This is a genomic window from Arthrobacter sp. 01L42, from assembly GCF_056400005.1.
On the sequence record NZ_JBFTSL010000026.1, the window covers coordinates 1 to 55,448 of the forward strand.

The 55,448-nt window shown below is 67.4% G+C and carries 56 protein-coding genes and 2 riboswitches; of the genes, 11 read left to right on the plus strand and 45 right to left on the minus strand.

All coding sequences use genetic code 11. From position 1 onward, the window contains the following. From AC1DN2_RS19025 to AC1DN2_RS19050, 6 genes are all read right to left on the minus strand, one after another. Positions 1-1,238, minus strand: a 1,238-nt coding sequence (locus AC1DN2_RS19025; RefSeq protein ID WP_476851531.1) for an L-serine ammonia-lyase, incomplete at its 3' end; no start/stop codon positions are given. 176 nt (positions 1,239-1,414) lie between these two features. Then, entirely contained in the window at positions 1,415-2,761 is a 1,347-nt protein-coding gene (gene glyA, locus AC1DN2_RS19030; protein ID WP_476851532.1) for a serine hydroxymethyltransferase, read from the minus strand. Continuing rightward, positions 2,758-3,141: a glycine cleavage system protein GcvH gene (gcvH, locus tag AC1DN2_RS19035; RefSeq protein WP_230007215.1), complete on the minus strand. Its 384-nt coding sequence runs from the start codon at positions 3,139-3,141 to the stop codon at positions 2,758-2,760. The genes glyA and gcvH overlap by 4 nt, the downstream gene beginning before the upstream one ends. 521 nt (positions 3,142-3,662) lie before the next feature. Next, positions 3,663-4,811, minus strand: coding sequence for a glycine cleavage system aminomethyltransferase GcvT (gene gcvT / locus AC1DN2_RS19040; protein ID WP_476851533.1), 1,149 nt, complete (start codon positions 4,809-4,811; stop codon positions 3,663-3,665). A 12-nt stretch (positions 4,812-4,823) separates the two neighbouring features. After that, positions 4,824-7,745 (minus strand): aminomethyl-transferring glycine dehydrogenase, encoded by a 2,922-nt coding sequence (gcvP, locus tag AC1DN2_RS19045; RefSeq protein ID WP_476851534.1) that lies wholly within the window; start codon positions 7,743-7,745, stop codon positions 4,824-4,826. A gap of 39 nt (positions 7,746-7,784) precedes the next feature. After that, positions 7,785-7,899, minus strand: a riboswitch (glycine riboswitch). 1 nt (position 7,900) lies between these two features. Beyond that, positions 7,901-7,999, minus strand: a riboswitch (glycine riboswitch). Between the two features lie 266 nt (positions 8,000-8,265). Next, a complete protein-coding gene (locus tag AC1DN2_RS19050) occupies positions 8,266-8,805 on the minus strand; it encodes a TetR/AcrR family transcriptional regulator (protein WP_079555622.1) in 540 nt (179 codons plus the stop codon). Between the two features lie 67 nt (positions 8,806-8,872). Here AC1DN2_RS19050 and AC1DN2_RS19055 point away from each other — a divergent pair, with 67 nt between their 5' ends. Beyond that, positions 8,873-10,459 carry an MFS transporter gene (locus AC1DN2_RS19055; RefSeq protein ID WP_476851535.1) on the plus strand — a complete coding sequence of 529 codons (1,587 nt, stop codon included), beginning with the start codon at positions 8,873-8,875 and terminating at the stop codon, positions 10,457-10,459. Between the two features lie 169 nt (positions 10,460-10,628). Here the strand turns inward: AC1DN2_RS19055 and AC1DN2_RS19060 are convergent, their stop codons facing one another. Together AC1DN2_RS19060 and AC1DN2_RS19065 are read right to left on the minus strand one after the other, a co-directional pair. After that, a complete protein-coding gene (locus AC1DN2_RS19060; protein ID WP_028275324.1) occupies positions 10,629-11,108 on the minus strand; it encodes a Dps family protein in 480 nt (159 codons plus the stop codon). Positions 11,109-11,274: 166 nt separating this feature from the next. Then, positions 11,275-12,093 (minus strand): sigma-70 family RNA polymerase sigma factor, encoded by an 819-nt coding sequence (locus AC1DN2_RS19065; RefSeq protein ID WP_026538956.1) that lies wholly within the window; start codon positions 12,091-12,093, stop codon positions 11,275-11,277. A 243-nt stretch (positions 12,094-12,336) separates the two neighbouring features. Between AC1DN2_RS19065 and flgN the strand changes: the two genes are divergently transcribed. After that, positions 12,337-12,852 (plus strand): flagellar export chaperone FlgN, encoded by a 516-nt coding sequence (gene flgN, locus AC1DN2_RS19070; RefSeq protein WP_476851536.1) that lies wholly within the window; start codon positions 12,337-12,339, stop codon positions 12,850-12,852. A 14-nt stretch (positions 12,853-12,866) separates the two neighbouring features. Here flgN and AC1DN2_RS19075 read toward each other — a convergent pair whose 3' ends face one another. The 13 genes from AC1DN2_RS19075 to AC1DN2_RS19135 form a co-directional block, all read right to left on the minus strand. Beyond that, positions 12,867-13,115, minus strand: a complete 249-nt coding sequence (locus AC1DN2_RS19075) for a carbon storage regulator (protein WP_026538957.1) — start codon at positions 13,113-13,115, stop codon at positions 12,867-12,869. 9 nt (positions 13,116-13,124) lie between these two features. Next, entirely contained in the window at positions 13,125-14,435 is a 1,311-nt protein-coding gene (locus tag AC1DN2_RS19080; RefSeq protein ID WP_476851537.1) for a hypothetical protein, read from the minus strand. Next, positions 14,413-16,461 carry a flagellar biosynthesis protein FlhA gene (locus AC1DN2_RS19085; protein ID WP_476851538.1) on the minus strand — a complete coding sequence of 683 codons (2,049 nt, stop codon included), beginning with the start codon at positions 16,459-16,461 and terminating at the stop codon, positions 14,413-14,415. Before AC1DN2_RS19085 ends, AC1DN2_RS19080 begins: the two co-directional genes overlap by 23 nt. A 73-nt stretch (positions 16,462-16,534) precedes the next feature. After that, the gene (locus AC1DN2_RS19090; RefSeq protein ID WP_223914313.1) at positions 16,535-17,623 is read right to left on the minus strand and encodes an EscU/YscU/HrcU family type III secretion system export apparatus switch protein; all 1,089 of its coding nucleotides are present in this window, start codon (positions 17,621-17,623) and stop codon (positions 16,535-16,537) included. Then, positions 17,623-18,381, minus strand: coding sequence for a flagellar biosynthetic protein FliR (locus AC1DN2_RS19095; RefSeq protein WP_476851539.1), 759 nt, complete (start codon positions 18,379-18,381; stop codon positions 17,623-17,625). The genes AC1DN2_RS19090 and AC1DN2_RS19095 overlap by 1 nt, the downstream gene beginning before the upstream one ends. Position 18,382: 1 nt before the next feature. Continuing rightward, positions 18,383-18,658 (minus strand): flagellar biosynthesis protein FliQ, encoded by a 276-nt coding sequence (gene fliQ / locus AC1DN2_RS19100; RefSeq protein WP_079555610.1) that lies wholly within the window; start codon positions 18,656-18,658, stop codon positions 18,383-18,385. Continuing rightward, positions 18,655-19,521 carry a flagellar type III secretion system pore protein FliP gene (gene fliP, locus AC1DN2_RS19105; protein WP_476851540.1) on the minus strand — a complete coding sequence of 289 codons (867 nt, stop codon included), beginning with the start codon at positions 19,519-19,521 and terminating at the stop codon, positions 18,655-18,657. Before fliP ends, fliQ begins: the two co-directional genes overlap by 4 nt. Continuing rightward, entirely contained in the window at positions 19,518-20,144 is a 627-nt protein-coding gene (gene fliO, locus AC1DN2_RS19110; protein ID WP_476851541.1) for a flagellar biosynthetic protein FliO, read from the minus strand. The genes fliP and fliO overlap by 4 nt, the downstream gene beginning before the upstream one ends. After that, a complete protein-coding gene (fliN, locus tag AC1DN2_RS19115; protein WP_028277087.1) occupies positions 20,145-20,867 on the minus strand; it encodes a flagellar motor switch protein FliN in 723 nt (240 codons plus the stop codon). Further along, the gene (locus AC1DN2_RS19120) at positions 20,864-21,760 is read right to left on the minus strand and encodes a flagellar motor switch protein FliM (RefSeq protein ID WP_223914317.1); all 897 of its coding nucleotides are present in this window, start codon (positions 21,758-21,760) and stop codon (positions 20,864-20,866) included. Before AC1DN2_RS19120 ends, fliN begins: the two co-directional genes overlap by 4 nt. 122 nt (positions 21,761-21,882) lie before the next feature. Further along, complete coding sequence (locus AC1DN2_RS19125) at positions 21,883-22,707, minus strand: OmpA/MotB family protein (RefSeq protein ID WP_079555607.1); 825 nt, start codon at positions 22,705-22,707, stop codon at positions 21,883-21,885. Then, positions 22,704-23,513 carry a motility protein A gene (locus AC1DN2_RS19130; protein ID WP_028277084.1) on the minus strand — a complete coding sequence of 270 codons (810 nt, stop codon included), beginning with the start codon at positions 23,511-23,513 and terminating at the stop codon, positions 22,704-22,706. The genes AC1DN2_RS19125 and AC1DN2_RS19130 overlap by 4 nt, the downstream gene beginning before the upstream one ends. A 2-nt stretch (positions 23,514-23,515) precedes the next feature. Next, positions 23,516-23,818, minus strand: a complete 303-nt coding sequence (locus AC1DN2_RS19135) for a flagellar FlbD family protein (RefSeq protein ID WP_018775806.1) — start codon at positions 23,816-23,818, stop codon at positions 23,516-23,518. Positions 23,819-24,103: 285 nt separating this feature from the next. Between AC1DN2_RS19135 and AC1DN2_RS19140 the strand changes: the two genes are divergently transcribed. Continuing rightward, positions 24,104-25,270 (plus strand): cytochrome P450, encoded by a 1,167-nt coding sequence (locus AC1DN2_RS19140; RefSeq protein WP_476851542.1) that lies wholly within the window; start codon positions 24,104-24,106, stop codon positions 25,268-25,270. 14 nt (positions 25,271-25,284) lie between these two features. Here the strand turns inward: AC1DN2_RS19140 and rox are convergent, their stop codons facing one another. The 18 genes from rox to AC1DN2_RS19230 all read right to left on the minus strand — a co-directional run bounded on the left by rox (position 25,285) and on the right by AC1DN2_RS19230 (position 41,906). Then, entirely contained in the window at positions 25,285-26,745 is a 1,461-nt protein-coding gene (gene rox, locus AC1DN2_RS19145; protein WP_476851564.1) for a rifampin monooxygenase, read from the minus strand. Between the two features lie 79 nt (positions 26,746-26,824). Further along, the gene (locus tag AC1DN2_RS19150; RefSeq protein WP_476851543.1) at positions 26,825-27,289 is read right to left on the minus strand and encodes a phage tail protein; all 465 of its coding nucleotides are present in this window, start codon (positions 27,287-27,289) and stop codon (positions 26,825-26,827) included. 197 nt (positions 27,290-27,486) lie between these two features. Beyond that, positions 27,487-28,653 carry a flagellar hook protein FlgE gene (locus AC1DN2_RS19155; RefSeq protein ID WP_028277079.1) on the minus strand — a complete coding sequence of 389 codons (1,167 nt, stop codon included), beginning with the start codon at positions 28,651-28,653 and terminating at the stop codon, positions 27,487-27,489. 31 nt (positions 28,654-28,684) lie between these two features. Further along, entirely contained in the window at positions 28,685-29,119 is a 435-nt protein-coding gene (locus AC1DN2_RS19160; protein WP_018775811.1) for a flagellar hook assembly protein FlgD, read from the minus strand. A gap of 18 nt (positions 29,120-29,137) precedes the next feature. Further along, positions 29,138-31,258, minus strand: coding sequence for a flagellar hook-length control protein FliK (locus AC1DN2_RS19165; protein WP_476851544.1), 2,121 nt, complete (start codon positions 31,256-31,258; stop codon positions 29,138-29,140). Next, positions 31,255-31,983, minus strand: a complete 729-nt coding sequence (locus AC1DN2_RS19170) for a C40 family peptidase (protein WP_476851545.1) — start codon at positions 31,981-31,983, stop codon at positions 31,255-31,257. The genes AC1DN2_RS19165 and AC1DN2_RS19170 overlap by 4 nt, the downstream gene beginning before the upstream one ends. Next, positions 31,980-32,414, minus strand: coding sequence for a flagellar FliJ family protein (locus AC1DN2_RS19175; protein ID WP_026538968.1), 435 nt, complete (start codon positions 32,412-32,414; stop codon positions 31,980-31,982). Before AC1DN2_RS19175 ends, AC1DN2_RS19170 begins: the two co-directional genes overlap by 4 nt. Further along, the gene (locus AC1DN2_RS19180) at positions 32,411-33,739 is read right to left on the minus strand and encodes a FliI/YscN family ATPase (protein WP_223914323.1); all 1,329 of its coding nucleotides are present in this window, start codon (positions 33,737-33,739) and stop codon (positions 32,411-32,413) included. Before AC1DN2_RS19180 ends, AC1DN2_RS19175 begins: the two co-directional genes overlap by 4 nt. Then, positions 33,736-34,485, minus strand: coding sequence for a FliH/SctL family protein (locus AC1DN2_RS19185; protein WP_476851546.1), 750 nt, complete (start codon positions 34,483-34,485; stop codon positions 33,736-33,738). The genes AC1DN2_RS19180 and AC1DN2_RS19185 overlap by 4 nt, the downstream gene beginning before the upstream one ends. Further along, the gene (fliG, locus tag AC1DN2_RS19190) at positions 34,475-35,491 is read right to left on the minus strand and encodes a flagellar motor switch protein FliG (protein ID WP_476851547.1); all 1,017 of its coding nucleotides are present in this window, start codon (positions 35,489-35,491) and stop codon (positions 34,475-34,477) included. Before fliG ends, AC1DN2_RS19185 begins: the two co-directional genes overlap by 11 nt. Beyond that, complete coding sequence (gene fliF, locus AC1DN2_RS19195; RefSeq protein WP_028277074.1) at positions 35,488-37,092, minus strand: flagellar basal-body MS-ring/collar protein FliF; 1,605 nt, start codon at positions 37,090-37,092, stop codon at positions 35,488-35,490. The genes fliG and fliF overlap by 4 nt, the downstream gene beginning before the upstream one ends. Beyond that, positions 37,092-37,403: a flagellar hook-basal body complex protein FliE gene (gene fliE, locus AC1DN2_RS19200; protein ID WP_028277073.1), complete on the minus strand. Its 312-nt coding sequence runs from the start codon at positions 37,401-37,403 to the stop codon at positions 37,092-37,094. The genes fliF and fliE overlap by 1 nt, the downstream gene beginning before the upstream one ends. Beyond that, positions 37,403-37,795, minus strand: coding sequence for a flagellar basal body rod protein FlgC (locus AC1DN2_RS19205; RefSeq protein ID WP_028277072.1), 393 nt, complete (start codon positions 37,793-37,795; stop codon positions 37,403-37,405). The genes fliE and AC1DN2_RS19205 overlap by 1 nt, the downstream gene beginning before the upstream one ends. Then, positions 37,795-38,136 (minus strand): flagellar basal body rod protein FlgB, encoded by a 342-nt coding sequence (gene flgB / locus AC1DN2_RS19210; protein ID WP_028277071.1) that lies wholly within the window; start codon positions 38,134-38,136, stop codon positions 37,795-37,797. The genes AC1DN2_RS19205 and flgB overlap by 1 nt, the downstream gene beginning before the upstream one ends. Positions 38,137-38,281: 145 nt before the next feature. Beyond that, the gene (locus AC1DN2_RS19215) at positions 38,282-38,707 is read right to left on the minus strand and encodes a hypothetical protein (RefSeq protein ID WP_476851548.1); all 426 of its coding nucleotides are present in this window, start codon (positions 38,705-38,707) and stop codon (positions 38,282-38,284) included. Next, positions 38,700-39,197: a flagellar export chaperone FliS gene (gene fliS / locus AC1DN2_RS19220; RefSeq protein ID WP_476851549.1), complete on the minus strand. Its 498-nt coding sequence runs from the start codon at positions 39,195-39,197 to the stop codon at positions 38,700-38,702. The genes AC1DN2_RS19215 and fliS overlap by 8 nt, the downstream gene beginning before the upstream one ends. Further along, positions 39,194-40,522 carry a flagellar filament capping protein FliD gene (gene fliD / locus AC1DN2_RS19225; protein WP_476851550.1) on the minus strand — a complete coding sequence of 443 codons (1,329 nt, stop codon included), beginning with the start codon at positions 40,520-40,522 and terminating at the stop codon, positions 39,194-39,196. Before fliD ends, fliS begins: the two co-directional genes overlap by 4 nt. Positions 40,523-40,670: 148 nt before the next feature. Beyond that, the gene (locus AC1DN2_RS19230) at positions 40,671-41,906 is read right to left on the minus strand and encodes a flagellin N-terminal helical domain-containing protein (RefSeq protein ID WP_476851551.1); all 1,236 of its coding nucleotides are present in this window, start codon (positions 41,904-41,906) and stop codon (positions 40,671-40,673) included. 294 nt (positions 41,907-42,200) lie between these two features. Here AC1DN2_RS19230 and AC1DN2_RS19235 point away from each other — a divergent pair, with 294 nt between their 5' ends. From AC1DN2_RS19235 to AC1DN2_RS19250, 4 genes are read left to right on the plus strand one after another with little or no spacing between them, the layout of a single operon-like run. After that, positions 42,201-42,689 carry a flagellar protein FlgN gene (locus AC1DN2_RS19235; protein ID WP_018775825.1) on the plus strand — a complete coding sequence of 163 codons (489 nt, stop codon included), beginning with the start codon at positions 42,201-42,203 and terminating at the stop codon, positions 42,687-42,689. Between the two features lie 10 nt (positions 42,690-42,699). Beyond that, positions 42,700-44,112, plus strand: coding sequence for a flagellar hook-associated protein FlgK (flgK, locus tag AC1DN2_RS19240; RefSeq protein WP_476851552.1), 1,413 nt, complete (start codon positions 42,700-42,702; stop codon positions 44,110-44,112). A 2-nt stretch (positions 44,113-44,114) separates the two neighbouring features. After that, the gene (gene flgL / locus AC1DN2_RS19245; RefSeq protein WP_459383898.1) at positions 44,115-45,038 is read left to right on the plus strand and encodes a flagellar hook-associated protein FlgL; all 924 of its coding nucleotides are present in this window, start codon (positions 44,115-44,117) and stop codon (positions 45,036-45,038) included. Further along, positions 45,035-45,439, plus strand: a complete 405-nt coding sequence (locus tag AC1DN2_RS19250) for a flagellar assembly protein FliW (RefSeq protein WP_223914333.1) — start codon at positions 45,035-45,037, stop codon at positions 45,437-45,439. The genes flgL and AC1DN2_RS19250 overlap by 4 nt, the downstream gene beginning before the upstream one ends. 53 nt (positions 45,440-45,492) lie before the next feature. Here AC1DN2_RS19250 and AC1DN2_RS19255 read toward each other — a convergent pair whose 3' ends face one another. The 3 genes from AC1DN2_RS19255 to AC1DN2_RS19265 form a co-directional block, all read right to left on the minus strand. Further along, the gene (locus tag AC1DN2_RS19255) at positions 45,493-46,038 is read right to left on the minus strand and encodes an AMIN-like domain-containing (lipo)protein (protein WP_476851565.1); all 546 of its coding nucleotides are present in this window, start codon (positions 46,036-46,038) and stop codon (positions 45,493-45,495) included. Positions 46,039-46,358: 320 nt separating this feature from the next. Beyond that, entirely contained in the window at positions 46,359-46,661 is a 303-nt protein-coding gene (locus AC1DN2_RS19260) for a DUF4193 domain-containing protein (protein ID WP_018775830.1), read from the minus strand. A gap of 193 nt (positions 46,662-46,854) precedes the next feature. Next, positions 46,855-47,349, minus strand: a complete 495-nt coding sequence (locus tag AC1DN2_RS19265; protein WP_290370286.1) for a GyrI-like domain-containing protein — start codon at positions 47,347-47,349, stop codon at positions 46,855-46,857. Between the two features lie 226 nt (positions 47,350-47,575). Here AC1DN2_RS19265 and AC1DN2_RS19270 point away from each other — a divergent pair, with 226 nt between their 5' ends. From AC1DN2_RS19270 to AC1DN2_RS19285, 4 genes are all read left to right on the plus strand, one after another. Then, positions 47,576-48,601, plus strand: coding sequence for a nitrilase-related carbon-nitrogen hydrolase (locus tag AC1DN2_RS19270; RefSeq protein ID WP_476851553.1), 1,026 nt, complete (start codon positions 47,576-47,578; stop codon positions 48,599-48,601). Next, entirely contained in the window at positions 48,598-49,641 is a 1,044-nt protein-coding gene (locus AC1DN2_RS19275; RefSeq protein WP_476851554.1) for an agmatine deiminase family protein, read from the plus strand. The genes AC1DN2_RS19270 and AC1DN2_RS19275 overlap by 4 nt, the downstream gene beginning before the upstream one ends. Continuing rightward, on the plus strand, positions 49,638-51,206 hold the full coding sequence (locus AC1DN2_RS19280) for an APC family permease (RefSeq protein WP_476851555.1): 1,569 nt from the start codon (positions 49,638-49,640) through the stop codon (positions 51,204-51,206). Before AC1DN2_RS19275 ends, AC1DN2_RS19280 begins: the two co-directional genes overlap by 4 nt. 240 nt (positions 51,207-51,446) lie before the next feature. Then, positions 51,447-52,769 carry a hypothetical protein gene (locus AC1DN2_RS19285; protein WP_476851556.1) on the plus strand — a complete coding sequence of 441 codons (1,323 nt, stop codon included), beginning with the start codon at positions 51,447-51,449 and terminating at the stop codon, positions 52,767-52,769. 25 nt (positions 52,770-52,794) lie between these two features. Here AC1DN2_RS19285 and AC1DN2_RS19290 read toward each other — a convergent pair whose 3' ends face one another. From AC1DN2_RS19290 to AC1DN2_RS19300, 3 genes are read right to left on the minus strand one after another with little or no spacing between them, the layout of a single operon-like run. Beyond that, a complete protein-coding gene (locus AC1DN2_RS19290; RefSeq protein WP_476851557.1) occupies positions 52,795-53,673 on the minus strand; it encodes a polysaccharide deacetylase family protein in 879 nt (292 codons plus the stop codon). Between the two features lie 53 nt (positions 53,674-53,726). After that, on the minus strand, positions 53,727-54,650 hold the full coding sequence (locus AC1DN2_RS19295; RefSeq protein ID WP_476851558.1) for an NAD-dependent epimerase/dehydratase family protein: 924 nt from the start codon (positions 54,648-54,650) through the stop codon (positions 53,727-53,729). 38 nt (positions 54,651-54,688) lie between these two features. Beyond that, positions 54,689-55,447 (minus strand): SDR family NAD(P)-dependent oxidoreductase, encoded by a 759-nt coding sequence (locus AC1DN2_RS19300; protein WP_476851559.1) that lies wholly within the window; start codon positions 55,445-55,447, stop codon positions 54,689-54,691. Position 55,448 lies beyond the last annotated feature (1 nt).

Below are 55,448 nucleotides of genomic sequence, written 5' to 3' on the forward strand. Positions count from 1 at the left end.
GCGTTGCGTTCGATGCACGGGACCTGCACGAGCCCGCCGATCGGATCGCAGGTCAGGCCCAGGTTGTGTTCCATCGCGATTTCCGCGGCGTTCTCCACCTGCTGGGGCGTGCCGCCCATGACTTCGGCCAGGCCGGCGGCCGCCATCGACGACGCCGAGCCCACCTCGCCCTGGCAGCCGACTTCCGCCCCGGAGATCGAGGCCTGCTCCTTGTAGAGCACCCCGATGGCGCCGGCGGTCAGCAGGAACCTGACGATCGTCTCGTCCCGGTCGGCCTGGGTGGCCTGGTCCATGCCGGGGGCGAAGTGCAGCGCGTAGTAGAGCACGGCCGGGATGATGCCGGCGGCGCCGTTCGTGGGGGCGGTGACGACGCGGCCGCCGGAGGCGTTTTCCTCGTTCACGGCCAGCGCGATCAGGTTGACCCATTCCTGCCAGTACTTCGGGTCCCGGTAGTCGGGGTCCTGGCCGCGGGTTTCCTTCATGAGCCGTTTGTGCCAGTCGGGCGCCCGGCGACGGACCTTGAGCCCGCCCGGCAGCAGCCCTTCGCGTTTGAGGCTGACCTCGACGCAGCCTTCCATCACGGAGTAGATGTGCAGCAGCCCGTCGCGGATTTCCGCTTCGGTGCGGGAGGCGCGCTCGTTGACGAACATGATCTGCCCGATCGAGAGGCCCTTGGACTGGCAGCGGCCCAGCAGTTCCGCGGCCGTGCGGAACGGCAGGGGAAGTTCCTTCTTGGATTCGTCGAGTTCCTTCAGGGCCGCGTCCTCCTCGCCCTCGCGGACGATGAAGCCGCCGCCGACGGAGAAGAACGTGGCTTTGTGGAGTACTTCGCCATCGGCGTCGGAGACCGTGAACGTCATGCCGTTGGTGTGCCGGGGAAGGATGGTCAGCGGCCGCAGGATCATGTCCTTCACCCCGTACGGCAGGGCGACCGAGCCGGCCAGCTGCAGGGTGCCGGTCTCGGCGATCGTGGCGAGCCGTTCCTCCACTTCCTCGGGCAGGATCAGCTCGGGGTGGAAGCCTTCCAGGCCGAGCAGGATCGCGGTCATGGTGCCGTGCCCGTGGCCCGTGGCGGCCAGGGAACCGTACAGGTCCACCCGCAGCGACGCTACCTTCTCCAGGTCCCCGGAGGCCTTGAGTTCCTCGGCGAAAAGGGCGGCGGCCCGCATGGGCCCCACGGTGTGTGAGCTGGATGGCCCTATTCCGATGGAAAAGAGGTCGAAGACTCCAACAGCCATTGTCGGTTCCTAACTAGGTCTTGCTGTGGCCCGGCAGAGGGTCCTGCCGGAAGGCGCTGCGGGCGCTGGTTGGCGGCCGCATGCCGGATGCACGACGCCGGGCGGCGGCTTGTGGCGGCAACCCGGCGTCGTGATCTGTGTACTGCTGTTAGTTCTGTACTGCTGCTACTTCAGTCTTACGTCGCCTGGGCGAGGTTATCAACCGAGGGGTAGAGCGGATGGGCGGCTGCGAGGGCCCGGACCCGGGTGCGGAGACCGGAGAGGTCCGCGCCGGCGTCGGCGATCAGGGCCTCGGCGATGATGTCGGCAACCTCGGCGAAGGCCGCCTCGCCGAAGCCGCGGGTGGCCAGCGCCGGGGTGCCGATCCGCAGCCCGGAGGTGACCATCGGCGGGCGCGGATCGAACGGGACAGCGTTGCGGTTGACGGTGATGTCGATCGCCGCGAGGCGGTCCTCGGCTTCCTGCCCGTTCAGCTCACACTCGCGCAGGTCCACCAGGACCAGGTGCACGTCGGTGCCGCCGGAGATCACGTTGATGCCCTTGGCGGTGACGTCGTCCTGGACCAGGCGGTCGGCGAGGATCCGGGCGCCGGCCAGGACGCGTTCCTGGCGCTCCCTGAACTCTTCGGACGCGGCGATCTTGAACGCCACGGCTTTGCCGGCGATGACGTGCTCCAGCGGCCCGCCCTGCTGGCCGGGGAACACCGCGGAGTTGATCTTCTTGGCGATCTCGGCGTCGTTGGACAGGATGATGCCGCCGCGCGGACCGGCAAGGGTCTTGTGCGTGGTGGAGGTGGTGACGTGCGCGTGCGGGACCGGGGACGGGTGCAGCCCGGCCGCGACCAGCCCGGCGAAGTGCGCCATGTCCACCATCAGGTAGGCGCCCACCGAGTCGGCGATCCGGCGGAACTCGGCGAAGTCGAGCTGCCGGGCGTACGCGGACCAGCCGGCCACGATCAGCGCCGGCTTGTGCTCCAGGGCCAGGGCCTCGACCTCGGCCATGTCGATCCGGTGGTCCTCCTCACGGACCTGGTACGGAATGACGTTGTAGAGCCGGCCGGAGAAGTTGATCTTCATGCCGTGGGTCAGGTGCCCGCCGTGGGCCAGGTTCAGGCCCATGATGGTGTCCCCGGGACGGATCAGGGCGTGCATGACCGAGGCGTTGGCCTGGGCGCCGGAGTGCGGCTGCACGTTGGCGTACCCGGCGCCGAACAGGGCCTTGACGCGGTCGATCGCGAGCTGTTCGACGACGTCGACGTGCTCGCAGCCGCCGTAGTAGCGCTTGCCCGGGTAGCCTTCGGCGTACTTGTTGGTCAGCACGGAACCCTGGGCCTGCATCACGGCTTTGGCGGTGTGGTTCTCCGAGGCGATCATTTCCAGGCCGTCACGCTGGCGGGCCAGCTCGTCGTCGATCTTCGCCGCGATCTCCGGATCCAGGCTGGAGAGATCCGCGTCCAGGCTCGCGGAGATGACCTGCTCGAACGCCAACGTCTGTGTGCCCGCGGCCGCCGATGCGCCGCTCACAGCTCGCCACCGTTCTTGGACGCGTACTCCTGGGCCGAAAGCAGCGGGCCGTCGGACTCGGCGGCGACCTTGAACAGCCAGCCGGCGCCGTACGGGTCGCTGTTGATCAGCGCGGGGTCGTCGACGACGGCGGGGTTGATTTCGGTGACCTCGCCCGTGACCGGGGCGTACAGGTCCGAGACCGACTTGGTCGACTCGACCTCGCCGCAGGTCTCCCCCGCGGTCACGGCGGAGCCGACCTCCGGCAGGTCAACGTAGACGATGTCGCCGAGGGCATCCGTGGCGACGGCGGAGATGCCAATGGAAACAACGTTTCCGGCCTCGCGGGCAACCCACTCGTGCTCGTCGGAGTACTGCAGTTCAGGGGCAACTTTTGCCATGTGTTTTTCCTTTACGTTTGAAAAGTCGTGGGCCACAACAATTGTGGTGGGTTGGGTGGCGGATGAGGCAATTCCTCCGCGTGCTCGCTCGTCCCTCGCTTAGACGCACGCTTCCGGAATCCCCTCACCCGCCGCTATTCAGTTCAGTTTTTGGGGCCAGCCGTTTCCCCGGAAGAAACAGTGGCTTTTCGATATCTTCCAGAGCCGGGGTGCTCCGAGGCTTCAAGGGTGTCATCAAGCTCAACCCCCAATGATCGGGCTTGGGACAACCCAGAGCCGCGGCAGGCGGTACATCCCCCAGCACTTTTGGCTTTCGAAGGCGCCCCAAACGACGCTTGGAACTCGAGGTGAGTTGAACCCGAGGTGAGCTGCAGGGCCCCTTCGGGCCCGACATCCGGGAGCATGCGTCCAAGGGAGCGTTACGTCCGCTCAGCGGGCGTCTTCGCGACCGAGCATGCAGAGGATGCCGGGTCCGACGGGCTGACGCAACCACAGTCACGCAGCCCCCGGGACAGCTTCGGCTACTTTTGGCGCTTGTAGAAAGGCAGTGCGACAACTTCGAAGGGTTCGGCCTTGCCGCGGAGGTCGATGTCCAGTGCGGTGCCGGGCTCAGTGAATTCGACGTCGACATAGGCCATCGCGACCGGGTAGCCGAGGCTCGGGCTGGGCTGGCCGGAGGTGACTTCGCCGACGACGTTGCCGTCCTTGAGGACCGGGTAGTGGCCGCGGCCGGCCCGGCGCCCGAGGCCCTTGAGCCCGACGAGCTTGCGGCCCGTCGTGGCGCCGGCGCCGGTTTCCTTCTTGGCGGCCAAGGCGGCCTTGCCGATGAAGTCGCCTTCCTTGGACAGGGCGACGACGGGGCCCAGGCCGGCGGCGAACGGATCGCCCTCCAGGGAGAGCTCGTTGCCGTAAAGCGGCATGCCGGCCTCGAGACGGAGCGAATCGCGGGACGCGAGCCCGGCGGGGGTCAGCTCGCCGTCCTCTGCGATGGCGACGAGCGCCTGCCAGAGGGCGGCGGCGGCGTCGTTCGCGACAAAGATCTCGAAGCCGTCTTCGCCGGTGTAGCCGGTGCGGGCCAGCAGGAGGTCCTGGCTGGCTCCAGCGAACATGAACGGGACGTCCACGGCGGCGTAGTACTTCAGGCCGGTGACGAGCTCGTGCTGCGCGGCGGGGACCAGGCGCAGCAGGATCTCCTGGGCCTTGGGTCCCTGCACGGCGATCAGCGAGGTCTCAGCAGAGGCGTCCTGGACGGTGACGTCGAATCCGCCGTCCTTTCCGGAACCGACGCGCTCGGCCAGGGCCGCGGCGACGACCTTCGCGTTGCCCGCATTGGGGACCACAAGGAATTTCTGGTCGCCGCGGCGGTAGGTGATGAGGTCATCGATGATGCCGCCGTCCTCGTTGCAGATCAGCGAGTACTTGGCCTTGCCGATGGCCATCGCCGAGATCTTGCCGACCAGGGCGTAGTCCAGGAAGGCTGCGGCGTCGGGGCCGGTGACCCAGACTTCGCCCATGTGGGAGAGGTCGAACAGGCCCGCGGACTTGCGGACGGCGTGGTGCTCGGCTAGTTCCGAGCTGTACTTCAGCGGCATCTGCCAACCGCCGAAGTCCGTGAAGGAGGCGCCGAGCTTCTTGTGCTCTTCGTACAGAGCCGTGTAGTTCTCAGTCATCGTTGGCTGTCCCTAGTTGTCAGAGGCGGAGTTGGCGGAGTCGTCGGAGTGGACTGCTGTGTCTTCTTCGAAGGCCTCGAGGGGAGGGCACGAGCAGATCAGGTTGCGGTCCCCGGCTGCGCCGTCGATGCGGCCGACGGGCGGGAAGTACTTGTCCTGCTTGAGCGTGTGGACCGGGAAGACGGCCTGCTCACGCGGGTACTCGCGGGTCCAGTCGGTGCTGATCACGGCAGCGGCGGTGTGCGGGGCGTTGCGCAGCGGGCTGTGCTCCACGGTGAAATCGCCGTTGGCCACCTGGTCGATCTCGGCGCGGATGGCGACCATGGCCGTGATGAAGCGGTCGATCTCGCCCAGGTCCTCGGATTCGGTGGGCTCCACCATCAGGGTGCCGGCCACCGGGAACGCCAGGGTGGGGGCGTGGAAGCCGTAGTCGATCAGGCGCTTGGCCACGTCCTCGGCGGTCACGCCGGTCTTGGCCGTGAGTTCGCGCAGGTCCAGGATGCACTCGTGGGCCACCAGGCCGCCTTCGCCGGTGTAGAGCACCGGGAAGGAGTCGTTGAGGCGGGCCGCGATGTAGTTCGCCGCGAGCAGCGCGGACTTGGTCGCCTCGGTGAGGCCGCGGCCGCCCATCAGCTTCACGTAGGCCCAGGAGATCGGCAGCACGCCGGCCGAGCCGTAGCGGGAGGCGGAGATCGGGGTGCCGTCGGCGCCGTTGGCGGGATCAGCAGCGTTGCCCGGCATGAACGGGGCCAGGTGCGCCTTGGCCGCGACCGGGCCGACGCCCGGTCCGCCGCCGCCGTGCGGGATGCAGAAGGTCTTGTGCAGGTTCAGGTGCGAGACGTCGCCGCCGAACATGCCGGGCTGGGCCAGCCCGACCAGGGCGTTGAGGTTGGCGCCGTCGATGTAGACCTGGCCGCCGGCGGCGTGGACCGCGTCGCATACCTCGCGGACATCGGCGTCGTACACCCCGTGCGTGGACGGGTAGGTGATCATGATGCAGGACAGCGCGTCCTTGTGCAGCTCGATCTTGGCGGTCAGGTCCGCGTGGTCGATCGTGCCGTCCGAAGCCGTGGCCACGACCACGACCTTCATGCCGGCCAGCACGGCGGAGGCGGCGTTGGTGCCGTGCGCGGAGGCCGGGATCAGGCAGACGTTGCGCTGGGCCTCCCCGCGGGAGAGGTGGTAGCCGCGGATCGCCAGCAGCCCGGCGAGCTCGCCCTGGGAACCGGCGTTGGGCTGGATGGAGACCTGGTCGTAGCCGGTGATCTCGGTCAGCTGGCCTTCGAGGTCCTCGATCAGTTCACGCCAGCCGGCGGTCTGGGATTCCGGGGCGAACGGGTGGATGGAGGCGAACTCCGGCCAGGAGATGGCTTCCATCTCGGCGGTGGCGTTCAGCTTCATGGTGCACGAGCCCAGCGGGATCATGGTCCGGTCCAGGGCAAGGTCGCGGTCCGAGAGGCGACGGATGTAGCGCAGCAACTGGGTCTCGGAACGGTGCGTGTTGAACACCGGGTGCTGCAGGTAGTCGGAGGTGCGCTCGACGGCGGGGTCCAGGCCGAACGCAGTGTCCGTGCCTGCAGCCGCGGCAGTCACGGACGCGCCGAACGCGGCTATGACGTCGGCGACGACGGCAACCGTCGTGGCCTCGTCGGCGGAGATGCCGACGGTGTCGGCGTCGATGGCGCGCAGGTTGACGCCCTTGGCGTCGGCTGCCGCGATGATCTCAGCTGCCCGGCCCGGCACGGAGACGGTGATGGTGTCGAAGAAGGAGGTGTGCAGCACATCCAGGCCGGCGGCCTTCAGGGAGGCGGCGATGGTCTTCGCGTGGACGTGGACCGACTGGGCGATTGCCTTCAGCCCGTCCGGGCCGTGGTAGACGGCGTAGAAGGAAGCCACGATGGCCAGCAGGGCCTGGGCGGTGCAGATGTTGGAGGTGGCTTTCTCGCGGCGGATATGCTGCTCGCGGGTCTGCAGGGCCAGGCGGTAGGCGGGAACGCCGGCGTTGTCCTTGGAGACACCCACGAGGCGGCCGGGCATGGAGCGCTCGAGCCCCTTCTGGACGGCCATGTAGGCAGCGTGCGGTCCGCCGAAGAACAGCGGCACGCCGAAGCGCTGGGCGGATCCGACGGCGATGTCAGCGCCCTGCTCGCCCGGGGACGTGATCAGGGTCAGGGAGAGGAGATCTGCCGCGACGGTGACGAGGGCGCCGCGTTCCTTGGCGTCGGCGATCACGGCGGTGTGGTCGAACACGCGGCCGGAGACGCCCGGCTGCTGCAGGACGACGCCGTTGATGACGCCGTCGGGCAGGCCCTTGGAGAGGTCGGCGACCTCGACCTCGAAGCCCAGCGCCTCCGCTCGGCCCTTGACGATCGCGATGGTCTGGGGCAGGCAGTCGGCGTCGAGGACGGTCTTGCCGTCGTGCGCCGTCTTGTTCTTATTCGCGCGGCGCATCATCAGCACGGCCTCGGCCACGGCGGTGGCTTCATCCAGCAGGGAGGCGTTGGCGATCGGCAGGCCGACGAGGTCCTGGACCATGGTCTGGAAGTTCAGCAGCGCCTCGAGCCGGCCCTGCGAGATCTCCGGCTGGTAGGGCGTGTACGCGGTGTACCAGGCCGGGGCTTCGAGGATGTTGCGGCGGATCACCGGCGGGGTGAGCGTGTCGTAGTAGCCCTGCCCGATCATCTGCACGGCGGTTTTGTTCTTCGACGCCAGCTTGCGCAGCTCGGCGAGGACTTCGACCTCGCTCAGGGCCGCGGCGAGCGCGAGGTCGGCGTCCTGGCGGATGTCCTTCGGAACGGCGGTGTCCACCAGGGCGTCGACGGTGTCGTAGCCGACAGCCTTCAGCATGGCGTCGACGTCGGCCTGGCGGCGCGCGCCGATATGCCGGTCAACGAAGGACGTGGAGGCTGGGGTAACAGTCACAAGGAACTCCATAACTCAGGCGGCGCAGGGTACGCCACATTGATTCGGGTTCCTCCCCGCTCTGTATTGGACCTGAGAGTTTCCGCGCAGCCCGCGTTTCAGGGCTCCGCTTGCACCGTCGGTGAGCACAGCATGTCCGGGACACGCCTGCTACTTTCCAGAGATGCCTTGCCGCGGCGGTACATGGGCCTGAGAGATTCCTGGGGAGGGTTTGCTCCTACGGCGCCTGCTTGTACCTACTTGCAGGACTCTCCCGCCGCAGATCAAAGGCGTATTTAATTGGGTGTTCAATCGGGGGTGACAACAGTCACAGCTCTCATTGTCCTATGCCGAGCGCGCGTCCGCAAACTCCCTCCCGGCGGCGGACCCAGGTTACGGGCCACGAGCCACCCGGCGGCCAATCCGGCGGCGCGATTTCGCCGGAAACGCCCGGAGTCGCCGCAACTTTCCGGCGTACTCGAACGCTTCCGGCGAATTCGGCGGGGAGTAAGGGGGGGTCGGCGGGGAGTAGGGGTGGGTGTGGGTGTGGGCTTCAGCCGCGCAGGCGCTCGACGGCGGCCAGGAGGCTCTGGACGTCCGCCTCGACTTCCGGCGGCGGCCCGCCGGGACCCCGCGCCAGCATGGCGTTGAAGTACAGCCCGTCCCCCATGCACAGGACGGCCTTCGCCATGGCGGGCCCGACGTCGGCCGCCAGCAGTTCCAGCCAGCTCGCCTGGCCGGCGGCGAAGCGGCGGAGGGTTTCCCCGTGCGCCACCTCGGCGAGCCGCGTAGCCGCCACGAAGACCCGGTCCATGGGCGTGTCCGCCCACACCGAGGACTTGATGAAGTACGCCGCCGCCCCTTCCGGGGCTGCCGCCATGGCCGCAACATCCGCAGCCAGAAGCCGGTCCAGCCGTTCCAGCAGGACCGCGATCATGGCCTCTTTGGTCGGGAAATGGTAGAGCAGGCCGCCCTTGGAGACGCCGGCCCGGCGCGCGACGGCGTCCAGCGTCGCGGCGCGTTCACCGACTTCGATGAGCAGGGATTCGAAGGCATCGAGGACGGCCTCGCGGGCGACGGGTTTCCTGGGCATGCCTCCCATCATGCCTGTCCGCGCGCGCATTTCTTAACTGTACCGTCCAGACGGTACAGTTATTCTCATGAGCATTTCATCGATCACCGTAGCCACCAGCACTCCTGCGGCCACCGGGCCCCGGGCACCGTGGCGTGACTGGGTGGCGCTGGCCCTGCTGATGTTCCCCGTCCTGCTCGTGGCCGTGGACAACACCGCGCTCACGTTCGCCCTGCCGGCCATCGCCAGCAGCCTGACCGCCTCCGGCGTCGAACTGCTCTGGATCGTCGACGCCTACCCCCTGGTCCTGGCCGGACTCCTGGTCGCGATGGGTTCCCTGGGCGACAGGATCGGCCGGCGCCGGCTGCTGTTCGTGGGCAGCGCAGGCTTTGCCGCGGTGTCCGCCGTGACGGCGTTCGCGCCGAGTGCGGAATGGCTGATCGCCGGCCGCGCCGGGCTTGGCCTGTTCGGCGCCATGCTGATGCCATCCACGCTGTCGCTGATCCGGAACATCTTTCCGCAGCCCAACCGGCGCAGGCTGGCGGTGGCAATCTGGGCCGCCGGCTTCTCCGGCGGCGCCGCCCTCGGCCCGATTGTCGGCGGCTGGCTGGTGGAACACTTCTGGTGGGGCGCCGTCCTGCTGGTCGCGGTGCCGATCATCCTGCCGCTGCTGCTGCTCGGGCCGGCCCTGATCCCGGAATCCCGCGATCCGAAGCCGGGCCGGGTGGACGTGCCCAGCATTGCCCTGTCCCTGCTGGTCATGGTGCCGGTGGTCTACGGGATCAAAGCCCTTGCCACCCACGGGCCGGCTCCCGAGGCCTTCGCGAGCATCGGAACCGGCCTGCTCATGGGCTATGTGTTCATCCGGCGGCAACGCGCGCTTGCCCGTATCCACAGGACAGACCACAGCACCGCGCCGATGCTCGACGTCAGCCTGTTTGGCAACCGGATCTTCAGTACGGCCATTGTGGCCAACGTCCTGGCACTGTTCTCCTTCAACGGCTTCATTCTCTTCCTGGCCCAGCACCTGCAGCTGCTGGAGGGCCAGTCCCCCTCGGCCTCCGGCGTCGCCATGGTCCCGGCCCTCATCGCCACGGTTGTAGCGGGGCTGCTCGTGGTCCCGCTGGTGCGCAAGGTGCGGCCCGGCTTTGTGGTGGCCGGCGGCCTGCTGCTGAGCGCGGCGGGCTATTTCGTGGTGGCATTCGGCGACCACAGCCAGGGCCCGTCGCTGCTCCTTGCCGCCCTGCTGGTGCTCTGCCTGGGGGTGGGGGCCGCGGAGACGATCTCCAATGACCTGATCCTGGGCGCGGCGCCCGCCGATAAGGCAGGGGCAGCCGCCGCTATCTCCGAGACCGGCTACGAAGTGGGGTCCCTGCTGGGTACGGCGATTCTCGGCTCAATCCTGACGGCCTCCTACCAGGGCAATCTCCGGCTTCCCGCGGGCGTGTCCGAACTCGCCCCGGCGGCGGCCACCAGCCAGGCCGGTGAAACCCTGGCCGGCGCTGTGGATCTGGCCCGGATGCTTCCGGCGCCCCTGGCCGAGGCGGTGACGGCGGCCGCGCGCACCGCCTTCGACTCGGGCGTGCACGTCACTGCGTCCATTGCACTGGTCCTGATGTCCGGGGCCTGCGTCCTGGCCGCCGTCGTCCTGCGGTCGGTGCCGAAGGCCCAATAGGGCTCAGCGGCCGCCGTCAGCGTCACGCCGCCGTCAGCGTCACGCCGTCGTCAGCAGCAGTCGTCAGCACCCAGGGGGGTCCAGCCCTTAAACAGCAGCGTCCGGCGCCGGGAGGATACCCGGCGCCGGACGCTGCTGTTTTTTTGGGGGGGCTGGTGGGAGCCAGTTCCTACTTGCTGTCCGGGGTGGTCACGCTGGCAGTGGCCCGCATGGTCTCGGCATTCACCATCCAGGCGTACTGCTCAAACTTGGCGATGAACTCGTGCAGCAGATCCGCGGTGGTGGGATCTTCCTCGTCCACTTCGTCATGGACCTTGCGCATGGTGCCGACGGCCGCCTCAAGCGCGGCGACAATCCGCTCGATGGCGTCCTTCGTGTTGATCAGGCCCTTCGGGAACTCGGCCAGTGCGGTGGACTTGGAAACCGTGGAGCTTCGGCCGTCCGGGAGGGCGTGGAGGGCACGCATGCGCTCGGCAAGGTCATCCGCGAATCCCCGGGCGGCGTCGATGATTTCATCCAGCTGGAGGTGAAGGTCCCTGAAGTTGGTCCCGACGATGTTCCAGTGTGCCTGCTTGCCCTGAACGTGGAGTTCGATCAGGTCCACCAGTACTGCCTGCAGGTTGGTCGTCAATGTTGGTGATGCTTTCATGAATCCTCCTCGATAGAACCGGTGCCGTGCGGGCCGCGCATGCCATTGCTGGCACCCCGGCCGATGCTTCCGACGCTACCGCAGCGCGGCGCCGGGCCGCGACGCTTCTGGGAGGAATTTCTCGGTCAGCTTACTAAGTCGGCTTACTAACCGTTTTGGGGGCGGTTTAGACGGCCTCGTTGAGGATGGGCCCACGCGGGAACACGGCCCGTGTGATGCCGCCGGAGGTGGATTCGGACAGCTGGGTGAGGTAGTCGTTGCGCCGCCTCGGGGTAATCCTGGACTGGGGCTGGAACGGCTGCTCGGGGTCGTCGGCGTAGTGGGCGCTCAGGCCGTCGCGCATGAGCCGGATGGCTTCCGAACGCTGCTGGGACACCGCTGCGTGCGTGGACCCGAGTTCCGCGGCCAGGTCTTTGACCGTGCGGTCTCCGAAATAGATCTCCTCCACCACGTAGCGCATCCGTTCCGGAAGGGATTTCACGGCGGCCCGAAGGTACTGGAGCCGTTCGTCCGCGAGCACGGAGTGTTCCGGGGTGAGGGTTTCGGCGGCCAGGGTGTCCACCACGGCCTCGTCGAGGGGCGTCAATGTGCGCGAGGCATCCGCGAGCGCGGCCTCCACAACGCTCTGCTGGACGCCCAGGGCAGAGGCGATCTCGTCCACTGTGGGGGTGCGGCCCAGGGCGGACGCCAGGGTTTCCTGCACGGACATGGTTTCCTTGATCCGGCGGCGGGCGGATCGGGTGGCCCAGTCGCTGGCCCGCATCTCGTCTGCGAAGGCGCCAAGGATACGCCGGCGCGCGAAAGCGCCGAACGGCACCCCGAGGCCTGGATCGAACGAATCGGCCGAGGTAATCAAGGCAATAGCGCCGGCTGACGCCAAGTCATCGCGAGAAAGGTGTGACGCCTTCGAGCACAAATCTGAGACGAGATACCCCACCAGCGGAAGGTGCTGCGTGACCATCTCGTTGCGTTCCACGCGATTCAATACTGTGTCCCCCCATGAGACCGGATCCGAAGGGTCCTCGACCCTTAAAACGCCGAGAGCCGCACCCAAAACCGACCGGTGCTCCCCCCATTGGAGTCAGCGTTCGCAAGTAGGGCGCAGCACCCATGGAGGAAACCTATCACCTGTTCCAAGATCTGCGTGTACCCTCAGGGAAAAGCTGTGTGAAAAATGCGGTGACCGCCCCGAAGCTGTGATTCACGGGGCGGAAAGAGAATGGGGCACATGAGCGCAAGTGATCTCTCCGCGGCACTGTGGCAGGAGCGGCGGCAGCTGGAGCTACTCCTCTTCAGGCTGGAAACGCAGCGCCTGCACGTCGTGGCCGGGAATCTGGAATGGCTGAGCTTCATGGCCTCCGAGATTGAAACCGTGCTGGACCGCCTGCGCTTCGAAGCCCTGGCCCGGAGCGTCGAGTCTGCTGCCGTGGCGGCCCAATGGGGCCTGCCGGCACAGACCACGCTCGTCGAACTGATTGCGGCCGCTCCCGCCGGGCCCTGGCCCGAGATCCTGCGCGAGCATCTGGACGCCCTGCACGCACTCCTGGCCCGGCTGGGCGAGGCTTCCCGCGTGAATGAGGACGCGCTGCGGAGCCTCCCGATGCCGGGACGCGCCGGCCCGGCGGGCACGGCCGGGCTTCTGGACCAGCTGACCATGGGAGGAAACCTGGAGCGGTCCCTCGCCGTGCTCCGGCGTTCAGCCCAGCCGCTCCTGGCCCAGTATCTCGGCGGGGACCATGTCTGATCCGGTGCGGGTCCTCAGCCGTCGGCGGGAGTGGCGCGCGGCGGCATGAGGCCGCGCAGCGCTTCCTCGGCGTCCGGGCCCGCTTCCGCCGCCGCGAGGTTCGCCGCCGCTATGGCTTCGATGACTTCCCGGCGCTGGATCGGCACACCGCGGGGCGCCTCAATGCCTATCCGAACACCGTCGCCGCGGCCTTCCAGAACAGTGATGACGATGCCGTCGCCGATCATGATCTGTTCGCCCGGCTTGCGTGTAAGTACCAGCATCCTCTCAATCTACCCTTCAGTCCGGGGAGCATCGTACGATTCCCGCCGGTTCTGCCATGTCGGTTCGGGCCCGGCGGGGCGCCCGTCGATCCAGCCGACGGGCAGTCCCAGGCCATTGACGCTTTCAGGCGACCCGGTCTCCGAGGCGCCGACCACCGCCACCGCGGTCACGTTGAGCTGGGCGGACAGCACGCCGACCCAGCGCGCCGTGTCCTCGTGCTTGCGTCCGGCATCGACCACAACCCAGACCTGGTCGGCGGAGAGCGCCGCCACGGACGGCACCCGGGCCAGGGCGTTGCGGGCTTTGCCCAGTCCGAACGCCACCAGGACGGTGCGCTCCGTCACCACGGCATGGGCGCGCGCGGCCGTGGCACTTTGGCGTCCGTCGACGTGCAGGTGGCCATAGGCGGAGAGCTCACCGGCGGTGCGCACATCGGCACCTCCGGAGGCCATGGACATGGCCAGGGCGGTATCCATCGCGTCCTCCCCCAGCCCGATCAGGAGCACGAGATCGCCGACGCCGGTCAGCGGACCCGGAGCCGGGGCACCCGCAGCGTTGCCCGGCGCGACGGCGGCCGGGTGCGCGGGGCTCCCGACGGCGGACGGGTGCGCGGGGCTCCCGACGGCGGACGGGTGCACGACGGCGCCGGCAACGGCCGCCGCCGGGTGCGCGGGGCTCCCGACGTCGGCGGCGGGCGCTGCGGCGGGCGGATCTGTGGGGGTCCGGAGCCCGGTACCGAGCTGTTCCAGCAGCTCGGCGAAGTCCCGCGATTCGGTGGACACACCGGCAGGAGCGGGCCGGTGCAGGCTCAGCTCGGCGGCGTCCGCCTCCTCCAGGAGTGCGGCGATGGCGGCGCCCTGCAGGTGATGGGTCGGGGCGGCGGGCCGTGCCGGCCCTCCGGCCGGGCCCGCCTGCGCTGCGGTCCGGGCCGCCGGCGGGGCCGGTGCTGCCGCCGCGGCTCCGGCGTCGTACTTCCCGGCGGGGGTCCCGGCGCCCGGAACGGTGCCCGGAACAGTGCCCGGAACAGTGCCCGCGGAAGCCGCCCCGGCGGCGGTCTCCCCGGCGGGACCACCAGTCGCCGGGCCGGAGTCGGCCCCGGCCAGGATGTCGGCGTCAGGCACTACCTCGCCGGTGACGACCTCGTGTTTGGACTGGAGCTCGATCATGGCCTCGTAGCGGTCCTGGGCGAAGAGGCCGGCGATTCCGGGGCTGCTGACGCGTTCGGCGGACACGATCCGGGCCGCCGGACCGTACAGCTGTTCCGCCTTGCGGCGGATTTCCTCGAGCGAGGCTCCCTTAAGCCGATAGCGGTTCGGCATGGCGCACCACTCCTACTGTTTCGATCCGGACGTTGGCGGAGGTCACCTCGCGGTAGGACAACACGGGCACGGATCCCGGCTGCGCCCCGACGAGGCGGTAGATGGCGGGCCGGAGCGCGGGTGCACAGACAAGCACGGCCTGGCGGTTGGCGGCGGCCGCGGCGTCGACGGCGGACCGCACCGAGCGCAGGACGGCGTCGAGCCGTTCCTGCCCCATGACGATCTGGCTGCCGCCCTCCGCGGGCCGCATGTCCTCGAGCATGTGTTGTTCCAGGACGGGGTCGATCATGATGACGTTGAGCACCTCGCCGTCCATGAACTTGGCCGTGAGGGCGGGGCCCAGGGCCTGCCGGGCGGCTTCCACAAGCGATTCCGGATCCGTGGAAATCTTGGCGCGGAGCGTGAGGGCCTCATAGATCCGGGCGAGGTCGTTGATGGGCACCTGCTCATCCAGCAGGCCCTGGAGGACGCGCTGCAGCTCGGCGAGGGAGAGCAGGGCCGGGGTCAGTTCGTCGACGGCGGAGGGGCTCTGCTTGCGCACGCCCTCGGTCAGCACCCGGACATCCTCGCGGGACAGCAGCCGGGCAGCGTTCGCCGCGACGATCGAGGACAGGTGGGTGACCAGGACGGAGACCCGGTCGATCACTGTGGCACCTGTCATCTCGGCGTTGTGGCGCATCTCCCCCGGAATCCATTTCCCGGCGAGCCCAAATACGGGTTCGATCATCGCCGGGCCCGGGAGCGAGTCCAGGTTCTCGCCCAGGGCGAGCATCTGGCCGCTGGGGGCCGTGCCGCGGCCGGCTTCCACGCCGGCAATCCGGATGGCGTAGGTCGCCGGCGGCAGGTCCACACTGTCCCGGGTGCGCACCGGCGGGATGACCAGGCCCAGTTCCATGGCGATCTTGTGCCGCAGGGACCGGACCCGGGCCAGGAGGTCATCGGAGGCGCCGGAGACCATATCCACGAGGTCAGGTGCGAGCAGGATCTCCACGGGGTGGATGCGCATGTCTTCCAGCAGCTTCTCGTTCGGATCCTGTTCCGGGAAGTTCAGCGCGGTCGACTCAGCCTCCCGGGCCGTTTCCGCCAGCTGTTGGCTTGCCGCGGTCCGGCGGGAGGCGATGAACAGGCCGGCGCCTACGACGACGAACGGAATCGGGGGCATGCCGGGGATCAGTGCCATGGCGACGGCGGCGACGCCGGCGATCATGAGGGCGTTCGGTGACTGCAGCAGCTGGGTGGAGGCCGTCCGCCCCATGTCGGACTCGGCGTTGGACCGGGTCACGATCATGCCGGTGGAGACGGCCATGAGCAGTGCCGGGATCTGGGTGACGAGCCCGTCGCCCATGGTCAGCAGGCCGTAGGTGTTCAGGGCGTCGCCGATTTCCAGGCCGCGCTGGACCATGCCGATGGCGATGCCGCCGACGAAGTTGATGATGATAATGATGATGCCCGCGATGGCGTCGCCCTTGACGAACTTCGAGGCGCCGTCCATGGCACCGTAGAAGTCGGCCTCGGCAGAGACTTCGGCCCGCCGCTCCCTGGCCTGGGTGTCGGTGAGGAGGCCGGCGTTGAGGTCGGCGTCGATCGCCATCTGCTTGCCGGGCATGGCGTCGAGGGTGAAGCGCGCGCCCACCTCGGCCACGCGCTCGGCGCCCTTGGTGACCACGACGAACTGGATCACCACGAGGATGAGGAACACGACGGCGCCGATGATCATGGAGCCGCCGACCGTCACCTTGCCGAAGGCTTCAATGACCTGCCCGGCGTATCCGTTGCCCAGGACCAGGCGGGTTGAGGCGACGTTGAGGCCGAGCCGGAACAGCGTGGCCACCAGCAGCAGGGACGGGAACACCGAGAAATCCAGCGGTTTTTTGACGAACATGCTGGTCAGCAGGACCAGCAGTGCCAGCAGGATGTTGCAGACGATGAGGAAGTCGAGCAGCGGCGCGGGAACGGGAACCACCAGCAGGAGCACGATCCCCACGATGCCGATGGGCACCACCAGCCGGTTCAGCCTGTTGTTCATGGTGCTGTCCTTTCACAGACGCTGATTCCCGAAGTTTTCGTGCCGTGTTGCACGCTGTGGAGCCTGCCGTGTTTCATACGGTGGCCACCGTGGTGGTCATGCGGTGCATCCCGGCGGCGGCGCCCCGGGCCTTGAGTGCCATGACGAAAGCGAGGACGCCGGCCACCGCCCGGTAGAAGTCCACCGGGATCTCGTCTCCCAGCTCACAGGCCCCGTGGAGGGCCCTGGCCAGCGGGATGTCCTGGACCATGGGCACGTTCTTTTCCTCGGCTTCTTCCCTGATCCTCGCAGCCACGTGGCCGGCGCCCTTGGCAACGACGCGGGGTGCGGATTTTCCGGGCTCGTATTTCAGGGCCACCGCCACGTGCGTGGGGTTGACCAGGACGACGTCGGCGTCCCCGATCGCCGCGATCATGCGGTTGCGGCTCATGGCCATCTGGCGCGCCCGGCGTTGGGACCGGATCAGCGGATCGCCCTCGCTGTTCTTGTTTTCGTCCTGGACTTCCTTCTTGGACATCCGCGTCTTCTTGCGGTTGCGCCGCATCACGACGAAGAAGTCGGCCGCGGCCAGCACGATGCCGGCGGCCACCGCGAACTGGACCAGGGCGGCTATCCCGCCGGCGGCGGCCTGCACTACCCCGGCGACGGGCAGTCCGCCGGCGGTCAGCAGCACCGGAACCAGTCCCTGCACGACGGTGTAGAGCACCAGCCCCACGACGCTTGCCTTGAGCAGCGCCTTGAGGCCGCCCCACACGGCCTGCGCGCCGAACAGCCGCTTGATCCCGGCGAGCAGGTTGAAGTGTTCGAATTCGAGCCTGAATTTCTTCAAGTGGACACCGCCCTGGAGGGCCGAGCCGGCGAGGACGGCCAGGAACACGACGACCAGCAGGGGTCCGACGATCCCGGCGATGGACGCGAAGCCGGCTTCCAGCGCCCGGACGGCTTTGCCGGGGTCCGGGGCGGACACGATCCCGCGGATGCTGAAGAGCTGGTCCGTGGCGGCGTTGGCGGCCCGGTCCACCGTGCTGGGCAGCATCAGCGCGGCGGCGCCGACGCCGAGCCAGGCGGTGAGGTCCTGGGAACGGGACAGCTGGCCCTTGGAGCGGACCTCCCGCATCCGTTTCTCGGTGGCTTGCTCGGTCTTTTCCTGTGAATCCGCCATCAGCCCACCCCCAGCACGGCTTTGGCCGCCTGCCCGGCGAGGCTGGTAACGAGTCGGGGCAGGGCCAGGAACATGAAGCCGGCCAGCGTCAGAGTGAGCAGGATCTTCAGTGGGAAGCCGAGGGAGAAGGCATTCAGCGCCGGGGCCACGCGGGTCAGTAGGCCGAGCCCGACGTCGGCAAGGAACAGGACCACCAGGAGGGGGCCGGCGATCTGCACGGCGGCAAGGAACATGCCGGACACCGCCGCGATCATGGCCTGCACCGGCTGGGCCAGGTCGATCCCCCCGGCCAGCGGCAGGGCGGCAAAGCTGCCGGTGAGGCCGGTGATGACCAGCTGGTAGCCGTCGGAGGCGAAGAGCAGGGCCAGCGCCGCCATTTGCAGGAGACGGGTGAACTGTGCGCCGTTGACCATCATTTGGGGGTCGTAGGCCTGGGCCATCTGGAACCCGCTGAAAAGGTCGATCAGGCTGCCGGCGGACTGGATGGCGGAAAAGATGACGAGGACCAGGAAGCCCAGGACCAGCCCGGTGACGAGCTCCAGGACCACACCGGTGACGAACCCGGCGGTGTCCCGGGGCGTGTAGCCGCCGGCCAGGCGCTGCGTCACCGCCAGGCCCAGGCCCAGCCCCAGCATGGCCTTGACTCGCCCCGGAATGGCGTGGTGCGAGAAGGGCGGTGCCACGACCAGGAAGGCGGTCATCCGGACCGTAGCCAGCAGCAGGACTTCAAGCCAGGCCGGGTCGATGGGGATGCCCACCTCACAGGCCTCCGAGCAGGGACGGAATCTTCGCGAAGAGGTCGTTGGTGAAGCCCACCATCTCCGAGATCATCCAGTGTCCGCAGACAATCAGGGCCACGGCCACCGCGGCAGCCTTCGGCACGAAGGACAGGGTGGCTTCCTGCAGCTGCGTGATGGACTGCAGCAGGGAGATGGCCAGGCCCACCACCAGCGCCGTGACCAGCACGGGCGCGGAGAGCTTGGCGGCCACGATCATGGCTTGGAGGCAGATGTCCAGGACCGCGTTGGCGTTCATCCTGAACCCGCATAGCTCTGGACGAGCGCGGTGATGATCAGGCCCCAGCCGTCCACGAGCACGAAGAGCAGGATCTTGAAGGGCAGCGAGATCATGACGGGCGGGAGCATCATCATGCCCATGGACATCAGGGCCGCGGACACCACGAGGTCGATCACGAGGAACGGGATGAAGATGACGAAGCCGATGATGAACGCGGCACGGAGTTCGGAGATCATGAACGCCGGGATGAGGGTCTGCAGCGGCACGGCCTCAGGAGTGGCCGGGTTCTCGGCTCCGGCGGCACGGGACATCAGGGCGATGTCCTCCTCGCGCGTGTGGGCGAGCATGAAGTGCTGCAGCGGACCCGATGCGGCGCTGACGGCACCGTTGAAGTCCAGTGTGCCGTTGAGGTAGGGCTGGACACCGAGGGTGTTCATCTCGTTGATGACGGGCCACATCACAAAGATCGAGAGGAACAGAGCCAGCCCGGCCAGGACCTGGTTCGGCGGGATGGAGGGCAGGGACAGCGCGTTGCGGGTCATTGCCAGGACCACAAAGATCTTGGTGAAGGACGTCATCATCAGCAACAGCGAGGGCGCAACGGCCAAGAGGGTGATGCTGATCAGGGTCAGGACAGCGGAGGAAGGTTTCCCGTCCATCCCGTTGATCTGGATGTTGATGTTCCCGCCGTCGGGATTGGCAGGGTCGGCCGGGGGCACCGGCGCAACAGGGTCGATGGGTGCGGCGTGGCCTGCCGAGGCATTGAGCCACAGCAGGAGGACGGCAAAGAGCACGGCGGCGAGCCCCAGGGCCAGGAGCCTGAGGGGTCTTGCGCCAGCTGGTCGCGGGCGGGTGGTGCTGGTGGGGAGCGGGAAGATCAATTGCGGCGTCCGCTCCTGAGCGCGGCGGCAGCCTGCTTCCAGGTGGAGCCGGACAGGATGGAGCCGTGCAGCGGCGGATGGGCCGACCCGCCGCCGGCGCTGACGCGGCCGGCGTGGCCGCGGGCCGCGGATCCGCGGTGAAGGGAGCTGCGGCGGGACGGCGGCAACTCCCGGACACCGTTCTGACCGTCGGCGAAATCGTCGGCGTCGACACCGTCCGCAAAATCGTCGCCGTCAGCGGCGGCATCACCTGCCGGCATGGCCGGCTGGCTGCTGAAGTGGTTGCCGGCGAGCGGGCTGGCGTCAGCGAGGATCCGGGCGAAATCGCCCAGGCCGCGGCTGGTGCCGGGGACCGCGACTTCTTCGGGTTCGGGCGGAATGTCCCCGGTGTGCAGGACGTTGACGGCGTGCTCGGTGACGCCCAGGAGGAAGCGCTGCCCGGCGGCGTCGACCACCACCACGGAGGCTTTTTGTCCGAGGCTCTGCCGGCTGACGATGGTCAAGGCGCGGTCAGCCCGGCGCCGTCCGGTGCCCTTGCCCAGCCGGTGCTGCAGGAACCACATGAGGCCAAGCACCGCGCCCAGGGCCACGACTACCCGCAGCCCGAGGATCAGTGCGTCCATTCAGCTGAGCCCCTCGGCCACGTCGAGGATCCGGGTGATCCGCACCGCGTAGTCCTGGTCGAGGACCACGACTTCGCCGTGCGCGATCAGGCGGCCGTTGAGCAGGACGTCGGCCGGGGCGCCGGCGGAGCGGTCCAGTTCGATGATCTTGCCCGGTTCCAGCGACAGCACGTCCCGGACCGACATCCGGGTGCGTCCGATCTCCACGGTCAGGGCCATTTCAATGTTGTTGATCCGGCCGAGCCGGCCGGCCACGGTGTCCCCGCCGGCGAACAGGTCCCCGCCGCGTTCCTGGCTGTTGCTGTGTTCGCGTAGCCGGACGGCGAACCAGGCCGCGGCGTTGCTGCCGTCGGAGAGTTCAAAGACGGCCGTGTCGGGATCCGAGAGGAGCCCTGAGACGTCGGATTCACGCAGGTCGGACAGGACACCGGCCCCGAAGACTGAGCTGGCGCTTTCCATCGCGGGGCGCAGCACGTCGGTCACGGAGACGTGGCCCAGCTGGGACCCCGCGCCGGCAGCCTCGTCAAGGAAGGTGCGGTCGCTGAGCATGAGGGCGAGGTCGGCGGTCACCGCGCCGACGAAGGTCGCCGTGACCGCCTGCCGGGCGTAGGCCGCCGCGGACCGGGCAGGCACCAGCGCGACAACCTTCAGGGCCACCGGGCTCGGGAGCTCCTCGACGAGCCGTTCCGCCGACATTTCGTGCTTGGTCAGGGTGATGCTCATCGTTGGTTCTCCTCGATTGTGACAATTACTGCGGCCGCGCGGGAGCCGTTGCGGGCCGGGGCGGCAGTGGCCAGCCGGGTTCCGTCCAGGGTGAGGTCAAAGGGCCGGTTCTCCAGGTGCGGCAGTGTCAGGACGTCACCGACGGCGAGACCCAGGACCTGGCTCGGGGTAACGAACGACGTCGAGAGCCGTACGGACAGTTCCACCGGGACCTGCTCCAGTTGGGCGCTGACGCGGGCGGCCGCGTCTTCGCGGGAGTCGGTCGGGTTGACCTTCTTGAGCCGTCCCAGCAGGATTCCGGCCGGAACGGCCAGGGTGGCGGGCGCGTTGACGTCGCCGACGCTCATGGTGAAGGAGGCAACGATCATCAGTTCGCTGGGTGCGGCGGCCTGGGCGAACTGGGAGTTGTATTGGATGGTGTCCACCCGGACGGCCTCGCTGAGCAGCGGGCCCAGGGAATAGCCGAGGTCTTCGAGGGCCTCGTCCATCAGGCCCTTGATCAGCGCCTGCTCGATCTGGGTGAACTTGCGGTCCGGCATGGGCGAATCGTTGGTGGCGCCGAGCATGCGGTTGACCCAGCCGAGGGCGGCCGGGCCGGGGAACTGCACCACGAGCTTGGAATCGTGGGCCTCCACGGTGCACAGGACCATGGCGGTGACGGCGGGCAGCGAGGCGGCGTACTCGTCGTAGCTGAGCATGCTGACGTCTTCCAGGCGCACCACGGACTTGACGCGGACCTTGGCGGTGAGCTGGGTGCCCCACTGGCGGGCGAAGGTTTCGAAGGCGAGCTCCAGCACCCGGCTGTGTTCGCGCGCGAGCGTCGCAGGACGGCGGAAGTCATAGACGCTGACGGTCCGCTCCCGTGCCACTTCCCGCTCATCCAGAACACTCACGGTTGCCACTATCGGCAAGGGAACTCGTGGCGTAAGCAGAACGCCTTAGGCAAAACACGGAGGCAAAAATGCAGGCAAAACTCCGGCAAAGAACCCAGGCGATCCGCCGTAGCCCCGAACGGCTACTTCTCGCTGAGTTTCAAGGCCTCCGGAATCAGTGCCCGGACGACGTCGGGCTTGTCGGAAATGACCACGATGTCCACCCGGCGGTTTCGCTCCATGAGCGCCGGCGTGGAGTCGTCGTTGACCTGGCGGGCAGAACCGAACGCGACGGCACCGATCGTGCCGGGGGCTATGCCGCCGCGGTCCACCATGTACCGCAGGACATTGACGGCGCGCGCCGAGGACAGTTCCCACGTCGAGGGGTAGGCCGTGATGCCGTTCGCGGCGTGGCCTTCGACCATGATTTCCATGCCGGCCGGTTTGAGGACCGGTGAGATGACCTGCAGCACCCGGGAGGCCCGGGAGGTGAGCTCGGGCCGGTCAGGTTCGAAGAAAGCCTGCGATCCGACGAGCTTGACCGTCAGGCCGCGCTGGTCGATCTGGAACTCGACGTTCTCGCTCAGCCCGGCTGCCGCCAGGCCGGCCTGCATTTTCTGCTGCAAAGCCTTGAGTTTGTCCACTTCCTTGATCGCTTCAGCCATATTCTCGGGGGATGCGGTGGCCGCGCCCTTGACGGCGGCGAACGCCTCGAGGTCCTCTTTCACGAGTTCCGGCGGCACCACTGTGCCCGACGCCGTATCCACCGTTTCCGTCGCGACTGCGCCGAATCCCGTGGCTAGGGAGTTGCGGAGCTTTTCAAACTTGTTGGCGTCCACCGTGGACATCGCGAAGAGGACGATGAACATGCACATCAGCACGGTGACCATGTCCATGTAGGACGCCATCCAGCGTTCGTCGACGTGGTGTTCTTCCGGCTTCTTCCGCCCGCGCCGCCTGGGGCTCACGCTGCCTCGTCCATCCTGTCGGACTTGTCAGCGCCGGCCTTCTTGCCGGAGCTCTTGAGCTGGTGCTCGGGGACCATGGCGCGGAGCCGTTCGGCCAGCAGAAGCGGCTGGGCACCGGACTGGACCGACAGCATGCCTTCCATGAGCAGCGTCATCCGTTCGATGTCCAGTTCCGAGAGCCGGGCCATCCGGGCGCTGAAGGGAAGCCAGATGAAGTTGGCGGACAGCAGGCCCCACAGGGTGGCGACGAAGGCTGCCGCGATCATCGGGCCGAGGTGGTCCGGGGTGGAGAGGTTTTCCAGGACGTGGGTCAGGGATACCACGGTGCCGATGATGCCCACGGTGGGGGCATAGCCGCCGAGACTCGCGAAGAATTTGGAGTTGGCGTGATCGCTCCGGGACTTGGAGTCGATCTCGTCCTCCATGAGCATCCGGAGGTCCTCGGCGTCGGTGCCGTCGGCGATGTTCTGCAGTGCACGGGCCAGGAAGGGGTCCTTGACGCTGGCCGCTTCCTCTTCCAGGGACAGCAGGCCCTCGCTGCGCGCCTTTTCGGCGAAGCGGACCATCTGGTCAATGCTTTCCTGCGGCTTGGCGGTTTTGCCGAGGAACATCTTGGGGAGGGCTTTGAAGGCCTGGACGACGTCTTTGAGGGTGTTTCCGGCGATCCCGACGGCGAGCGTGGCGCCGAAGACCAGGATCATGGGGGCCGGGAGGAGCAACGCCGACAGGCTGGCGCCCTCGAGCGACACCATGGCGATAACGGAGCCAAAGGCGAGGAGCAGTCCGATGACTGTTGCGGGATCCATCGTTACTTTCTGGGTTGCGCGGGCGCCGTGGGACCGGCGCCGTCGTCGTAGGGGTCGTCGTCCGGGTCTTCAGTCCGGACCAGGCTGAGGGGATAGCCGGTGATGGCCGGAAAGTCCCGGGCTTTGCTCAGGATGTAAGCCCGGTACTCTGCGATGAGCTCGACCACCTCGGCGAGGCTTTCGAGCACCACGTAGGCGGCGCCGTCGAGTGTCACCAAGTGCGTATCCGGGCTCTCGTGGATGCGTTCAATGAGGTCCGGATTGACCGCGAAGCGCGTTCCGTTGAGGCGTGTGACGACGATCATGGGCCGATTCTGCTCTGTGAGGGGAAGGGTGTTCTCCTCCGTACTGTCGGCAGCCGGGGCCCCTTCGTTAGGCGCCGTCGTCAGGCGCGTTGTCAACGTGCCGGTGCCCGGGGGCGGCCGGCGCAGCAACATTCCCCGTGCCAAGGCCGCCGCGCGGTATTAGGGTGGGATCTGACGGGGCCACCCGGCCCGCCCCGTTGGACGTCTGCTCCACCGCAGTTCGTCCCGTGCAGTTGGCCCAGTGCCAGGAAACGACGGCCGCCCGCCTCATCAGGAAGGCCAGCCATGGCGCCATTTCCGGATTTTGAGCAGCCGTTGAACCCGTTTCCCCGCTACGCAGCCATGCGGGACAGTGAACCCGTTTTCCAGGACCCGGACACGGGCGTCTGGCACGTGTTCCGCTACGACGACGTGCAGCGGGTCCTGTCCGAGCACGCCACATTTTCTTCCCGGATGGGCGGGGACAACCCCTCCGAAACGGGCCAGCTCTTCGCCGCCAGCCTGGTCAACACGGACCCGCCGCGGCACCGCCAGTTGCGTTCGCTCGTGACGCAGGCGTTCACACCGCGGGCAGTCGAAGCGCTCGCCCCGCGCATCTCGGAACTGACCGGCGAGTTGCTGGAGCCGGTGGTGGCCGGCGGCGCCACGGACCTGATCGAACAGCTCGCCTATCCGCTTCCGGTGATCGTGATCGCCGAACTCATGGGCATTCCGGCCTCTGACCGGGACCGGTTCAAGCTGTGGTCCGACGTGATCGTGAGCCAGACCCGCCCGGGCGCCGACGATTCCGTCCACACGGCAGCCAACCGGGAAATGGCGGAGTACTTCATGGCCATGATCGAGGAGCGGCGGCACCGGCCGGGCAATGATTTGATCAGCGCGCTCCTCGCGGCCGAGATCGACGGGCAGAAGCTCAGTCCCATCGAGTTGCTGGGATTCTGCAGCCTGTTGCTCGTGGCGGGAAACGAGACCACCACCAACCTGATCGGCAATGCGGTGCTGTGCTTCACCGAATCGCCGGGCACGGCGGAACGCCTCGTCGCCGAGCCTGCCCTGCTCCCGCACGCCATCGAAGAGGTGCTGCGCTACCGCTCCCCCGTCCAGTCCATGTACCGGCTCTCAGCCGTCGACACGACCGTGCGCGGCCGCACCATCCCGGCAGGCTCGCCGGTCATTGCCTGGATCGGCTCGGCGAACCGCGACGGGGAGCAGTTCCCGAGCCCGGACGAGTTCGACGTCGAACGCTCACCCAACCGTCACCTCGCCTTCGGGCAGGGCATCCATTTCTGTCTGGGGGCGCCCCTGGCGCGGCTGGAGGCCAGGATCGCGCTGGAGGCCGTGCTCTCACGGCTGCCGGGGCTTGCTGTGGACCCCGACGCGCAGTTGGAGCGGATGGAAAGCATGATCGTGTACGGGGCGAAACGGCTTCCCGTGACCTGGCAGGCTGCCTGACGGCGGGCACGGCGTCAGGGGCGGCGATCGTGACCGTCTCCGGCGCCCTCGAGGGCGGTCCCGAACCATGTCGGCAGGTGGTGGAGCAGGTCGTCCTGGTCGTCGCCGATCCATGCGACGTGGCCGTCCGGCCGGAGCAGGACCGCGGGCGCGTCCAGTTCCCCGCTGGTGTCCGCGACGTGGTCGATCCGGTCCGCCCATCCTGCCACGGAGAGTTCGCCGGTCTGGTCCAGCAGGAGCCCGCGGCCTTTGCGGGTGAGTTCGTAGAGACGGCCCCGCGATAGAGGAATGTCGCGCAGTCGCCTGCCGAGCAGCTCGGGTCCTTCGCCGAAGTCGTAGCGGACCCCGATCGCGGTAATCTTCTCGGCCAGGAAACGGCTGACGTCCTCGAAGTCCATCAGCTCGCTCAGCAGCCGCCGCACGGCCTGCGGGCCGGGCTCGGTGGACAGCAGCTCGCTCTGGGCGCGGGTGATGGTCAGCACGCCTTCGGCGACCGGGTGACGCTCGGCGTAATAACTGTCCAGCAGCCCGTCCGGCGCCCATCCTTTGACCTCGGCGGCGAGCTTCCAGCCGAGGTTGAAGGCGTCCTGGATGCCGAGGTTCAGTCCCTGCCCTCCCAGTGGCGGGTGGACGTGCGCCGCATCGCCGGCGAGCAGAATGCGGCCCACCCGGTATTGCTCGGCAAGCCGGGTGGCGTCGCTGAAACGGGACAGGGAGCGTGGTGAGTGGACGCCGAAGTCGGTGCCTGCGAACGCCCGCAGCTGCGTCCGGAACTCCTCCAGCGTCGGCGGGACGGAGCGGTCCTCGGCCACGGCCGCCGCGGGCACGACGGCGCGGTACAGGCCGTTTCCGGCGGGGCCGATGCCGAACCCCTTGTGGGTCTTGCGCACCTCCTCGGCCACCGCGGCCAGCTGGTCCGGCGCCGCGGTCACCTTCACCTCGCCCAGGAGCCACTCGGTCTTGGCCGGCTCGCCGGGGAAGCCGATGCCGAGCAGTCTGCGCACCAGGCTGCGTCCGCCGTCGCAGCCGACCAGCCAGCGCGAGCGCAGCCGTGTGCCGTCAGCGAGTTCGACGCTCACCGCGTCCTCGTCCTGCTCGACCCCTGCCACCTCGCAGCCGCGGCGGATCTGGGCGCCGAGCTCACCGGCGCGCTCGGCCAGCAGGCGATCGGTGACCGGCTGGGGGATGCCAAGGACGTAGCCGTGTGCGGTGTCCAGGTTCACCGGCCGGGGCTTGTCGATCCCGGCGAAGCGACCCACGCCGCCGGGATACTGTTGCCCGTGGGCGAGGAACCGGTCCAGCAGCCCGCGCTGGTCCATGATCTCGATGCTGCGCGGGTGCAGGCCGAGCGAACGGACCGCCTGGCTCGGCTCCGCGTCCCTCTCCAGCACGAGCACGTCCACGTCGTGCAGCCGCAACTCGCTGGCCAGCATCATCCCCGTCGGGCCGCCGCCGCTAATGATCACGTCGAAAATATGGAACCCCAATCCCAGAAACTCACTTTCCGGATTGCCCGGCTGCGTCCCGCAACCTGAAATGCGGGGGTGAGCCCGATCAGTACTCGCCCTTGATCACGAAGTAGGAGCCGCGAATAACGCCCGCCAGCTTCGACTTTTGGCGGGCGAACTTGAAGCGCGGCGCCAATTCCTCCGGAACTTCCATGCCGTCGGCAAGTTTGAACCCCACCGCTCTTTTCCCGCCGTCCTCGATGCTGTACATGACGTTGACCGACAGTCCCGACTCGTAAAAAACATAGGCCATCCGCAAACCGTCGACTTCGAAGGCGGTCGCCTCCAGCGGGCGGGAGCCGATCACGATCTCGCGTTCATCCCGGAGGATGCGGCTCACCCGGTCAACCACGTCAGGAACTTCGCTCGCGGGGCTCACGGTGAAGGCGTGGCCGTACTTATTCCGGTAATAGCGGGCCTCGTTGGCGCGCAACCCGGCGAGGGCCTCGGAGACGGGGGAAGATTCCAAGCCGACGGTAGAAACGGTCTCGAAGTCAACGATGTACGGCATGTGCCCTCCTGGACAGACGTGTTGGGACCAATGCTAACGCGACGACGTGCTGCCGCTAACGCGACGACGTGGCTGCCGGACGCCGGAACGCAAACGCCCCCCTGAGGTGTGATCCGGGGAGACAGCTCCGGGTCCGGCAATACCGGAAACCCGAAGCTGTCTCCCGAATCCTTAGGGGACAAGCACGATTCCGCTCATTAGCGCTTGAGCTGGGTCAGTTCCTGGAGAACCTCATCCGAGGTGGTGATGATGCGGGCGTTGGCCTGGAAACCGCGCTGCGCAACGATCAGGTTGGTGAATTCCTGGGACAGGTCCACGTTCGACATTTCCAACGAGCCGCCGGTCAGGGTGCCAAGGCCGGGGTCGCCCGCAGCACCGAGCTGCACGCCGCCGGAGTTGCCGGTTGCGACGTAGGAGGAGCCGCCGGCCTTCTCCAGGCCGCCCGGGTTGGTGAACTTGGCGAGGGCGATCTTGGCGAGGACCTGCTTGATGCCGTTGCTGAACGACCCGACCAGGGAGCCGTCGCTGCCCAGCGTGTAGGACTCGAGCTTGCCGACGGGGGCACCGTTCTGGCCGCTGACGGTCAGCGAGCTCATGGCAGCGTAGCCGGAAACCTTGGAGACATCGATGGTGATGCCGTTGACGGTGACGTTGCCGCCTGCGGTGGGCTTGCCGTTCGTGTAGGTCACAGACCCGGTGGCTGTGGTGCCGTTGTCGTCGGCGGCGATGTTCCAGGTGCTTCCGGCCTTGGTGAAGGTCATTGACACGCTGCGTTCGGTGCCGGCGGCGTCGTAAACCTTGACCAGACGGTCCAACTTGGTGCCGTCGACGGCGTCGCTGGGCAGGTTTCCGTCCAGCGTCACCGAGTCGGTCTTCTTGGCCACCATGGTGTTGGGGTTCAGCGTAATGTCGCCAACGGGGCCTCCCGCGTTGATCACACCGTTGGTGGCGGTCCAGCCCTGGAGGATGCCGCCGTCGGGGCTTACGAGCTGGTTGGCTGCGTCCGGGCTGAACGCGCCGGCGCGGGTGAAGAGCTGGCTGCCGCCCTTGCTGGTTACGAAGAAGCCGTCACCGGAAATCATCAGGTCGGTGGCCCGGCCGGTGCTCTGCGAAGAGCCCTGGGAGAAGTTGGTGGTGACGCCGGCAACCCGGACGCCCAGACCGATCTGGGCGGGGTTGCTGCCGCCGGTCGCGGCCTGCGGGCCGGTGGCGCCCTGCTGCAGCTGGGACAGGGTGTCCTGGAACTGGGTGGAGGAGGCCTTGAAGCCTGCGGTGTTGACGTTGGCGATGTTGTTGCCAGTAACGTCCAGCATGGTCTGGTGGGCGCGGAGGCCCGAGATTCCGGAGTACAGCGAGCGGAGCATGGGAACTGCCTTTCTACGGGTGAAGAACTGGTTAGGAAGCGGCCGGAGCGGTAAGCCCGGTGATGGAGTCGAGGGGAACGGAAAGGTCGCCGATCGTGACGGACGGAACCGATCCCGCATAGCTGACGGAACTGGCGACGCCGGTCCCGGTGGTGCCGTCCGCGAGGGTGTAGCCGACCGAGTGTCCGATCAGCTGGGCTGCCGCCGTCCGCATCTGGAGGGAGAAGCCCTCCTTGCTGTTGGTGGTCAGTTCGGTCATTTTTTCCATCATGGAGAGCTGAAGGGTCTGGCTCATCATCTGGTTGGTGTCCATGGGCGCGCTCGGGTTCTGGTTCTTGAGCTGCGTCACGAGCAGGGACATGAACACGTTGGCATCCATGGTCTGCGAGGGTGTCCGCACGGCAGAGGCCTGGGTGGCCTCCCCCGCCGCCGTTACCGGCTGGGATGCGATCGGCTGAATCGTCATAAGTCGCGTTCCTTCGTGTCAGACAAGAATGTCGAGGGTGGTCTGGGTGCCGTTCAACAGCCTGGCGGTGCGTATGGCTTGATCATCGGCCAGCGCATCCCAGCGGTTTCCGGGCCGCGGCCCGTTCCGGTCGCCCGGGCCGGAGCCGCTGCCGCCGGGGCCCGAGCCGCTGCCGCCGGGGTCCCGGCCGGTGGCGAACTGGCCGCCGGTCCCCGTCCGGTCCTGGCCCGTGCCGTGCTGGGCCCCGTGCTGCCCGAAACCGGGACCGTTGTGGTCTGAGAGGTCAAGGCTGGCCGCGAATCCGGCGCCGTGGAGTTCCCTGCGGAGTTCGGGCAGGATTCCGCGGACCGCCTCACGTCCCGCATCGCCCGGGGCGAACAGCTCAATCCGGACGCCCACGGCGTCGATCTGGGCCCGGACGGTCAGTGGACCGAGATCTTCCGGGCTGACCTTGAGGGTCATGATGTGCTGGCCCTGGGGTGCCCCCACGAGGGTGAAAAGCGGTTTGGCCAGCTGGGACTGGAGGGGCGCCGCGTAATGGGGCGCCGGCGGGGACGCCGACTGGAACGCCGGCTGCGCAGCGGTCTGGGCAGCCGGCTGGGGCACGGCCTGGGCCACGGTTGCCGCCGCCAGAGTCGGCTGGACGGGGATGGTGGCCGCCGCGGGGGCGTCGCTTTCCGGATTGGACCGAGCCTGGGCGGCGTTGGGCACCGGTACCGCGACTGGTTCCGTCAGGACGCCGGCGTGGAAAGGAACAGGTCCTGGAGCAGGGGCGGGTGCGGTTCCGGTTCCGGTTCCGGTTCCGGTTCCGGTTCCGGTTCCGGTGGACATGCTGCCGGAGGATCCAGTGCCGGCTCCGGGGATGCCGGATGGCGCCGGACCGGACGGGGTCGTGCCGGGTGAGGTGGTCGGCGACGTCGGCGCTTGTCCGGGCGCGGAGGGAGCGACGGCGGCGACGTCTGATCCGTTGACCGCCCGCGCGGACACGGCCGCGGTGGTGGCCGCCGGCGACGCACCATGACCAGACCCAAGTCCCTGGGCGGTCTGCGCCGCCGCTGCCGCGCCCGGTGCCGCGGCCGCGGCCGGAGGTGTGGCGCCGGCCTGCACCGGGACTGCCTGCGTTGGCCCGGCAGGTGCAGCAGCCTTGGGTGGGCCACTGAGCACCGGAACGGGACCGGTCGCAGGGGTGGTCCCTGCGGCGCCGGTGGCAGTCGAGGCCAGCGGCGCGGCCGCAACAGCAGCCGGTGCGGTGGCCACGGCGTCGACGGGCGCAGCCGTCGGGGCAGGATCGTTCCCATTGACCGGCCGGTTGACCGGTCCGCCGGCGGCGGCCTTGGGCCCGGCCAGCGGGACCGCGCCCGCCGTCTGCGAGGCCGCAGCGGCGTTCGGCTTACCGTCCGGCATGGTCCCAGCGGGGACGGCGGCCACAGTCTGGCGCCGCGTTGCGGCCAATCCCGGGGTCGCAACGGCCGGGGAATGCGCGGCGGCGGCCGGCAACTCGTCGGGAAGGACCGCCGAGGCCGCGGACGCAGTGACGGCCGGTGCGGCAGTACGGGAACCATCGTTGCTGTCCGTCGGCGGGGCAACCGCCGGCGCCGATTGTCCGGGCAGCGCAGCCTGACCAGCCTGACCAAGTTGTGTATAGGAGACAAACTGGGCCGGCGGGAATTCGGCCGGGCCGTACTGGGCCGGCGGGAAATCGGCCGGGCCGTACTGGGCCGGCGGGAATTCGGCCGTGCCGTACTGGGCCGGAACGTACGGGGCCGGAACGTACGGGGCCGGCCCGGGGCTGGTGATACCGGACGAAGCAGCGTCGGTCCGCGGCGCGGTCCCGGAAGCAACGTCGGCCCCCGTCACAGTGTTCGCAGCGGTGCCGCTCAGCGAAGCGGGGTCCGTGGCGCCGTCGGGCTGCGGCAGTTCGGCCGCCATGTCATCGGCCGCCGGTACAGCCTTAGCGGCGCCAGGCTCTGCCGCGGTGCCGTTGCCCGCTGCGCCCTGGACGTCGTTGAGGACTGCGTCGAAGGACGCGGCGGCTGTGTTTCCGTTTTCGCTGCCGGGCCGCGGGTCCACGCCCTGCCGGGCCGCCCGGACGGCCGCCCCCAGCGCGCCCGCAAGCTCCGTCGATGCCGCCGCCTTCATGATGCCGCCCCTGCGGGAACGATGCGCCGGATGGAGGTCAGGTTAGACTGCTGCTCCCAGGCATCGCGGATCTGGATGGTCTTGCCCGGCACGGGTGCGTCGATCGCCTTGCCGTTGCCCAGGTAGATGGAAATGTGGTTGCCGCCGAAGCTCACCAGGAGGTCTCCGGGTTTCGCTTCTGCGAGGGACGCCACCGGGGTGCCCTGGCGCATCTGGTCGCTCACCACGCGGGGAAGCTCCACGCCGAGGTCCTTGAAGACCCGCTGGGTGAAGCCGGAGCAGTCCATGCCGGAGGCCGGATTGGTGCCGCCCCACACATAGGGAACACCGATGTACTTCTTCGCCACGGCCACCACGTCATTGCCCGTCGCGGCCCCACCGGTATGTACGGTTCCGGCTGCCTGGGCGCCGGTGAGCGCGGCCGTCCCGGCCGCCGCAGCGCTACCTGGTCCGAATGTGCTGCCAATGCCCAGTGACGTGCCCAGTGAGGAGCCCAGGCCCAGGCTGTCCGTGAGGGAGGCGGCATCCGTTGCGCCACTGCCGCCCAGTGCCGCGGCAAGTGCCTGGGTGAACGTGGCGGAGTCGCCGGTGCCGGTTGCGGACGCGAGCGAGGTAGCCGCAGCCTTGGCAGCGGCTGCGCTGGTTTCCGCGGCCGCAGGCCGGCTCAATTCCGCGATCATCGACTGGATGCCCTGCATCCGGCCGATCGCTTCAGTCATGCTCATGGCTTCACCTGCTGCTCATCGCGGTGCCAGAGCGTCGAGGCGATCTCATCGAGGGCCGACTGCTCGGCGCGCAGGTCCGCGGAGTTGACCTCGGCGTCGTGCCGGGCTTGCAGTTTTTCCAGCCCCACGGACCGCGTGCGGGCAGCGATGAACTCGGCCCGGGCGTTGGCTTCGTCGGCCTCGGCCAGGTGGGTGAGGTTTTGCAGGTCCGCGAGCATGCTGTGCGCGGATGACCGGGCGGCCGCCACTGCGCGCAGTGAGGCCGAGCTGGAGATGGGGTCATCCGTGGCGGCAAGTTCGCGGCGGGCGGCGGCTTCGCGGACCCGGACGGAGCTGGAACGTGAGCGGGCGCGCGCCAGCCCGGTTGCCGCCTGGTCCTGCTGGAGCTGGCGGAGGCGCAGGAGGCCGGCCAGTGAGAATTCGCGGTTCATGCTGCTGCTCCCAGGATCGAAGTGAGGTGGCCGAGCCGTTGCCAGGACTCGGGGTGGGCGGTGGATTCGTCCATCGGCTGCTGGAGGAAACCGCTGACGTCGTGCTCGTGGTTCAGCGCAGCGTCCACCAGCGGGTTGGTCCCGGCCTGGTAGGCGCCGACGTCGATCAGGTCCTGTGCCGCCTTGCGGGCCGCGAGGACCCGGCGGAGCGTGGCGGCGGCGTCGAGGTGTGGCCGGGAATTGACCTTGCTGGCCACCCGGGACACGGATCCGAGCACGTCCACGGACGGGAAGTGCCCGGTGACGGCGAGTTTGCGGTCCAGCACCACGTGGCCGTCCAGGATGGAGCGGGCGGCGTCGGCGATGGGCTCGTTATGGTCATCGCCGTCCACGAGCACGGTGTAGATGCCGGTAACGGAGCCGGTCTCGGCCGTGCCGGCACGCTCCAACAGCCGGGCCAGGATGGAAAAGGTCGACGGCGGGTAGCCGCGGGTGGCAGGGGGCTCGCCGGCCGAGAGGCCAATCTCGCGCTGCGCCATGGCCACCCGGGTCAGGGAGTCCATCATGAGCACCACATCCTGGCCCTGGTCGCGGAAGGACTCGGCGATGCGGGTGGCGGTGAAGGCCGCGCGCATGCGCATCAGGGCGGGTTCGTCGGAGGTGGCGACCACCACGACGGAGCGCGCCAGGCCGGCGGCGCCGAGGTCGTCTTCGAGGAACTCGCGGACTTCGCGGCCGCGTTCGCCAACGAGGGCGATCACCGAGACTTCGGCGTCGGTTCCGCGGGCGATCATCGAGAGGAGGGAGGATTTGCCGACCCCGGAGCCGGCAAACAGGCCCATGCGCTGGCCCTTGCCGAGCGTGGTCATGGTGTCCAGGACGCGCACGCCGGTCTGCAGCGCGGTGTCGATGCGGGCGCGTTTCATGGCGTTCGGTGCCTCGTTGTCGATCGGCACGCGCGGCCCGCTGAGCAGCGGACCCTTGCCGTCGATCGGGCGTCCCAGGCCGTCAAGGACCCGGCCGAACAGGCCCCGCCCCGTGGGAACCAATACCGCGCTGCCTTTGGCGCGCACCGGGTCACCGGCAGCCACGCCGGCCAGTCGGCCCAGCGGCATGCAGCGCACGGAGCCGTCCAGCGCCGCGACGACTTCGGCGTCAAGGCCCGGGTTCCCGCCCACGGTCACGAGGTCACCAAGGGCGCAGTCCAGACCCGACACTTCCAGGCCCAGCCCGATGACCGAGGTGACGACGCCGACCCGTTGCGGGGCGGCCGCGGCCAGCGCGGCGGCATAGTCGGCGCCCTTCGGCCGCCACTCGGCGATCATGCCTGGCCCCGGTAGGCGCCGGCACCGAATTCGGCCCGGCCGGATTCTCCCGGCACGGTGTCTCCCGGCACGGCGTCTCCCGGCACGGTGTCTGCCACCAGTGCATCTCCCAGCGGGCCCTCTGCCGACGCTGCCTCTCCCAGCAGCGCCATGCGGGCACGTCCCAGGGCGGTGCGGAGGCTGGCGTCGAACCAGCCCTGCTGGTATTCGACCTTCGCGTCGCCGCGGCCCAGGGAGGGGTCCGCGATGAGCGGCAGCCCGGCTGGCAGTTCCTGGCCTTCCCGGCTGAGGACGTCGATGTCCGCCGGGTGCAGCCGGATTGCCAGTACCGTGGCGGAGTCATTCCCGGAGAGGGCGCGGGCCAGGGCGGCCCGGGCGGTCCGGGTGCCTTCGGCCAGTTCGTAGCCGAGGATGGCCTCGGCCAGTTCCAGCGCCGTGCGGGCCAGGATTTCCTCGGCGTCCTGCAGCGCCTGCACGTTGCGGTGCGCAAAGTCTGTCCTGGCGACGGCGAGGGCGCGCACGGCACGGTCCAGGTCCTGCTGTCCGGCGGCCAGGGAGGCAGCCTGCTCGGCGGCCATCCGGTCCCGCCAGCGGCGCTGCTCTTTCGCTGCGGCGCGCACACCGGCGGCGTAGCCCGCGGCGTGGCCTTCGGTGTAGCCGGCCTGTTCGGCGGCCGGGCCGTTGGCCCGCAGTGACGGGAAGACGACGCGCGCCGGGGCGTTGGCCGCGCCGTTGTCAGTAGACATAGTCTTCTTCGTCCCCGCGCTGGATGGTGATCTGGCCTTCGGCCTCGAGCTCGCGGATGGACCGGACGACGGCGGCACGGGCCTCTTCGATCTGCGAGGCACGCAGGGGTCCCAGGGCGGCGATCTCGGATTCGAGGATTTCCAGGTTGCGCCCGGAGACGTTGGTGGTGATGGTTTCCAGGACCGGCTCGGAGGCACCCTTCATCGCCATCGCCAGGACGGCCGCGTCGAGTCCGCGCAGCACCAGCTGCACGTCGCGGCGTTCCAGCTTCACGATGTCGTCGAATGTCACCATCTGGGCCCGGATCTCCACCGCGAGGTCGGGATCGAGCAGGTCTAGGCCGTCCAGCACGGACCGTTCCGTGCCGGCGTCGGTCCGGTTGATGATCTCCAGCAGCGGCTGGATGCCGCCCACCACCTTCGAGGCCTGCTGGGACACGGCGGCGCCGCCGCGGAGTTTGAGGGTGTCGGCGACGATCCCGATCGCCTCGGGCGCGCCGGATCCCATGGTGGCGATGCTGAGCGCGACGTCGGCGCGCAGCGAGCCGGGCAGCCCGGACATCACGGCCGAGGCCTTGCGCGGGCTGAGGTGGGCGAGGACCAGGGCGATGGTCTGCGGCAGTTCGCCGTCGATCAGGGCCAGGATCTGCACGGGTTCGATGTCTTCGAGGAACTCGAAGGACTTGCCGGCCATATTGACGGTCAGGCGGTTCATGAGCCCGGCGGCCCGTTCCGAGCCGAAGGAGGCCTCCAGCAGGCCCTCGGCGAGTTCCCGGCCGCCCCGGGCCTGGCGCGTGGTTGTCATCGCGGCCTGGTGGAAGTCCTTCATGATCTGCTCGGTGACGTCAGAGTCCACCTTGCGGAGCTTGACGATCTCCCCGGCAATCTCCTCCGCCTCGGTGTCCGTGAGCTGGGCCATGACCTTGGCGGCGTTCTCGGGGCTCATCTGCATCAGGACGACGGCGGCGCGCTGGGTGCCGGTCAGGGGCGTATCGGTGGGTTTCATGCCGGTTGCCTGTCATCCATGAGGCTGCGCAGGTAATCGGCGGCCCGTTCCGGGTTGGCGGCGACCATGTTGTCGATTTCAAACCGGCGGCGCTCGGATTCCAGCTGTTCGGTGCTCGGGCCCGGAAGCGGGGGCAGGGCGGTGATCGGGATCGCCGACGTCGCTGGCGGAAGGGCCACCACAGGCGGGGCCACCGGCATGATCTCCAGGTCCAGGCGTTCGCCGAGGTCCACGGGCTCGCGCTTCTGGCGGCGCCGCAGGATGATCGTGACCACCAGGGCCAGGATCAGCAGGCCCAGCAGGATGCTGCCTGCGGTGACGAGGGTTCCGAAGAACGCGGCCTGCTTCTCGGCTTCGGCGTTGGCCTGGGCCTCGGCGAGCGCCTTGGCGGCGTCGTCGGCGGCTGCGGTGCTGAACGGCACAACCTCGACCGTGACAATATCGCCGCGCGCGGTGTCGGCCCCGGCTGCGGAGGTGACGAGGTTCTTCAGCGACGCCAGGTTCAGGCCGCCGGCGGCGGCCTGGCTGACGGCGACGGAAATGGTCTGCCGCTTGATGGCACCGGCCGGGATGGTCCGGTCCTCGGTGACCTTGTTGACCGCGTTGTTCTTGGTTTCGGTGGAGGAATCGAAGTTGCCGTTGCCGCTCGTGCCGCCGGGAACAGCGATGTTGTCCGGGCCGAGGACGCCCGCGGCGCCTCCCCCGGTTCCGGTGTATTTCTCGGTCTTGGACGATTCACTCAGCGGCAGGGCGCCCTCGGCATTGGAGAAAGTCTCGCTCTTCTGCTGCGCCGATTCGCCCGTCACATCGGCGGCGACGGCGACCGTGGAGTTGCCCGGGCCCACCACGCGGTCCATGACCGCGCGGACGGCGTCCGAGGTGCGCTGCTGGTAGTCGCTGGCCTGCTTGGTGGACGATCCTGCGGTCCCGCCGCCGACGGTGGAGAGCACGTTGCCCTGCGAATCGACCACGGAGACGTTGGACGGCTTGAGGTTTTCGATGGCGGCGGAGGTCAGGTGGACGATCGCCTGCACCTTGTCACCGGTCAGGGCGGCGCCGGCGTCGGTCTCGATGAACACTGAGGCGGTGGTGTCCGGGGCCTTGGACACAAACACTGTTTTCTCGGGGATGGCGAGCCGGACGGCGGCGGTCTTCACGCCGTCCATGGCGGAGATGGTGCTGGCAAGTTCGCCCTCGAGGGCGCGCTTGTACGTGACGGACTGCTGGAATTCCGAAGACGTCACGCCCATCTTGTCCAGCAGGGAGTAGCCGGTGGCGGCGGCAGTCGGCAGGCCCGCGGCCGCTGCCTTGAGGCGCTCGTCGTAGACCTTGTCCTGCGGCACCAGGATGGTGGATCCGCCGTCGCTGAGCTCGTACTGAACGTTGTCCTTGCGGAGCTGTTCGACGATGCCGTTGGCGTCGGTGGTCTGGAGGCCGGAGAACAGCGGGGTCAGCACAGGGCGAGTAAGCCAGGCGGACAGGGCAACAATGCCCACCACCAGCAGGGCAGCGCCGATCACGGCGATGGTGCGCTGGCCGGCGGTGAAACTCTTCAGGCCCGCGCCGAAGCGCTGGAAGAAAGCGTTAATCTGCGGAGGCATCAGGCCTGCATCCTCATGATCTCGTTGAACGCGTCAACGCCCTTGTTGCGCATGGTGGCCATGAGCTCCAGCGTCACCTGCGCCCGGGTCGCGGCAAGCGTGGCGTTGTGGATGTCATCCAGGTTGCCGGTCACGGCGGACACAGCCAGCTGGTTCGACGTCGACTGCAGCTGCTGGAGGTTATCCACCGCGCCGGTGAGGGAAGTGGCGAAGGCGGAGCCGTCAGTGCCGGCCACGGGTGCCGCTCCGGCGCCCGTCACATAGTTTGTCGGCAGGACGCCCTGGACGGGGGCGATGGGGGCGACAGTCATTAGGAGCGTCCAATCTCAAGGGCGGCCATGTAGGTTTCGCGGGCGCGATCCACCACCTGCGCGTTGGCCTGGTAGCCGCGCTGGGCGATGATGAGCGCACCCATCTGTTCGGCCATGTCAATGTCCGGGTACTTCACGTTGCCGTTGGCGTCCGCCAGCGGGTGATCCGGCTGGTAGACGACCCTGCCCTCGGCGTTGCCGAGCTGGGTGCTCTTGACGTACACGCCCGAGCCCTGCGAGCCCTCCGCGGCCTCGACGTACCGGGCCTGGAAGGCGGGGCCGGACGTGGCGGAGGCGTTGTTCATGTTGGCGAGGTTGTCCGAGACGGCATCGAGCCACTTGCGGTGGACGGTGAGGGCGGAGCCGGCGATGCCGATCATGTCGAAAGTCATCAGCTGGTCCTCAGGGCGGAGCGCACGGCGGTGAACTCGGTGTTGACGGCGCGTGCGGCGAACTGGAAACGCAGCACGGTGTCGATGTTGGACAGGGTCTCGGTGTCCAGGTTGACGTTGTTGCCGTTCAGCTGCGTGGGCTCCAGGGACTCCGCCGTGGTTGCCTGGACGCGGCCGTTCCCGGACTGCACCGACGCTGCGAGGGCGTCCTCGAAGCTGACGCGCTTCGCGTGGTAATTCGGCGTGTTGACGTTCGCGATGTTGTTCGCGATGGTCCGCTGGCGCAGTGCCAGCCCGTCCATGGCGCTGGCCAAGGCGGCGGAAGTCACGGATTCGAGCACAGAGTCCTGCCTGGGAAAGGTGGGTGTGGCCGATCCGTGGCCGGTAATCGAGCGATCCGTGCTCTTACAGTGGTTATCGGCACTGGTCAGCGCCGCGTTAGGCGAAATCAAAAGACTATTTCAGATGTTTTGGAACTCGGGATTCCTAGCCGTTGACATCCAGGTACAGGGCCCCGGCGGACTCCCCCACGCCGGGCACCGACGATACCGCCTGCAGCTGCCGGGCGACTCCCAGCCGCGCCTCTTCCAGCCGGAGGGCAACGCGTTCCTGGGCGGCTGCCAGTGCGACGGCGCGACGCCGCGCGGTCGCCGGCAACGGCCCGTTCATCGACGGCGGAGACCAGCGCTTCTCCGGCCGGGGTTCCGCCACCGATCCCGCGGGAGCGGCGAGCGGGCCCAGCGGATCCTTCAGGGTCCGCTCGGCGGCCTGCACCGCCATTTCAAGCACATCCAGGACGGCCATCCAGGCAGCCAGGGTGGTGTCTTCAGGGATGGCCTCAGTAGGATGTGATCCGGCGTTGCCGGATCCTGCTCCCCCTAGGCCGCTGTCCGAGTCAGCCTGTTCACCCAAAGCCGAGACTCCCTCCGCCGGTTCCGGACCCGGCGTTCCAGGCCCCTGCCGCCGGGAAACCGGCTGGAGTTGCGGCGGGAACCGCAGGCACGGGTACAGCCGCGGCGGCCTCGTGCCAGGTCTGCCGCAGGGGCTCCAAGAGCTCGATCGCTTCCCGGGTTAGTGCCGCATCCCGCTGGATGTTCGCGTTGATCAGTGCCGTGGAGACGTAGTTGTAGACCCCCAACAGGCCGTTGGCCCCGTCCCACGCGTCGACTTTCAAGGACGAGGACAGCTCGGACACGATGGCCTGGGCGTGCAGCAGGTTTTCCGATGCGGTGGTCCAGTCGGCCGTCTGCTGCGCCGTTTCCGCCCGGCCCAGGTCAAGCAACAGGCGGTCGTAGAGCATGGTGAGCAGACGCGCCGGCGGGGCCGAGAGGACCGAGTCCGCGAGGTACTGGTTGCGCTGGCCGGCATTGCCGTAGCTGCCGCCGAAGGAGGTCAGAGTCATGTTGAAGAGCTTCCTGAAGAGAGGCCTGCGAGTTGGGAAGACAGCCAGGACGATTGAGCCTTCATGCCGCTGAGAGCGACCTCCAGCGCGGAGTAGGTCCGCTGCAGCGTGGTCCGACGCATCTCCAGGCGGTCGTCCCAGTCGGCGATCTGCTCGGTGTAGTCCTTCGCGGCGGACTGTTGTCCCTTGATCTTGGTGCTGAGCAGCCCAGTGGCGGGATCAGATGCCTGTTTGGCGGCGTCCGCCACGCGGCCGGCGATGGTGGCCACGGCCGCCATTGTCCCTGTGGGGTCCTTCGCCAAAGCGTCACCGAACTTGGTGGCGTCGAATTCCATCGTCCCGGTCTTGGTAACGCTGATGCCCAGTTCGGAGGGTGACTTTCCATTGAGTGGCTGTGATGCCGCGGCGAGGATCGCCCCGCTGACCTGGCGGATGGTGCTGTCTCCGGTGAACACGCCGCCTGAGGTGATGGGGTTGCCGGAGGCGTCGGTGCTGCTGACGACGGCGCTCTTGGTGGCGATCTGCGCCAGGACTCCGTTGACGGAGCCGACCAGATCAGAGGCAGCCTTGCTGATCTGGGCGTTGTCACGGGCCACGGTGACGCGTGTGGGAGTGGCAGAGACCTCGGAGACGGTCGCCGAGACGCCGGGCAGGAGTTCCGCGAAAGTGTTTGAGGACGAATTAAGCGTCACTTCGGCATCTGTTCCGGCCCACAGCTTGATCTGCGCGTCCTGTGCAGGCTGCACTTTTATCAGCCCGGAGGTTCCGTCCGGATCGGCGATGCTGAACCCGCCGGCGACGCCGGACTTGGCCGCGGCAAATTGCAGCCTGTACTCGCCGCTGCCCACGGAAACTTTCGATGCTACAACGCCGGCGCCGGAGAGGTTCACGGCGGAAACGACGTCGTCAAGAGAGGAAGTGAGCGGAGTGACGGTAATGGCCTGGCCGCCCTGACCGGTGACCGTCATGGTGGTGTAGGGCCACGCGGCGAGGTTCTTGCTGACGGAGACCTGGGTCTGGGCCAGCTGGGAGACGGTGAAATCCACCGCTCCGGGTTTCGCCCCGGCACCGACCGTGGTGGCGACCTTGGCGGAGCTGCTTGACGCTGAGTACAGTTCCAGGCTCTTGGGGTCGGAGAGTTTGCCGGCCTTGGTTGCGAGGTCCGCGACGGCGGTATTGAGTCCCTGCAAGGCCGAGATGCGGGTTTGGACAGTTGCGGCCTTGTTCTTGATGAGGCTTTGCGGGATTGCTTCCACCGCCATGAGGGAATTGATCAGGGCTGTGGTGTCCAAACCGCTGGAAAGTCCGTCGATAGAAAGTCCCATGCCTGCAACTCCTTAGAACAATGGGCGACTGAATCAGTAATGGCCGGTGGTACTGCACAGCGCCCGGGGAGAAGAATTCTCCCCGGGCGCCACGTGCAGTCTGAATTACCTAGCGGAAGTCACCGGAGTGATCGCTTCCCGCTGTGGTTTAGCGCAGGAGCTGCAGAACACCCTGGTTGGACTGGTTTGCCTGGGCCAGCATTGCGGTGCCGGCCTGGGACAGGATGTTGTTGCGGGTGAACTTGACCATTTCCTCAGCCATGTCCGTGTCGCGGATACGGGAGTTGGAAGCCGTCAGGTTTTCCTTGCCCACGTTGATGGTCTGCACAGCCGACTCGAGACGGTTCTGCGAGGCACCCAAGGACGCACGAGCGGTCGAAACCTTCGTGATTTGAATGTCCAACATTGCAATGGACTTCTGAGCTGCGTCTGCGGAAGAGAAGTCGAGCCCAGATGCCGTACCCACAGAGCCGATCTTGGTGGGGTCAAGCTGGGTATCGAGACCAGCATTAGCAGACGTCGCATCAACGACGCCGCCGTCTTTGGCGGTGACCACAATTCCGGTTCCGGCCCCGTTGGCATCCCGCACAGTCGAAGCAGTGAAGTGAGCTGAGAAGTTGGCGTCCTTGTTCAGCGCGCCAGCGAATTCATCAACGCTCTCGAATCCAGCGTTGACCTGCGTGGAAGACGAACCCGCAATCTTGTCATTCAGCTTGCCGGTTTCGATAGTTGTCGTAACGCCGTCCTTCACAGAAGTGAAGGTGTACTTGCCCGTTGTGACTGATGCAGCCAGATCTGCCAGGCCCGTGGAAGCGGTGAGGTCGAACTGCGTGCCAGCTGATGCAAGTGAGCCATCTTTTAGCGCTGACGTAATAGTTGAAACATCAGCGCCGGCGAGGTCAACCGAGATCTGGCTGGCCGCGTCACTATTCGCGCCGACCTGGAAAGCCAACGACGACTTGGAGCCGTTCAGCAACTGCGTTCCGTTGAAGTTGGTGGATCCGGCAATACGGTCCAGTTCCTTCACGAGGCTGTCAGCTTCGGTCTTGATGGCACCGCGGGATTCTGCGTTGTTGGTGTCGTTTGCCGCCTGGACTCCCAGGTCACGCAGACGCTGCAGGATTGAATGGGTCTGGTTGAGGCCGCCTTCAGCGGTCTGAACTGCGCCGATGCCGTCCTGGGCGTTGCGAGCGGCAACCGTGAGACCGCCGATCTGGGACTTCAGGCCTTCGGACAACGCCAGGCCGGCCGCGTCGTCGCCGGCGCGGTTGATGCGCAGGCCGCTGGAAAGCTTCTCCAGCGACTTGGACAGGTCGGTCTGGGTGTTGCTGAGGCTGCGGTAAGCGTTGTTCGCAGCCAGGTTGGTGTTGATCTGCATTCCCATGATGTTTCCTCCATGATTGGGACGATGTGCGATGGCCCATCCGTGGGCCTTCAGAAGTAGTTATCGCCATTTGGCCAGCACACGTAAGGAAGATTCCAAAAAGAGTTTTCATTTCAACGCCCGGCCTTCACATGGACGTTATCGGCCTTATTGCCGCTAACGGATCCCGTATCCCTGCCGATAGTTTCTACGAACCCTGCTGAAGGCCGAATCGTCCGCACGATGAAATCGACGCCCTCGGCACCACCGCACCTGTCACCTGCATCATTCACACATGAGGGAGTCCTCCGGACCATGGCCATCCACGAACTTTCAGCCCTGCTGTGGCGGGAGCGTGAACTCCTGGACGTTCTCACCTTCAAGCTGGAGGAAGAGCAGTTGCTGCTCACCGCCGGCAAATCCCGCTGGCTTCCCCACGGCACCAAGGAAGTCGAGCAGGTTCTGGAACACCTTTCCAAGGCGAGCCTTGCCCGCACCATCGAAGCCGCCGTCGTGGCCGAAACCTGGGGACTGCCCACTGACGCGTCCCTGGGTGAACTCGCCGCTGCCGCGCCGGAAGGCGCCTGGTCCGAAATCCTCACGGCCCATCTGACGGCCTTGACCCACCAGACGACACTGATCAAGGAACTGCGCGACTCGAACGAGCAGTACCTGCGCACCGCGGTCCGTTCCACCCAGGAATCCCTCGCCGATCTGAGGCCCACCGCTGCGGCCGGCACCTATGACGCCCAGGGCAAGACCGGGGAAACTGCAGCCTCGCGTATTTTCGACAAGCAATTCTAAGGAAGCGACCATGAGTACCTTCGGCGCCCTGAACACCGCCTACCGTGGCTTGACCGCCGCCCAGCAGGGCATGAACGTGGCCGGGCAGAACATTGCCAACGCCGCCACCGAGGGTTACACCCGGCAGCGCGTCCAACAGTCTTCGATCGCGGCTCCTGCGCAGGGCCTGTTCGGTTCGGGCCGCCCCGAGGCCGGGAACGGCGTCTCCGTGGACGGCATCGCACGCTTGGGCAGCAGCTTCCTTGACGGAAGCGTCCGCTCGACGGCGGCCGAGTCCGGCTACGCCAGCGCCCGGTCCTCGGCGCTCCAAGGGATCGAGGGCATCCTTCAGGAACCCGGCGAAAACGGCATCTCCACCGCGCTCCAGGGCTTCTGGTCGGCCTGGCAAGGCGCCGCCAACCACCCCAACGACTCCGCCGCCAAGGGACTGGTCCTGCAGGCCGGCAACGACCTCGCCAGCAAGGTCTCCTCTTCCTACCGCTCCCTTGAGGGCCAGTGGAGCAGCGTCCGCGGCCAGGCCCAGGGCGCCGTGGACGCCGTCAATGCCGCCGCCACGCAGGTGGCCGCCTTCAACACCAGCATCCGCTCGACCCTCGCCGCGGGAGGATCGGCCAACGAGCTGATCGACGCGCGGGCCAAGCTCACCGAGACCATCTCCCGGCTGACCGGCGGCACCGTCAGGGAACAGGCCGACGGCACCGTGGATGTCCACGTCGGCGGAAACGCCCTCGTGATGGGCAGCTCCGTCCGGGCACTCGCCCTCTCCGGAAGCCAGACTGCGGACAAGCTCGGCACAGCCGTGCAGCTTGAGTGGGCGGACCGGCCGGGTGCGGCAATTGCCGTCGCCGACGGGGAAATCGCCGGCGCGTTGTCCGTCCTGGCGCCTGCCGCGAACGGCGGCGCCATCGACTCGGCCGCACAGTCACTGAACAAGTTCGCCGGCGACCTGCGGGACGCGGTCAACGCCCTTCACTTCGGCGGACGGACCTCTGACGGCTCATCCTCCGGCAACTTCTTCAACCCTGCCGCCGCAGGCCCCGCCGCGCTCGCTCTCGCTGTTGTGCCCAAGGCCGCCGCAGAGATCGCGGTCGGCGTGGCGGGTGCGGGGAACCTGGACGGCAGCCTCGCCGACAAGATTTCACAGCTTGGCACCGGGCCGGGGTCTCCGGACAGCGCCTGGGCAAACATCGTCACCGGGATCGGAGTGCAGTCACGCGGCGCCCAGCAGCATGAAGCGTTGAGCTCGGCAGCGGAAATCTCCGCGCAGTCCAACCGCTCCTCCCAGGCGTCCGTCAGCCTGGACGAAGAAAACGTCAGCCTGCTCACCAACCAGCACGCTTACCAGGCCGCGGCCCGCGTCATGACGGCTGTGGACGAAGCCCTGGACGTCCTGATCAACCGCACCGGACTGGTAGGAAGGTAGACATGCTGAACCGGGTAACCAACCTGACCATGAGCGCAGCCGCCCAGCGGACCCTGCAGGCCCAGCAGTCCAAGCTGGCCCAGCTGCAGGAAAAGGCCACCACCCTGGACAAGATTTCGCGCCCGTCCGACGATCCTGCCGCCACGGCGCAGGCTCTCGATACGCGCGCGCGGCTCGCCGCCAACGCCCAGTACGGCAGGAACATCGACGACGGCGCCAGCTGGCTCAACGCGGCCGACTCCGCCCTCAGCCAGGCCACCAACGTCATGAACCGCATCCTCGACCTCACGGTCCAGGCCGGCAACGGCGCGCTCAATCAGGCGGGCAAGGACGCGATCGCCGTCGAGCTCGAAGGGCTGAACAAGGATCTGCTCTCAACCGCCAACAGCAAGCACCTTGGCCGGAACATTTTTGCTGGAAGTTCGGACGCGGCCACGGCCTTCAGCCCAGCCATCCCGGCCGACCCGAGCATCCCAGGAGACACCGGAACTCCCCCGGTCTTCAACGGCGTCGCCGGCGGCTCAGTGGAACGGCGCATCAGTGCCGACAGAACCGTCCGGGTCGACGCCGACGGCGCCGCGATCTTCGGCAGCGGCTCCGGCTCCGTCTTCGACGCCGTCACCAAGACCATCGAGTCACTGCGCAAGGGCGAGGATGCCACTGTGAACCTCACCAACCTGCAGGCATCTTTCAAGAACATCGTCAGCGGGCGTGCTGAAATAGGAACACGGCAGGTGCAGCTGGAACGCGCCGGCAACGTCAACACCGAACTGGAGGCCACCTTGGATGCACAGAAGATGGGCATTGAAAAGGCAGATCTCGGCAGCGTCATCATGGACCTGAAGCTTCAGGAAACCAACTACCAGGTGGCCCTCGCGGCGACGGCCCGGGTGCTTCAGCCCACCCTGATGGACTTCCTGCGGTGAGCACCCCGGTCATGGACACTCCGGTCGCCAGCCTGCCCCTCACATTCACCGCACCCATGCCTGGCTTCGAGGAGCTGCACGATTTCGCGCTGCGGAGCGTCGAGGGCGCGGCCGGACTGTACGCCCTGGAGGCCGGTTCCAGCCCGGTGCGGCTATTCCTGGCCGATGCGGCCGTGTTTGCACCGAGCTACTCTCCGCCGATCCCGGCAGCCTCGCTGGAGGCCCTCGAACTCGACGGGCGGGACGCCGCCCAGGTACTGGTCGTGGTGAACCACTCGCCCGGTTCCACGACCGTCAACCTCATGGCCCCGATCGTTCTGAACCGTGCCACCGGGCGCTGCACGCAGCTGGTGCTGGACGGCCGGGACTTCCCGCTCCGGGCCGAGCTCGGCTCGCTCTAGCCGACCCGCCCGGCAAGGCGCGCAGCCCTGCCTTGCGACCGGCTCCACCAGCTTCACCAGAAATGGGCCACGTCCACCACGAGCCGGGACCCGGTGCCCGGCCCGGGCAGGGCCAGGACCCGGAACGGCAGCCGGGCGCGGACCCCCAGGCCAATGGTCGAATAGCCTTCGAAGCTGCCCGCCCACGCCACCTGCCGGAAGGTCTGGTACCCAGCCACGTCAGCCAATTCATTCTTGTTCGGCGGGTTGTAGGTGGGATTGCCGGCGTCGTCATATGCGGGAGCATTGACCGTGAGCTGAATGAAGGCCTGGCCCCGCAACGGGACCGGCAGGCCAGACCCGTCCTGCACCACCGCGGGTACGTAGCGGACGCTGTAGCCTGCCACGGGGCCGTTGAGGTCAATGACCAGCCGGTCAAAGCAGTAGTGCTGACCGGTGCGGACGTTCACCACCTTGGCCTGGCTCATGGCCGGATCCATTTTGCTCAGCGACCCCCAGGCCAGTCCGCAGTACGGGTCTGCGGCGGCCGGCGCCGGCGCAAGAATCCCGAGCGCGGCGGCCATCAGAACAGCCGCGAGCAACGCGTTGACCTTTTTCAACTGGATCTTCTTCAACTGGATCTTCTTCAACCCGGCCACCCCCTGGTGTTGCCTGGGCCTTGGGCTGGCGGAACAGTCAGCGCAGGTCAGACGCTTCCAGACTAGGCTGCCCCGACCCGGCGGGCGAGGTCGTCCACAGTTTCGGCGCCCAACCGTTAGCGTGGCCCGTTGCTGGTCACGGACGGATTTCACGGACACAACTCGTGAAGATCGTTCACGAACAGATAACACCGCCAGCAGCAGGCCTGGCCGGGAACGGCGAAGCGCCGGCACCCTCGCGGGTCCGGCGCTTCGTACGGCCTGTCTGTTGCCGGAAGGTTTTAGCCTTCGCAGTCGCGGCAGTACTTCATGCCGTTCTTCTCAAGGGCCACCTGGGACCTGTGACGGACCAGGAAGCAGGAGGAGCAGGTGAATTCATCGGACTGCTCCGGAACAACAATGACCGTCAGCTCTTCGCCGGACAGATCCGCACCGGGAAGATCAATGCCTTCAGCGGTGTCGTTCTCATCGACGTCGATCACAGCGGTCTGCGCGCCGCCGCCGCGGGACGCCTGAAGGGCCTCCAGCGACTCAGCGGGAGATTCTTCTTCTGTCTTGCGTGGGGCGTCGTAATCGGTAGCCATATCGGGGTTCACTTTCGTTGCTGCGCAGCGCCATTTCAGGCACCTCAGTGAAGCAGTTTAGGACATTATGCATGGAGTAGAGCAATAGTGTGGCCTATCAGACAGAATGAGTCGGACGGGCCCTGGAAACCCGGGCAGCGGCCCCCGGCCGGGGCCCCTCCGCGCGGCGGCCGGGCAGTGCAGGTGCGGCATTTCAGTCGACCGGCCAGACCACGAGCGTCTGCCACTTCGCTGGATCGGGTTCGACGCCGGGATCGGTAAGGTAGTACTCCCACATTGCTGCTCCCGGGCTCGCGCCGTCCTGCCGCATCCGCGCCATGATCGCGCCGTAAGTACGCTGCAGTGATTCGTAGGGACCGATGTGCATCGCCTCGTAGGCCTGGCCGGCGGGGAGGGTGCCGGCGACAACCGCCGTGTCCGCGCCACTGGGGTTCGTGAAAGGCGCGGCGAGGGGGAACCCCGCTTCGACGTCGACGACGTCGGTCGGCATGCCGCGGTACAGCGCGAACGGGGGTCCGGCCAACTGGACATGCTGCTCCTGCACCGCACCCATGACGGCGGCGAAGGCACGGCCGAAAAAATCCCGCAACGCATTCATCGGGACTGTCTCATGCACCACCGCCGTGGGCTGTTCCTTGAGTTGGGCGGCCCTGATGTCCGGGGCCGGCCCCGGGTTCGTTTGAGTCATACCCCAGACTCTGCCGGGACTAATCCACGGTCTAGGGCCTTACGGCCCGCAGGGGAGGTCCGCCGTGGTCCAGTAGCGGTCCGGCTGCCGGCCCGGGGACGGCGCGGGTTCCACCCCGAATAAATAAATGAACTTTATTCATATTAGGTCTTGCCCCATGCGGCCATCACCCTCAAACTAAATGAACAACGTTCATTAATGTGACGCCCGTCTCACTGGAGTAGCCATGATCGAAATCACGTCCCTCGACACCCCGCCCTCCCTCGCCCGCACGCTGCCCTCCGGCCGGCCGGCACTGCGGATCGGCGTCGTGCAGCACCGTTGGCATCCTGACGCCGCGGCCCTGCACGCCGAACTGGACGAAGGCATCGGGCGCGCCGCCCGGCTGGGAGCCGCCGTCGTCTTCCTCCCCGAGCTCACGCTGTCCCGCTACCCCGCGGACACGCTTCCCGAAAATGACGCCGCCCGCGGCGGGACCACGCGCCCGCGGCCCTCGGACAGTGCCGAGGACCTGTTCACCGGCCCCACGTTCCGGTTCGCGGCGGACGCGGCCCGGAGGCACGGCATCTGCGTCCACGCTTCGCTGTACCAGAAGGCGGAGAACCCGGACGGCACAGACGACGGACTGGGCCTGAACACCGCCATCCTGGTGTCCCCAGGGGGCGAACTCCTGGCCCGCACCCACAAGCTCCACATTCCCGTCACGGCAGGCTACTACGAGGACAAATTCTTCCGCCAGGGCCCGGACGGCGACGATGCCTACGAGGTCCACTCCCCCGCCGAACTCGGCGGCGCACGGTTGGGCATGCCCACCTGCTGGGACGAGTGGTTCCCGGAGCTGGCGCGGATCTACTCCCTCGGCGGCGCGGAACTCCTGGTCTACCCCACAGCCATCGGCTCCGAGCCCGACCACCCCGACTTCGACACCCAGCCGTTGTGGCAGCAGGTCATCGTCGGCAACGGCATCGCCAACGGGCTGTTCATGGTGGTCCCCAACCGCTGGGGCAGCGAAGGCACGCTGAACTTCTACGGTTCCTCCTTCATCTCCGATCCCTATGGCCGGATCCTTGCCCAGGCACCGCGGGACGAATCCGCGGTGCTCGTCGCGGACCTCGACCTCGACCAGCGCCGGGACTGGCTCACGCTTTTCCCCTTCCTGGCCACCCGACGCCCGGACACGTACGGGCGGCTGACCGAGCCGGTACGCCCCGACGCCCCGCTCGGCGCCGACACCAGCAAGGCCACCGCATGAGCGCGTGGCGGATGCCGTCCGAAACGGCGCCCCAGGACCGTGTCTGGATGGCGTTCCCCACCGGCGGCTACACCCTGGGCGAAACAGCGGCAGAAGCCCACGCCGCCCGCTCCGTCTGGGCCGCCGTCGCGAACGCCGTCGTGGAATTCGAACCGGTCACCATGCTGGTGGCGCCGGCGGATGTGCAGACCGCGGCGGACTACCTCCACCCGGATATCGAGGTGGTCCCCGCCGCGCTGAACGACGCCTGGATGCGGGACATCGGCCCCACGTTCGTCCTCGACGACGGCGGCCGGCTCGGCGCTGTCGACTGGGTCTTCAACGGCTGGGGCGGCCAGGACTGGGCCGCCTGGGACAAGGACGCGCTCGTGGCGTCGGCCGTCGCGGCCCGCTCGGGGGCCAACCACCTTGTCTCGCCGCTGGTGAACGAGGGCGGTGGCATCCACGTCGACGGCGAAGGCACCGTCCTCGTCACCGAGACGGTCCAGCTCGATCCGGGCCGCAATCCCGGGCTCAGCAAGGCCGACGTCGAAGCCGAGCTGGGCCGGACCCTGGGCGTAAGCCACGTCGTCTGGCTTCCCCGCGGCCTGACCCGGGATTCGGAACGGTTCGGCACGCGCGGCCACGTCGACATCGTTGCGGCCATCCCGTCCCCGGGCACCGTGCTGGTCCATTCCCAACAGAACCCGGCACACCCCGACTTCGAAGTCTGCCGGGCCATCATCAGCCACCTCGCCACCACCCGGGACGCGGCCGGCCGCGAATGGAACATCATCGAGGTCCCCGCCCCGGAAACCCTGACGGATGAGGAGGGGTTCGTCGACTACAGCTACATCAACCACCTGGTGGTCAACGGCGGCGTCATCGCCTGCACCTTCGGCGACCCGATGGACGAAAAAGCCTTGCGCATCCTTGGCGACGCCTACCCCGGCCGCAGGGTAGTCGGCATCGACGCCCGCGAGCTCTTCGCCCGCGGCGGCGGCATCCACTGCATCACCCAACAGCAACCATCCGTCCCCCAGAAAAAAGGTCAGCAATGAGTCAGACTATCGGCCGCGAAGACGGCACCATCACGCACGACGTCGTCGATCCGGCCGGTTCCAAGCACGGCATCTCGGGCAAGGGGCTCAAGGGCGGCCAGCTGGGCCTGCTCGCCGTCGTCGTCCTCGGCATCTCCTCCGTGGCACCCGCCTACAGCCTGACCAGTTCGCTGGGACCCGCCGTCGGCGCCGTGGGCCTGCAGCTGCCGGCGATCTTCATTGTCGCGTTCATCCCGATGATCCTGGTGGCGTTCGCCTACCGTGAGCTCAACGCCGATTCACCGGACAGCGGCACCACCTTCACGTGGGCCACCAAGGCGTTCGGCCCGTTCGTCGGCTGGCTGGGCGGCTGGGGTCTGCTGGCCGCCAACATCATCGTCCTGTCCAACCTGGCCGGCGTCGCGGTGGACTTCTTCTACCTCTTCCTGGCCCAGGTGTTCAACAACCCGGACCTCGCGGACCTGACCTCCAACACGGCCGTAAACATCATGACGTGCCTGGTGTTCGTGGCACTGGCCGTCTGGGTCAGCTACCGCGGCCTGCACGCCACCAAGCTGGTGCAGTACACCATGGTCGGATTCCAGGTCCTCGTCCTGGGCATCTTCGTCGTCATGGCACTCACCCATGCCGCCTCGGGCGACTCGGGCACCGCAATCGCCTTCAGCTGGGACTGGTTCAACCCGATGAAGATCGGCAGCTTCGAGCAGTTCGCCGCCGGCATGTCACTGGCCGTCTTCGTCTACTGGGGCTGGGACGTCTGCCTCACCGTCAACGAGGAAACCAAGGGCGGCAAGGGTACCGCCGGCCGGGCAGGAACCACGACGGCGGTCGCCGTCCTGGCCCTTTACCTCGTCGCGATCGTGGCCACCATGATGGTTGCCGGCACCGGAACCGACGGCATCGGCCTGAACAACCCCGACAACCAGTCGAATATCTTTGCGGCACTGGCTTCCCCAGTCATGGGTCCGCTGGCCATCCTGATGTCCCTGGCCGTTCTCTCCGGCACCGCGTCGTCCCTGCAGTCCACCATGGCCTCTCCCGCACGCAGCCTGCTGGCGATGGGCCACTACGGGGCACTGCCGCCGCGCTTCGCATCCGTCAGCAAGCGGTTCGGGTCCCCCGGTTTCGCAACGGTGATTGCCGGTGTGATCTCCGGCGGCTTCTACGCCGTCATGAAGGTAGTCAGCGAGAACGTCCTCAATGACACCATCATGGCCCTGGGCCTGATGATCTGCTTCTACTACGGCCTCACGGCCTTCGCCTGCACCTGGTACTTCCGGCACAGCCTGTTCTCCAGCGTCCGCAACTTCTTCATGCGGCTGCTGTTCCCGGTCCTGGGCGGCCTGGTCCTCACCGTGGTCTTCTTCCAGACCGCCGTGGACAGCTGGGCACCGGAATTCGGCAGCGGCTCGGAGGTCTTCGGCGTGGGCCTGGTGTTCATTCTGGGGATCGGCATCCTCGCCCTCGGCGTCGTGATCATGCTGGTCGCCGCGAAACTGCATCCGGGCTTCTTCCGGGGCGAGACCATCCGGAAGGACACCCCCGCCCTGGTGGTTCCGGAGTAGCCTCCCAGCAACGACCCGCCGGCCCGAATGAGCTCGGAGCCGGCGGGTTTTTGCGTGCGTCCGTCGCCCGCGTAGCTGCCAGACATGTTGAGGAACACCTCCCCGTGCTAGATTCACGCTGTCTGCATTTCCGCGGGCTCTAGCGCAGCCTGTTCCGGGCGCGGCAATTTGGGGGAAATTTTTATGCTGCTATTCGACCGCGTCCGGCCTCTATCAATTCCGTTGTTCCTTGGTGTGGTCATGATGCTTTCCCTGACACCGCTTGCCCCCGCATCCGCCGCGCCGGATACGACGACGGCGGTCAGTGCAGCGTCCGCCGCGCCGTTGACGACGGCCCCCGTGCCGACGGTCAAGGGCACAACAAAGGTCGGCTACACCCTGACCGCGGTCCCGGGCATCTGGGGTCCGGCACCCGTCACTCTGACGTATCAGTGGAAGGCGAACGGCGTCGTCATCATTGGCGCGACCGCCGCCGCCTACAAACTGGCCGCGGCGCAGGCCGGCAAGGCCCTTACCGTCACCGTCACCGGAACCAAGACCGGCTACACCACCGCCGCGAAGACCTCGACCCCCACCGCAGCCATCGCCGCCGGCTCGCTCGGGCCGGCCCCGGTGCCGACGATCACCGGAATGACAAAAGCCGGCTACACTCTGACCGCAGTCCCGGGCACGTGGGGTCCGGCTCCCGTCATCCTGAAGTACCAGTGGAAGGCGAACGGCGTCGTCATCATTGGCGCGACCGCCGCCACCTACAAACTGGCCGCGGCGCAGGCCGGCAAGGCCCTCACCGTCACCGTCACCGGAACCAAGACCGGCTACACCACCGCCGTGAAGACCTCGGCCGGCACAGCGGCAGTCACGCCCGCAGGACCCGGCGTCGACGTGTCCTGGCCGCAGTGCGGCAAACCGCTGCCCAAGGGCCAGAGCTTCGCGATCATTGGTGTGAACAACGGCCTGGCGAACAACACCAACTCGTGCCTGGCCACCCAGCTGTCCTGGGCCGCCACGTCCACCGGCGGGACCGGGCAGCCTCTCGTGGCCCTGTACGTAAATACCGGGAACCCCGGGACGGCCGGCTCCTGGTGGCCCACCAGCAACACCTATGCCGGGAAGACCGTGGCCAACCCGTACGGCACGTGCACCAAGGGCTCGGTCGGTTCGGCGTGCTCCTATATGTACGGTTACGCCAAGGCCTACGACGACGCCATCATCCGCGGGGTCAAGAACCCGGCCTCCTACACCTGGTGGTTGGACGTCGAGACCGAAAACTCCTGGTCAACGAACAAGGCCGCCAACAGAGCTGATCTGGAGGGCATGGCCGCCTACTTTGCCAGCATCGGCGCCAAAACCGGGCTCTACTCGACCGGCTACCAATGGGCACAGATCATCGGCACGGTGCCCTCGACAAGCAACCTTTACGCCCAGCGAAGCTGGCTCGCCGGCGGGAGCTCCTTCCAAAACGCCAGCAGCATGTGTTCGGCAGCGCCGCTGACAGGCGGCGGGAAAGTCACCATGGCCCAGTACATCTCGGGCGGCTTCGACTACAACAAGTCCTGCATCTGAGTTCCAGCCTCCGGCCAGCCCGGATTCAGTAGTCCGGATAGAGCTCCTCGGACGCTGTAACTGGATTGAGGGGCTCGGCAATCAATGCGGGGTCACCGAGTGCCGCTTCCGCGAGCGCTTCGCACGTCGAGAAGCGGACATCGCCTCGTTCCAGCGCAGTTTCGATCACGGTCCGCAGCGCCTCCAGCCGTCCTGCCCGCCCAGTGAGGAACGGGTGGCAAGTGAGTATGAAAAGAGCACTATGACGTCGCATTGCGTCGATCTCATGAATCCACATGTCCGCCACGACAAGTGGCGACTGGATGATTTCACCGATCTTGGGTTCCGGAAGGAAGGCATACTGCTCCCAGTCATCCAGACTCCAATGTGGGGGGAGCTCCGCAACTGTGCCTGCGGGGGTTTCGATGAGATAGGGGACGTCCGCGTCCATCAGGCTGGAATCGTATTTCAGCCCGTATTCAGCCACCAACGACGGTGTCTGCCACGAGGGCTCCCACAGTGCGGCGCGATGCCCCTTTGGAGAAATGCCGAAACGCCCGAGTGCAGCTAGCGCCAGATCGAAGTCGGCGCGTTCGTCGTCGAAACTCATGTTCACCGCGGTGCGGTGAGTGTGTGAGTGGTGCGCGATCTCATGACCCGATTCCAGGACCTGTTCCACCATGCGGGGATACCGCTCCGCGGTTACTCCTGGAATGAAGAATGTCGCCGGCTGCTGCACATCCTTCAACATCTGGAGAATCCGGGGAACACCCACCTTGGGTCCGAACGCCTGGTGGGTCATCGCCATCGCATTGTCGGCGTAGCGCCGGCCGGCGGCCAGGACGGGGGACTCGGCGTCGACGTCGAAGGTCAATGCGGCAACGCAGGCCGCCCCCTGCCTCCAGCCGCTTTTATCGAATGTCATGTTCGTCCCTCTTCGAAGAAATGGGTTGGAAGAAATGAGTCAGAAGAAAGGGGTCAGAAGTCATGGGTGGAGAGCCAGTCGGCATAGTCGCCGAGGGCCCGATGCAGCGGCCAGACCGATTCGTAGCCGAGATCCGCGGCTGCGGAAGCGATGCTGAAGTGGCCCTGCAGATCCAAGGTTGGATCCGTCCCGGGCCCGATCTCCACGGAGGCGTCCGGGAATGCGATTCGAACTTCTTTGACGACGTCGCTGAGTGTCCAGTACTCGCTGCCGGAGATGTTGTAGGCCAGGGGCCTGGCCCGGGCCGTTTCTGGTGCCTGGACTGCCGCCAGGACGGCAAGAGCGACGTCGCGGACGTAGACAAGGTTGTAGCGGTGGTCGGCCCCGTGGTCCTGTGAGAATGAACCGTCGCGGACTACGCCGCGCATAATGTCCCGCATGACTTCATCCATGCGGTTTCCGGGTCCGTAAACCTGGCCGATGCGCAGGGAGATGACGTCGATTCCATACCTGTCGCCGTAGACCCGTCCGAGCCATTCCCCGGTAACCTTCGTCACGGCGTAAGGCGTCGTCGGATTTACTGGCTCCGATTCGAGAACCACCGGTGCTGAGGTCTTTCCGTACACGCACTCGGAAGAGAAGTTGATGATCCGTTTGACGCCGTGGAGTCGTGCCGCCTCGAAAACCGCCACCGTTCCCTCGACGTTGGCAGCAAACGTAGCCAGGGGAAAGCTCAGGGAATAGGTCGGGTGGGATATGGCGGCGGTATGGACGATGGTGTCGACGTCGTGCTCCTTGAATACTTCGAGGAGACGGGGGATATCGAACAGTTCGCCCTGGACGGAAACGACGTCGGGGCGTGGCGCCTCGATGAAGTCCCGGTTGTAGCTGACTGTTTGATGGCCGGCGTCGGCGAGTTCGTTGACGATGTGGCGTCCGGTGAATCCGGCACCACCTGTGACCAGAACAGAGCTCATGTGATGTTGCCTTTCACTAGGTGCGTTGGATGTGGGATTCAATGTCCGAGTGGGAACGTCGTGGTCCGACCACCATCGACAACAAGGTTTGTTCCCGTGACATACGAGGATTCAGGACCCAACAGCCACAGCGCCGCGGCTGCAATCTCCTCGGGCAGGGCGAACCGGCCAAGCGGCACGGACACTTCGTCCCGGGCGCGTTCTTCTTCGTTCGCGAACTCGGCCGCAAGCATCGGGGTATCTGTCGTGCCCGGCGACAGTGCGTTGACCCGGACGCCGGCCGGTGCGAGTTCGGCGGCCAGTGACCGCATCATCGACAGCACGCCGCCCTTGGTCGCGGTGTATGCGGTGTAGCCTGCCTGGCCGACGAGTGACAGCTCGCTGGCAGTGCAGACCAGCGATCCACCGCCGTTGGCCGAGAGCGTCCGCGCCGCTGCCCGGGCGAAGTGGAAAGTGCCGGTCAAGTTCACCCGGATCAGTCTCTGCCACAACTCGTCGGATGTTTCGGCGATGGGCGCAACACTGGAGATTCCTGCGGCGTTGAAGGCCCCGCTCAGGGGCCCGAGTTCTGCTTCCGCCCGGGCGAAGGCGCCATCGACCTGTTGGGACTCAGATACGTCGGCTTCGATGAAGATCACAGCGCCCGAGACTTGGCTTTTTGCGTCTTCAAGCAGACGGTCCGGGAGACCGACCGCTGCAACCTTTGCCCCTTGCGCCAGAAGGGCCCGGGTGGTCGCGAGACCGATGCCGGAGCTGGCTCCGGTGACAAGGTAGGCCTTGTCCTGAAAATGGCTCATG

Excerpts from the sequence above, each read along its gene's own strand:
- gcvH (WP_230007215.1), bottom strand. The coding sequence starts at position 3,141 with ATGGCAAAAGTTGCCCCTGAACTGCAGTACTCCGACGAGCACGAGTGG.
- gcvT (WP_476851533.1), bottom strand. The coding sequence starts at position 4,811 with ATGACTGAGAACTACACGGCTCTGTACGAAGAGCACAAGAAGCTCGGC.
- gcvP (WP_476851534.1), bottom strand. The coding sequence starts at position 7,745 with ATGGAGTTCCTTGTGACTGTTACCCCAGCCTCCACGTCCTTCGTTGAC.
- AC1DN2_RS19050 (WP_079555622.1), bottom strand. The coding sequence starts at position 8,805 with ATGCCCAGGAAACCCGTCGCCCGCGAGGCCGTCCTCGATGCCTTCGAA.
- AC1DN2_RS19055 (WP_476851535.1), top strand. The coding sequence starts at position 8,873 with ATGAGCATTTCATCGATCACCGTAGCCACCAGCACTCCTGCGGCCACC.
- AC1DN2_RS19060 (WP_028275324.1), bottom strand. The coding sequence starts at position 11,108 with ATGAAAGCATCACCAACATTGACGACCAACCTGCAGGCAGTACTGGTG.
- flgN (WP_476851536.1), top strand. The coding sequence starts at position 12,337 with ATGAGCGCAAGTGATCTCTCCGCGGCACTGTGGCAGGAGCGGCGGCAG.
- AC1DN2_RS19075 (WP_026538957.1), bottom strand. The coding sequence starts at position 13,115 with ATGCTGGTACTTACACGCAAGCCGGGCGAACAGATCATGATCGGCGAC.
- AC1DN2_RS19080 (WP_476851537.1), bottom strand. The coding sequence starts at position 14,435 with ATGCCGAACCGCTATCGGCTTAAGGGAGCCTCGCTCGAGGAAATCCGC.
- AC1DN2_RS19085 (WP_476851538.1), bottom strand. The coding sequence starts at position 16,461 with ATGAACAACAGGCTGAACCGGCTGGTGGTGCCCATCGGCATCGTGGGG.
- AC1DN2_RS19090 (WP_223914313.1), bottom strand. The coding sequence starts at position 17,623 with ATGGCGGATTCACAGGAAAAGACCGAGCAAGCCACCGAGAAACGGATG.
- fliQ (WP_079555610.1), bottom strand. The coding sequence starts at position 18,658 with ATGAACGCCAACGCGGTCCTGGACATCTGCCTCCAAGCCATGATCGTG.
- fliO (WP_476851541.1), bottom strand. The coding sequence starts at position 20,144 with ATGGACGCACTGATCCTCGGGCTGCGGGTAGTCGTGGCCCTGGGCGCG.
- fliN (WP_028277087.1), bottom strand. The coding sequence starts at position 20,867 with ATGAGCATCACCCTGACCAAGCACGAAATGTCGGCGGAACGGCTCGTC.
- AC1DN2_RS19130 (WP_028277084.1), bottom strand. The coding sequence starts at position 23,513 with ATGGATCCCGCAACAGTCATCGGACTGCTCCTCGCCTTTGGCTCCGTT.
- AC1DN2_RS19135 (WP_018775806.1), bottom strand. The coding sequence starts at position 23,818 with ATGATCGTCGTCACACGCCTCAACGGAACGCGCTTCGCGGTCAATCCG.
- AC1DN2_RS19140 (WP_476851542.1), top strand. The coding sequence starts at position 24,104 with ATGGCGCCATTTCCGGATTTTGAGCAGCCGTTGAACCCGTTTCCCCGC.
- AC1DN2_RS19150 (WP_476851543.1), bottom strand. The coding sequence starts at position 27,289 with ATGCCGTACATCGTTGACTTCGAGACCGTTTCTACCGTCGGCTTGGAA.
- AC1DN2_RS19155 (WP_028277079.1), bottom strand. The coding sequence starts at position 28,653 with ATGCTCCGCTCGCTGTACTCCGGAATCTCGGGCCTCCGCGCCCACCAG.
- AC1DN2_RS19160 (WP_018775811.1), bottom strand. The coding sequence starts at position 29,119 with ATGACGATTCAGCCGATCGCATCCCAGCCGGTAACGGCGGCGGGGGAG.
- AC1DN2_RS19165 (WP_476851544.1), bottom strand. The coding sequence starts at position 31,258 with ATGAAGGCGGCGGCATCGACGGAGCTTGCGGGCGCGCTGGGGGCGGCC.
- AC1DN2_RS19170 (WP_476851545.1), bottom strand. The coding sequence starts at position 31,983 with ATGAGCATGACTGAAGCGATCGGCCGGATGCAGGGCATCCAGTCGATG.
- AC1DN2_RS19175 (WP_026538968.1), bottom strand. The coding sequence starts at position 32,414 with ATGAACCGCGAATTCTCACTGGCCGGCCTCCTGCGCCTCCGCCAGCTC.
- AC1DN2_RS19180 (WP_223914323.1), bottom strand. The coding sequence starts at position 33,739 with ATGATCGCCGAGTGGCGGCCGAAGGGCGCCGACTATGCCGCCGCGCTG.
- AC1DN2_RS19185 (WP_476851546.1), bottom strand. The coding sequence starts at position 34,485 with ATGTCTACTGACAACGGCGCGGCCAACGCCCCGGCGCGCGTCGTCTTC.
- fliG (WP_476851547.1), bottom strand. The coding sequence starts at position 35,491 with ATGAAACCCACCGATACGCCCCTGACCGGCACCCAGCGCGCCGCCGTC.
- fliF (WP_028277074.1), bottom strand. The coding sequence starts at position 37,092 with ATGCCTCCGCAGATTAACGCTTTCTTCCAGCGCTTCGGCGCGGGCCTG.
- fliE (WP_028277073.1), bottom strand. The coding sequence starts at position 37,403 with ATGACTGTCGCCCCCATCGCCCCCGTCCAGGGCGTCCTGCCGACAAAC.
- AC1DN2_RS19205 (WP_028277072.1), bottom strand. The coding sequence starts at position 37,795 with ATGACTTTCGACATGATCGGCATCGCCGGCTCCGCCCTCACCGTCCAC.
- fliS (WP_476851549.1), bottom strand. The coding sequence starts at position 39,197 with ATGACTCTGACCTCCTTCGGCGGCAGCTACGGCAATGCCGGCCAGCGC.
- fliD (WP_476851550.1), bottom strand. The coding sequence starts at position 40,522 with ATGGGACTTTCTATCGACGGACTTTCCAGCGGTTTGGACACCACAGCC.
- AC1DN2_RS19230 (WP_476851551.1), bottom strand. The coding sequence starts at position 41,906 with ATGGGAATGCAGATCAACACCAACCTGGCTGCGAACAACGCTTACCGC.
- AC1DN2_RS19235 (WP_018775825.1), top strand. The coding sequence starts at position 42,201 with ATGGCCATCCACGAACTTTCAGCCCTGCTGTGGCGGGAGCGTGAACTC.
- flgK (WP_476851552.1), top strand. The coding sequence starts at position 42,700 with ATGAGTACCTTCGGCGCCCTGAACACCGCCTACCGTGGCTTGACCGCC.
- flgL (WP_459383898.1), top strand. The coding sequence starts at position 44,115 with ATGCTGAACCGGGTAACCAACCTGACCATGAGCGCAGCCGCCCAGCGG.
- AC1DN2_RS19260 (WP_018775830.1), bottom strand. The coding sequence starts at position 46,661 with ATGGCTACCGATTACGACGCCCCACGCAAGACAGAAGAAGAATCTCCC.
- AC1DN2_RS19265 (WP_290370286.1), bottom strand. The coding sequence starts at position 47,349 with ATGACTCAAACGAACCCGGGGCCGGCCCCGGACATCAGGGCCGCCCAA.
- AC1DN2_RS19270 (WP_476851553.1), top strand. The coding sequence starts at position 47,576 with ATGATCGAAATCACGTCCCTCGACACCCCGCCCTCCCTCGCCCGCACG.
- AC1DN2_RS19275 (WP_476851554.1), top strand. The coding sequence starts at position 48,598 with ATGAGCGCGTGGCGGATGCCGTCCGAAACGGCGCCCCAGGACCGTGTC.
- AC1DN2_RS19280 (WP_476851555.1), top strand. The coding sequence starts at position 49,638 with ATGAGTCAGACTATCGGCCGCGAAGACGGCACCATCACGCACGACGTC.
- AC1DN2_RS19285 (WP_476851556.1), top strand. The coding sequence starts at position 51,447 with ATGATGCTTTCCCTGACACCGCTTGCCCCCGCATCCGCCGCGCCGGAT.
- AC1DN2_RS19290 (WP_476851557.1), bottom strand. The coding sequence starts at position 53,673 with ATGACATTCGATAAAAGCGGCTGGAGGCAGGGGGCGGCCTGCGTTGCC.
- AC1DN2_RS19295 (WP_476851558.1), bottom strand. The coding sequence starts at position 54,650 with ATGAGCTCTGTTCTGGTCACAGGTGGTGCCGGATTCACCGGACGCCAC.
- AC1DN2_RS19300 (WP_476851559.1), bottom strand. The coding sequence starts at position 55,447 with ATGAGCCATTTTCAGGACAAGGCCTACCTTGTCACCGGAGCCAGCTCC.